This window comes from Rhodanobacter sp. Root179, from assembly GCF_001428465.1.
GTDB lineage: Bacteria > Pseudomonadota > Gammaproteobacteria > Xanthomonadales > Rhodanobacteraceae > Rhodanobacter.
Genome location: NZ_LMHR01000077.1, coordinates 57,672 through 100,104 on the forward strand (window position 1 = coordinate 57,672; position 42,433 = coordinate 100,104).

The 42,433-nt window shown below is 68.0% G+C and carries 37 protein-coding genes and 1 pseudogene (1 of these 38 running past the window's edge); 13 read left to right on the top strand and 25 right to left on the bottom strand.

Annotated elements, in window-relative coordinates:
* Together ASD82_RS09845 and ASD82_RS17945 are read left to right on the top strand one after the other, a co-directional pair.
* A protein-coding gene (locus ASD82_RS09845) for a DEAD/DEAH box helicase (protein WP_056717652.1) crosses the window boundary here: on the top strand, positions 1-4,013 show its 3' portion. It extends 478 nt beyond the left edge of the window; only the last 4,013 of its 4,491 coding nucleotides appear in the window; the start codon falls outside the window, past its left edge; the stop codon is at positions 4,011-4,013.
* A gap of 4 nt (positions 4,014-4,017) precedes the next feature.
* A complete protein-coding gene (locus ASD82_RS17945; RefSeq protein WP_200950279.1) occupies positions 4,018-4,176 on the top strand; it encodes a hypothetical protein in 159 nt (52 codons plus the stop codon).
* On the opposite strand, the gene ASD82_RS09850 is transcribed toward ASD82_RS17945, so the two are convergent.
* From ASD82_RS09850 to ASD82_RS09865, 4 genes are all read right to left on the bottom strand, one after another.
* Positions 4,173-5,231 carry a heparan-alpha-glucosaminide N-acetyltransferase domain-containing protein gene (locus ASD82_RS09850; protein ID WP_056717653.1) on the bottom strand — a complete coding sequence of 353 codons (1,059 nt, stop codon included), beginning with the start codon at positions 5,229-5,231 and terminating at the stop codon, positions 4,173-4,175. The two genes, ASD82_RS17945 and ASD82_RS09850, sit on opposite strands and share 4 nt — an antisense overlap.
* A gap of 166 nt (positions 5,232-5,397) precedes the next feature.
* Positions 5,398-7,671 (bottom strand): family 20 glycosylhydrolase, encoded by a 2,274-nt coding sequence (locus ASD82_RS09855; RefSeq protein WP_056717689.1) that lies wholly within the window; start codon positions 7,669-7,671, stop codon positions 5,398-5,400.
* A 217-nt stretch (positions 7,672-7,888) separates the two neighbouring features.
* Positions 7,889-10,642 (bottom strand): TonB-dependent receptor, encoded by a 2,754-nt coding sequence (locus ASD82_RS09860; RefSeq protein WP_056717654.1) that lies wholly within the window; start codon positions 10,640-10,642, stop codon positions 7,889-7,891.
* Positions 10,643-10,753: 111 nt separating this feature from the next.
* Positions 10,754-11,851 (bottom strand): glucokinase, encoded by a 1,098-nt coding sequence (locus ASD82_RS09865; protein WP_056717655.1) that lies wholly within the window; start codon positions 11,849-11,851, stop codon positions 10,754-10,756.
* Between the two features lie 420 nt (positions 11,852-12,271).
* Between ASD82_RS09865 and ASD82_RS09870 the strand changes: the two genes are divergently transcribed.
* Entirely contained in the window at positions 12,272-13,576 is a 1,305-nt protein-coding gene (locus ASD82_RS09870; RefSeq protein WP_056717656.1) for a sugar MFS transporter, read from the top strand.
* A 92-nt stretch (positions 13,577-13,668) separates the two neighbouring features.
* A complete protein-coding gene (locus ASD82_RS09875; protein WP_056717657.1) occupies positions 13,669-14,748 on the top strand; it encodes a LacI family DNA-binding transcriptional regulator in 1,080 nt (359 codons plus the stop codon).
* Between the two features lie 78 nt (positions 14,749-14,826).
* On the opposite strand, the gene ASD82_RS09880 is transcribed toward ASD82_RS09875, so the two are convergent.
* Complete coding sequence (locus ASD82_RS09880; protein WP_056717658.1) at positions 14,827-15,702, bottom strand: NmrA/HSCARG family protein; 876 nt, start codon at positions 15,700-15,702, stop codon at positions 14,827-14,829.
* Positions 15,703-15,802: 100 nt separating this feature from the next.
* Between ASD82_RS09880 and ASD82_RS09885 the strand changes: the two genes are divergently transcribed.
* The gene (locus ASD82_RS09885) at positions 15,803-16,705 is read left to right on the top strand and encodes a LysR family transcriptional regulator (protein ID WP_056717659.1); all 903 of its coding nucleotides are present in this window, start codon (positions 15,803-15,805) and stop codon (positions 16,703-16,705) included.
* A gap of 18 nt (positions 16,706-16,723) precedes the next feature.
* Here ASD82_RS09885 and ASD82_RS09890 read toward each other — a convergent pair whose 3' ends face one another.
* The 8 genes from ASD82_RS09890 to ASD82_RS09925 form a co-directional block, all read right to left on the bottom strand.
* Entirely contained in the window at positions 16,724-17,581 is an 858-nt protein-coding gene (locus ASD82_RS09890; protein WP_056717690.1) for a DMT family transporter, read from the bottom strand.
* A 70-nt stretch (positions 17,582-17,651) separates the two neighbouring features.
* Positions 17,652-18,416 (bottom strand): sulfite exporter TauE/SafE family protein, encoded by a 765-nt coding sequence (locus ASD82_RS09895; protein ID WP_056717691.1) that lies wholly within the window; start codon positions 18,414-18,416, stop codon positions 17,652-17,654.
* Between the two features lie 36 nt (positions 18,417-18,452).
* On the bottom strand, positions 18,453-18,803 hold the full coding sequence (locus ASD82_RS09900) for a metalloregulator ArsR/SmtB family transcription factor (RefSeq protein WP_082585297.1): 351 nt from the start codon (positions 18,801-18,803) through the stop codon (positions 18,453-18,455).
* Positions 18,803-19,219 (bottom strand): TIGR01244 family sulfur transferase, encoded by a 417-nt coding sequence (locus ASD82_RS09905; protein ID WP_056717660.1) that lies wholly within the window; start codon positions 19,217-19,219, stop codon positions 18,803-18,805. The genes ASD82_RS09900 and ASD82_RS09905 overlap by 1 nt, the downstream gene beginning before the upstream one ends.
* Before the next feature lie 33 nt (positions 19,220-19,252).
* Positions 19,253-20,119, bottom strand: coding sequence for an MBL fold metallo-hydrolase (locus ASD82_RS09910; RefSeq protein ID WP_056717661.1), 867 nt, complete (start codon positions 20,117-20,119; stop codon positions 19,253-19,255).
* Between the two features lie 11 nt (positions 20,120-20,130).
* On the bottom strand, positions 20,131-20,547 hold the full coding sequence (locus tag ASD82_RS09915) for a DUF6691 family protein (RefSeq protein ID WP_056717662.1): 417 nt from the start codon (positions 20,545-20,547) through the stop codon (positions 20,131-20,133).
* 1 nt (position 20,548) lies between these two features.
* The gene (locus ASD82_RS09920) at positions 20,549-20,971 is read right to left on the bottom strand and encodes a hypothetical protein (protein WP_056717663.1); all 423 of its coding nucleotides are present in this window, start codon (positions 20,969-20,971) and stop codon (positions 20,549-20,551) included.
* A 127-nt stretch (positions 20,972-21,098) separates the two neighbouring features.
* Positions 21,099-22,991, bottom strand: coding sequence for a winged helix-turn-helix domain-containing protein (locus tag ASD82_RS09925; RefSeq protein ID WP_056717664.1), 1,893 nt, complete (start codon positions 22,989-22,991; stop codon positions 21,099-21,101).
* A 222-nt stretch (positions 22,992-23,213) separates the two neighbouring features.
* Between ASD82_RS09925 and ASD82_RS09930 the strand changes: the two genes are divergently transcribed.
* On the top strand, positions 23,214-23,744 hold the full coding sequence (locus ASD82_RS09930; RefSeq protein ID WP_056717665.1) for a hypothetical protein: 531 nt from the start codon (positions 23,214-23,216) through the stop codon (positions 23,742-23,744).
* Positions 23,745-23,941: 197 nt separating this feature from the next.
* On the opposite strand, the gene ASD82_RS09935 is transcribed toward ASD82_RS09930, so the two are convergent.
* From ASD82_RS09935 to ASD82_RS09965, 7 genes are all read right to left on the bottom strand, one after another.
* Complete coding sequence (locus ASD82_RS09935) at positions 23,942-24,730, bottom strand: hypothetical protein (protein WP_056717666.1); 789 nt, start codon at positions 24,728-24,730, stop codon at positions 23,942-23,944.
* Between the two features lie 128 nt (positions 24,731-24,858).
* Positions 24,859-26,868 carry a M3 family metallopeptidase gene (locus tag ASD82_RS09940; RefSeq protein ID WP_056717693.1) on the bottom strand — a complete coding sequence of 670 codons (2,010 nt, stop codon included), beginning with the start codon at positions 26,866-26,868 and terminating at the stop codon, positions 24,859-24,861.
* A gap of 118 nt (positions 26,869-26,986) precedes the next feature.
* Positions 26,987-27,913 (bottom strand): c-type cytochrome, encoded by a 927-nt coding sequence (locus tag ASD82_RS09945; RefSeq protein ID WP_056717667.1) that lies wholly within the window; start codon positions 27,911-27,913, stop codon positions 26,987-26,989.
* Positions 27,910-28,572: a c-type cytochrome gene (locus ASD82_RS09950; RefSeq protein WP_235580679.1), complete on the bottom strand. Its 663-nt coding sequence runs from the start codon at positions 28,570-28,572 to the stop codon at positions 27,910-27,912. The genes ASD82_RS09945 and ASD82_RS09950 overlap by 4 nt, the downstream gene beginning before the upstream one ends.
* 10 nt (positions 28,573-28,582) lie before the next feature.
* Positions 28,583-29,518 (bottom strand): substrate-binding domain-containing protein, encoded by a 936-nt coding sequence (locus tag ASD82_RS09955; protein WP_056717668.1) that lies wholly within the window; start codon positions 29,516-29,518, stop codon positions 28,583-28,585.
* Positions 29,519-29,542: 24 nt separating this feature from the next.
* The gene (locus tag ASD82_RS09960) at positions 29,543-30,088 is read right to left on the bottom strand and encodes a DsrE family protein (RefSeq protein ID WP_056717669.1); all 546 of its coding nucleotides are present in this window, start codon (positions 30,086-30,088) and stop codon (positions 29,543-29,545) included.
* Positions 30,089-30,230: 142 nt separating this feature from the next.
* Positions 30,231-31,061 (bottom strand): helix-turn-helix transcriptional regulator, encoded by an 831-nt coding sequence (locus ASD82_RS09965; protein ID WP_235580680.1) that lies wholly within the window; start codon positions 31,059-31,061, stop codon positions 30,231-30,233.
* Between the two features lie 118 nt (positions 31,062-31,179).
* Between ASD82_RS09965 and ASD82_RS09970 the strand changes: the two genes are divergently transcribed.
* From ASD82_RS09970 to ASD82_RS09990, 5 genes are all read left to right on the top strand, one after another.
* Positions 31,180-31,449: a hypothetical protein gene (locus tag ASD82_RS09970; RefSeq protein ID WP_007808516.1), complete on the top strand. Its 270-nt coding sequence runs from the start codon at positions 31,180-31,182 to the stop codon at positions 31,447-31,449.
* 71 nt (positions 31,450-31,520) lie between these two features.
* On the top strand, positions 31,521-32,000 hold the full coding sequence (locus ASD82_RS09975) for a MarR family transcriptional regulator (RefSeq protein WP_056717695.1): 480 nt from the start codon (positions 31,521-31,523) through the stop codon (positions 31,998-32,000).
* Between the two features lie 40 nt (positions 32,001-32,040).
* A complete protein-coding gene (locus tag ASD82_RS09980) occupies positions 32,041-33,507 on the top strand; it encodes an efflux transporter outer membrane subunit (RefSeq protein WP_056717671.1) in 1,467 nt (488 codons plus the stop codon).
* Positions 33,508-33,516: 9 nt separating this feature from the next.
* Positions 33,517-34,716 (top strand): HlyD family efflux transporter periplasmic adaptor subunit, encoded by a 1,200-nt coding sequence (locus ASD82_RS09985; protein WP_082585298.1) that lies wholly within the window; start codon positions 33,517-33,519, stop codon positions 34,714-34,716.
* Positions 34,717-34,856: 140 nt separating this feature from the next.
* Positions 34,857-36,383, top strand: coding sequence for a DHA2 family efflux MFS transporter permease subunit (locus tag ASD82_RS09990; protein ID WP_056717672.1), 1,527 nt, complete (start codon positions 34,857-34,859; stop codon positions 36,381-36,383).
* Between the two features lie 66 nt (positions 36,384-36,449).
* Here the strand turns inward: ASD82_RS09990 and ASD82_RS09995 are convergent, their stop codons facing one another.
* The 3 genes from ASD82_RS09995 to ASD82_RS10005 all read right to left on the bottom strand — a co-directional run bounded on the left by ASD82_RS09995 (position 36,450) and on the right by ASD82_RS10005 (position 40,013).
* Positions 36,450-36,977, bottom strand: a complete 528-nt coding sequence (locus ASD82_RS09995) for an acyloxyacyl hydrolase (protein ID WP_056717673.1) — start codon at positions 36,975-36,977, stop codon at positions 36,450-36,452.
* A gap of 179 nt (positions 36,978-37,156) precedes the next feature.
* Positions 37,157-38,620 (bottom strand): pitrilysin family protein, encoded by a 1,464-nt coding sequence (locus tag ASD82_RS10000; RefSeq protein ID WP_235580681.1) that lies wholly within the window; start codon positions 38,618-38,620, stop codon positions 37,157-37,159.
* A gap of 13 nt (positions 38,621-38,633) precedes the next feature.
* Positions 38,634-40,013: a pitrilysin family protein gene (locus ASD82_RS10005; RefSeq protein ID WP_200950281.1), complete on the bottom strand. Its 1,380-nt coding sequence runs from the start codon at positions 40,011-40,013 to the stop codon at positions 38,634-38,636.
* A gap of 149 nt (positions 40,014-40,162) precedes the next feature.
* On the opposite strand from ASD82_RS10005, the gene ASD82_RS10010 reads away from it, so the two are divergent.
* Together ASD82_RS10010 and ASD82_RS10015 are read left to right on the top strand one after the other, a co-directional pair.
* The gene (locus ASD82_RS10010; RefSeq protein WP_056717676.1) at positions 40,163-40,750 is read left to right on the top strand and encodes a DUF2239 family protein; all 588 of its coding nucleotides are present in this window, start codon (positions 40,163-40,165) and stop codon (positions 40,748-40,750) included.
* A gap of 60 nt (positions 40,751-40,810) precedes the next feature.
* Positions 40,811-42,103 carry an MFS transporter gene (locus tag ASD82_RS10015; protein ID WP_056717677.1) on the top strand — a complete coding sequence of 431 codons (1,293 nt, stop codon included), beginning with the start codon at positions 40,811-40,813 and terminating at the stop codon, positions 42,101-42,103.
* Positions 42,104-42,123: 20 nt separating this feature from the next.
* On the opposite strand, the gene ASD82_RS10020 is transcribed toward ASD82_RS10015, so the two are convergent.
* Together ASD82_RS10020 and ASD82_RS10025 are read right to left on the bottom strand one after the other, a co-directional pair.
* Complete coding sequence (locus tag ASD82_RS10020) at positions 42,124-42,339, bottom strand: hypothetical protein (RefSeq protein WP_056717678.1); 216 nt, start codon at positions 42,337-42,339, stop codon at positions 42,124-42,126.
* Positions 42,336-42,433 (bottom strand): annotated as a pseudogene (locus ASD82_RS10025) (VOC family protein); the annotation flags it as partial. The gene ASD82_RS10020 and the pseudogene ASD82_RS10025, both read right to left, overlap by 4 nt.

A 42,433-nucleotide genomic window follows, 5' to 3' on the forward strand; every position in this document is an offset into this window, starting at 1 on the left:
CGGGGCGCGCCATGCTGGCCGGCGTGCGCTCGGTGATCGTCGACGAGATCCACGCCATCGCCGGCAGCAAGCGCGGCTCGCACCTGGCATTGTCGCTGGAGCGGCTGGAATCGCTGTGCCAGCGGCGCCTGCTGCGGATCGGGTTGTCGGCGACGCAGAAGCCCATAGAAAAGATCGCCGACTTTCTGGTCGGGGCGCCCTCTCCCTTGGCCAAGGAGAAAATCAAGGTCAACAACCATGTTGATTTCGTCGATGATGGCTGCGCCATCATCGACGTGGGCCACACCCGCCCCCGCGACCTCGCCATCGAAGTGCCCCCGGTCCCGCTCGAAGCGGTGATGTCCAACGACAGCTGGGAGCTGGTCTACAACCGCCTCGCCCAACTGGTGGAGGCGCATCGCACCACCCTGGTCTTCGTCAACACGCGGCGCATGGCCGAGCGCGCCGCACGTCATCTGTCCGAGCGGCTGGGCAAGGAACACGTGGCCGCGCATCACGGCAGCCTGGCCAAGGAGCTGCGGCTGGACGCCGAGCAGCGGCTGAAGCGCGGCGAATTGAAGGTGCTGGTGGCGACCGCCTCGCTGGAGCTGGGCATCGACATCGGCGAGGTGGACCTGGTCTGCCAGCTCGGCTCGCCGCGTTCGATCGCCGCCTTCCTGCAGCGCGCCGGGCGTTCCGGCCACAGCATCGACGGCACGCCGAAGGCGCGGCTGTTCCCGGCCACCCGCGACGACCTGATCGAATGCACCGCCCTGCTCGATTGCGTGCGTCGCGGCGAGCTGGACGCGCTGATCCTGCCACCGCAGCCGCTGGATGTGCTGGCCCAGCAGATCGTGGCCGAAGTCGCCTGCGCCGAGTGGGACGAGGACGCGCTGTACGAACTGGTGCGCCGCGCGTATCCGTATCGCGATCTTTCGCGCGCGGATTTCGACGCCGTGGTGCGCATGCTGGCCGAAGGCTTCACCACTCGGCAGGGCCCCCGCGCGGCGTACATCCATCGCGACGCGGTGAACCGGCAACTGCGCCCGCGGCGCAGTGCGCGGCTCACCGCGTTGACCTCCGGTGGCACCATTCCCGAGACCGCCGACTACAAGGTGGTGCTGGAACCGCAGGCGATCATCGTGGGCACGGTGAACGAGGATTTCGCGGTCGAGAGCATGGCCGGCGACATCTTCCAGCTGGGCAACGCCAGCTACCGCATCCAGCGCGTCGAGCGCGACCGCTTGCGGGTGGAGGATGCGCACGGCGCACCGCCGAGTATTCCGTTCTGGCTGGGCGAGGCGCCCGGGCGCAGCAACGAGCTGTCGTTCGGCGTGTCGCGATTGCGCGAGGAAATCTCCGTACAGCTCGATGCCGGCGGCGTGCCGACGGCGGTGGCGTGGCTGCGCGAATCATTGGGCCTTGGCGAAGCGGCCGCGCAGCAACTGGCCGACTACCTCGCCCGGGCCAAAGCAGCGCTCGGCGTCCTTCCCAGCCAGCACACCCTGGTGCTGGAGCGCTTCTTCGACGAATCCGGCGGCACCCAGCTGGTGATCCACACACCGTGGGGCAGCCGCATCAACCGTGCGTGGGGACTGGCGTTGCGCAAGCGCTTCTGCCGCCAGTTCAACTTCGAGCTGCAGGCCGCGGCGACCGAGGATGCGATCGTGCTGTCGCTGTCCACCAGCCACAGTTTTCCGCTGGAGGAAGTGGCGCATTACCTGCACTCGAACACCGCCGAGCACGTGCTGGTGCAGGCCCTGCTCGACGCCCCGCTGTTCCCCGCGCGCTGGCGCTGGAATGCGGTGACCGCGCTGGCGCTGCCGCGCTTCACCGGTGGCAAGAAGACCCCGCCGCCGCTGCAGCGGATGAAGAGCGAGGACCTGCTCGCCGCGGTGTTCCCCGACCAGGTCGCCTGCCTGGAAAACATCGTGGGCGAGCGCGAGGTGCCCGACCACCCGCTGGTCAACCAGACCATGCACGACTGCCTGCGCGAGGCGATGGACGTCGATGGGCTGCTGGCGATCCTGCGCCAGCTCGAAGCCGGCGAGATCGCCATCGTGGCGCGCGACCTGACCGCACCCAGCCCGCTCGCCGCCGAAGTGTTGAACGCGGCACCGTATGCCTTCCTCGACGATGCGCCGCTGGAAGAGCGCCGCACCCAGGCCGTGCAGAACCGTCGCTGGAACGCCGACAGCGCCGACGACCTGGGCCGGCTCGATCCCGACGCGATCGCCGCGGTGCGCGAGGAGGCGTGGCCGCAGGTGCGCGATGCCGACGAGATGCACGAGGCGCTGACCTTGCTGGGTTTCGTCACCGCCGCGGAGGTTGACGCCAACACGGGCTGGGCCGAACGACTGCAGGCACTCGCCAGGGCCATGCGCGCGACACGCCTCACCGGCGTGTGGACCACCGCGGAACAGTTGCCGCTGTGGCTGGCGCTGCATCCGGCAGCCAGCATGGAACCGCCGATCACGGCGCCCGCCGAATACGCCGCGCAGGCGTGGACGCGCGAGGACGCACTGCTGGAACTGGTGCGCCACCGTCTCGGCGGGCTCGGCCCGGTCACCGTGCGCGAGCTGGCGCAATCGATGAACGTCGACGCGGGCGAGATCGAGCAGGCGCTGTTGCGGCTGCAGTCCGAAGGCTACGTGATGCAGGGCCGCTTCACCGCCGATGCGGCCGACACCGAATGGTGCGAGCGGCATCTGCTGGCGCGCATCCACCGCTACACCATCGGCCGGCTGCGCCGCGAGATCGAGCCGGTCAGCCGGCGCGCGCTGATGCGCTTCCTGTTCGACTGGCAGCACGTGTCGGCGGCCACCCGCTTGAACGGCCCCGATGCGCTGGTTGCCACGCTGGCACAGCTGGAAGGTTACGAGGCTGCGGCCGGCGCGTGGGAAGCGGAGATCCTGCCAGCGCGCGTGGGCGATTACTCGATCAGCTGGCTGGACGAGCTGTGCCGTTCCGGCCGCATCGCCTGGAGCCGGCTGCGCACCGGCAGCGGCGGCGGCGGGCCGGTGCGCAGCACGCCGATCGTGCTGCTGCCCCGCCGGGAGATGGCCGTCTGGACGGCCGTCGCCGCGGGCGAGCCGCAGGACATCCTGCTGTCCTCGCGCGCCCAGGCCGTGGCCGACGCGCTGCGCGAACATGGCGCGCTGTTCTTCGACGAACTGCTGGCCGACACCCGCCTGCTGCGGACGGAGCTGGAAGACGCACTGGGTGAACTGGTCGCCGCCGGCCGGATCAGCGCCGACAGCTTCGCCGGCCTGCGCGCCCTGCTGCTGCCGGCGGCGAAGCGCGACGGCGCACGGCAGCGGCGCATGCGCCGGCATGCGTTCGGCGGAATCGAGGATGCAGGACGCTGGGCATTGGCGCGGGGCTCCTCCCTTCTCCCCACCGGGGAGAAGGTGGCCCCGAAGGGGTCGGATGAGGGGCGGGTGCTCGCGGAGAGGTCAGAAGGTTCGCGAGGAGAGCAGCCCCTCACCTCAATCCTCTCCCCGGAGGGGAGAGGAAGCGAACGTGGCGCTTCGCGCCGGCTTGATTCGGATGAAGCAGAGCACGTTGCACGTGCTCTGCTTCGTCGCTACGGCGTGGTGTTCTGGAAGCTGCTGGAACGCGAGGCGCCGTGGCTGCCGTCGTGGCGCGAACTGCTGCGCGTCTATCACCGGCTGGAGGCGCGCGGCGAAATCCGCGGCGGGCGTTTCGTCGAAGGCTTGGTCGGCGAGCAGTTCGCCCTGCCCGAGGCGATCGCGCCGCTGCGGGCGATTCGCCAGCGCGCGGACGACGGCGAGCTGGTCTGCGTCAGCGGCAGCGATCCGCTGAACCTGGTCGGCACCGTACTGGTCGGCGACAAGGTACCGGCGCTGGCCGGCTCGCGCGTGCTGTATCGCGACGGCATGCCGATCGCCGCGCTGGTCGGCGGCAAGGTCGTGCCATTGATCGAGTTGCCGGCAGCCGATGCCCGGCTGGCGAAGCAGGTGTTGCTGCGCCAGCCGCCCTCGCAGCCGGAAGCCGTGGCCGCGGCGCGCTGACGCGATGGGCTGCCTGCCGGTGCTGCTGCTGTTCCCGCTGGGTTTCGGGCTTGGCTATCTGGTGGGCGGCGACGTCGGCGGCATCTGGGGCGGCGGCATCGGCCTGACGCTTGGCCTGGCGTTGATGGTCCTGCTGGTCCGGGCGATGCGGCGGCGGCGCTAGAGCTTGAGATGGATGTGCCGGCGATCCATCGCCCGAACGATCAGCCACCACACCGTCACGAACACCACGGCGAACGCCAGCGATGGCACGTACGGACCGAAGCGCGGCGTCATCCAGTCGGCGAACAACGTGCGGTACCACGACGCCTGGCCCAGCGTGGGCAGCACGATCTGCATCAGCTCCGAACCGGCATAGGCGGCAATCGCGTTGACGCCGAAGCTGCGACCCAGGGCGGGCCAGCCGCGACGGTCGATCAGCCAGTGGAACGCCAGCAGCGCCAGCGTGGCCCAGCCTGCCGTCCACAGCACGAACGACGGCGTCCACAGGTTCTTGTTCAGCGGCAACCACAGCGACCACAGCGCGCCAAGCAGAAGGCAGGCGACACCGGCCAGCAACAGCGTCCGGATTTTCCCGCGGCGCAGCCAGCAGCCCGCGCGCAAACCCAGCAAGGTGCTGGCCAGGGACGGCAAGCTGCCGAGCAGACCTTCCGGGTCGTGGCCGCGGCCGGTGGCCGGGTCGATCAGGTAGACGAAGCGGCCGAACACCGCGCTGTCGAAACGGCTGACGATGTTCGTCCACGGCTCCAGCGAACCGCCGAGCACCAGCAGCCCCCAATAGCCCAGCAGCAGGCCGGCGATGGCGGTCCACTGCGTGCGCGGTCGCGTGTACACCGCGAACAGCGCCACCCCCGCGAAGCACAGCCCGATGCGTTGCAGCACGCCGGGAAAACGCAGGTGGGCCTGCGGCATGACCAGCGCCGCCAGCACATTGATCGCCACGCCCAGCAGCAGGATGCGCAGCGCACGCCACATCGCGCCGCGGATCAGCGCCTCGGGCGTCGCGCCCTGCTCCAGTCGCGGCAGGATCGAGAACGCCACCGACACGCCGACCACGAACAGGAAGAACGGAAACACCAGGTCGGTCGGCGTGCAGCCGTTCCACGCCGAGTGTTCCAGTGGCCAGTAGACATGCCCCCAGTCACCGGGATCGTTGACCAGCAGCATCGCGGCCACGGTGCAGCCGCGCAGCGCGTCGAGGGAGGCGAGGCGTTTCATGCAAGGCAAAAGCGAAAGCGCAAAAGCATCGGAATACCTCCCCCTTCCAGGGTGAGGAAGGGAGGGGGTAGCTCAGGGTCGCCGGGAAAATCAAAGGCGAACCCCACCCCAACCCTCCCCTGCTGCGCAGGGGAGGGAGCCGTACGGCGCACGGACAGGCGCACTCTCACTTGCTCAGCGCCACGCGACCCAGCGCGTACAGCGGCCCGTCGATCGGCGCGGTGTAGATCAGGCACAACGCGCGTTCGCCCTGCTGCGCGGGCAGCGCCGCGTCCAGGGTGAAGTTGCGGGCGCTGTGCGCGGGATCGGGCAAGGCCATGCTGGCCAGCACCGGGCCGGCGCAAGTGTCCCGGTGCACCACCAGTTCGCCGAACGGCGTCCTGTTCGGGTGCGACATCACCAGCTTCTGTTCGTGCGCCAGCGCGAAGTTGCGTTCGAGCCGCACCGCCTCGACATGGATGCGGCGCAGTCCATCCAGCGGCGTGGCGGGATACAGCTGGCAGCTGTTGAACACGTTGATGCTGTAGACCGGCGACGCCGAGGCGGCATCGGGCAGCGGTTGCACGCGCAGGCGGAAATCGCTGCCGGGGCAGTTCGGCAAGTCGTTGCCGTCGAGGCCGAGCAGACTGGCGCGATCCAGCACACGCTGACGCGAGGTGGCCAGCACGCTGCCATCGGCGGCGAAGCTTGCCGCGCGCACGGTGGTCGGCAGGGTCACGTTGAACGGTGCGTCGTAGCGCGGCGAAGCCTGCGTGGGCGCGTTGCCGTCCAGCGTGTAGCGGATGGTGCCGAAATCCGTCTGGTTCGACAGCGTGACGGTGGCCTTGCCGGTGGCCAGGGCAAGCGTGCGATCGATGGCGATGTCCACCGCGAACGCGCTGTCGGCATAGCCGACATGCTGCGCCCGGTAACGCGCGAGCTGCGCCGGCAGCCGGGCGAGGAAGCCCGGCCAGTCGCTGGTGGCCGGCGACCACGCCACTTCACTGAGCGCATCCAGCCGCGGGAACACGGCGTGTTCCACATGCGCGAAGGTGGGAATGTGCTCGGCCCACACGTTGGCCTGCACGCCGAGCACATGCGCGGCTTGCTTCGGGCCCAGCACGGCAGGCACCACCTGGAATGCGTAGACGCTGCGCAGCGATTCCACGCCCATGCGCCCGGCGTATTCGTCGGCGAGGTCGCCCTGCACGTGATCGAAGTACAGCGCAGGCGCGGGCGACATCACCACGTCGTGGCCCATCATCGTCGCCTTGATCGCGCCGTCGGTGCCGCGCCAGGACATCACCGTGGCGTCGGCCGGCAGGTGCTCGCCTTCGAGGATCTCGTCCCAGCCGATCAGCTTGCGGCCATGCCGGTCGAGGTACTGGCCGATGCGGTCGATGAACCAGCCCTGCAGCGCGTCTTCGCTGGTGATGCCCAGCGCGCGCATCTTCGCCTGCACGGCGGGCGAGGCCTGCCACTGGTCCTTGATCGCCTCGTCGCCGCCGACGTGGATGTATCTGGAGGGGAACAGCGCCAGCACTTCGTCGAGCACGTTGTCGATGAAGTCGAAGGTGGCATCGTCCACGTTGTACAGATACGGATTGACGCCCCAGTCGACCGACACTTCCGGCCGCTTTCCGGTGACGCCGAGCTGCGGGTACGCGGCCACCGCGGCCTGTGCATGACCGGGCATGTCCAGCTCCGGCACGATGGTGATGTGGCGCGCGGTGGCATAGGCGACCACCTCGCGGATCTGCGCCTGCGTGTAGAAGCCGCCGTAGCGTTTCGGCTCGCCATCCTTGCCGGCGTCCGGCGGCGAGCGCCACGCACCGATGCGGGTGAGCTCGGGATAGCGTCTGATCTGGATCCGCCAGCCCTGGTCGTCGGTGAGATGCCAATGGAACACGTTGAGCTTGTGCTGGGCCATCTGGTCGAGCAGGCGTTTCACCTCGTCCACGCTCTGGAAGTGGCGCACCGAATCCAGCATCAGGCCGCGCCAGGCGAAGCGGGGCTGGTCGGCGATGTGCAAGGCCGGCACCTGCACCGCGCCGTATTTCGCATCGGGCGTGAGCAGTTGCCACAGCGTGGTCGCGCCACGGAACAGTCCGGCGTCGGTGCGCGCTGCGAGCCTGATGCCTTGCGGCGTCACGTCGAGCACATAGGCTTCGTCATTCGCCGGCGCGAGCCCGGGGTCGAGCTGCAGCACGATCTCGCCGGTGGCGGCGGCGCGCTGGTGCACGGCGAGTTTCAGGCCACGCGTGCGCCCGGTGAGGTCGGCCAGCCATTGCGCGGTGCGCAGGCTTGCCGCGCTTTTGTCGGCAACCACGATCGGCGTGGCCGGGCCTACGGTGAAATGTCCCTCTGCCGGGTCGACTTGGACCGGCTGGGGAATCAGGGAGTTGACGGGTGGCCGGGCCAGCAGCGGATTGGCCAGCAGCCAGGTCGCGGCGAACAGCATGCAGCGCAACAGGACGGTCGGGCGGCGCGTAGTCGACAAGGTCATCGGCGGTCTCCGCAGGATGGTCCACGCAGGATGCCATGGACGTGGACGCAAGGCCTGCTCAAAAAAACGGGCCCGGAAAGACTTGCCCGGGCCCGTTCGGGGAGGATGCTGCGCCATCCATGGCTCGCGTTTTCTGCATGCAAATCAGAGCACGCAGATCAGAAAACGCGGATCAGAGCTTGAAGCGGAGGTTCAGGTAGTACTGGCGACCGTTCACATAGAACGCATACGGCTGTTTTCCGTAGGCGTCGTTCTTGGTGTAGTACTTCAGCTTCGGGTTATTGAGGTTCATCGCGTCCAGCGACAGCGACATCCAGTCGGTGAAGTTCACGCCCAGCGAAGCGGACAGGCTGCCGATGCCTTGCTGGAAGTAGGTGTCGGTGCGGCTGACACCGGCGTAGAACTCCGAACGATAGGTGTAGCTGACGCGGGCGTTCAGCAGCTTGTTCTCGAAGTAACCAGACACGTTGTAGGTGTTCTTCGAGGTGCCCTGCAACGGCTCGTCACCCGTGGCATGGCCATCGGCATAGGTGTAGTTGCCCTGCACGCCGAAGTGCTCGCCGACCGGCTGGATGTAGTTCAGCTCCACGCCACGCACCTGGCCGTTGACGTTGCGCGGCACGCTGATCAGGTAGTCGTTGAACACGTCGTGGCCAGCCGCCTGTGAGGCCTGCATGTCCTTGAACGTGCGTGTCTCGTTGCCGAAGTTGATGTAGTCCTTCAGGTTCATCGCGTACACGCCGGCGGACAGCAGGCCGCGCGGCGCGAAATACCATTCCAACGACGCATCGAAGTTGCTGGAGATCAGCGGATCGAGCTTCGGATTGCCGCCACTGCCAGTGTGGGTGAGATCGTCGGCGGAGACGTAGCCGGCCAGCGCCGAGTAGTCCGGACGGGTCATCGTCTGCGAGGCGGCCACGCGCAGCAGCAGGTCGTCGTTGATGCTGTAACGCAGGTTCGCGCTGGGCAGGAACTTGCTGTGGGTCTTCTTGTAGGTGTTCCAGTAGTAGTCGCCGAAGGCGGAGCCAGTGATCGGACCTTCCACGGTATTGGCGTCGCCATCGGGCGCGGTACTGCTGTAGCCGATGTTTTCCTTGGTCTGCACGTAGCGCACGCCGAAGTTGCCGGCGACCGCGCCGGTTTCGAAGTTCATCTGCAGATAGGCGGCGGTGTCCTTCTCCTTCACCCGGTAGATGTCGTTGAAGTAGAACCGCCCGACCGGATCACGATTGGCGAACTGCGAGTCGATCTGCGCCAGCTGGCCCGGCGTGTAGTACCAGATATTGCTGGGGAAGCTGCCGCCCACCGAGTTGCCGAAATCGCCGGGATAGTTCTGGTGCGAGGTCGGGTACAGCGCCGGATTGGTCCAGTCGGTGGCCCAGTTCGGCCCCTGCGCCACTTCGAACGGGTTTTCGCGGGTGTGATCGGCGTAGCGCACGCCAAACTCAAGCGAGGAGAACGCGCCATCGTCGAACGCGAGCTCGCCGTCGAGCTGGCCCCACTTCTCCTTGTCGGTGACCTTGATGCCCTGGCCGCCGAAGATCCAGCCGGAACCGGGCAGGATGCCGGACGGCGAGGCGTTGTCGCCGCCCAGCGTCCAGTTGATCGGCTTGCCGGTGCCGCGCATGTCCCAGCTGGCGCCCGCGCCGCCCGCGGTACCCAGTTCGATCACGTCCTGGGTCGGGCTGCTGCCGGTGCCGCGGGTGCTGCCCACCTGGCCCTTCAGGGTCAGGTGATCGGAGACCCGCCAGTTGGCGTCGAGGGTGAGGAACTTCGATTCGGAGGCGGCACCCGGACGGGAGATCTGGTCATAGACGCCATAGGCGTTGGTGCCACCGGCGATCGTGCCGTTGGTGACCACGTTGTTGTTGACCGTGCCCGGAGTCAGCACGCCGCCGCCCGCACCGCCCAGCGCGCTGCTGGCCCACATCATGTAGTTGCGGTTGTAGTTGTCGGCCTTGAGCTTGGAATAGAAGCCGTTCAGGTCGAGCGTGAGGTTGTCGGTGGGCTTGAACTGCAGGTCGACCACGCCGCCCTTGCGCTCGCGCGTCTGGGTGAACAGCACTGCGCCGATCTCGTTCGGGTAGTACATGCCGGCCAGTTCGGGATGCGCCGCGACGGTGTTCGGTGCCGAGGCCGCGGTAATCTGCTGGTAGCCGCCAACCACTTCCTGGCCATTGCGCTGCAGGCTGCGCTTCTCGTAGAAGCCCTGCACCAGCAGGCCGACGGTGTTGCTGTCGTTCTTCCAGTTGAACATCCCGCTGAACTGCGGCTTGGTGTTGCTGGGCAGGTCGGAGTAGACGCCGCCGATCGACGCTTCGGCGGTGATGTTCTTGGCGAACTCGAGCGGCTTGCGCGAGATGATGTCGACCGAGCCGGCCGCGCCACCCTCGACGATCTTCGCCTCGGAGGTCTTGTGCACCACGACCTGGCTGACGATTTCCGACGGCAGCAGGCTGTAGCTGACGCTGCGGCCCACGGTCTGCACCTGGCTCAGCACGAACCAGTCACCGGTGCCCACCGTGTGGCCGTTGACCAGGGTCTGGGTCAGGCTGGGGTTGGTGCCGCGCAGGCTGACGCGATCGTTCTCGTCGAAGCCGCCTTCGGCAGCGCTGGACGAGCTGATGTTGACGCCGGGCAGGCGCTGCAGCGTATCGGCCACGTTCTTGGCCGGCAGCTTGCCGATGTCTTCGGCGGTGACGATTTCCACGTGCGACGCCGCGGCCTTCTTGAGGTTCAGCGACTCCGCCTCGCTGTCGCGGATACCCACCACGGTGACGGTGCCAAGCTGGGTGGCGTCCTTGTCCTTCTGCCGGGTCGTGCTGGTCGTGTTGCCGGTCGATTGTGCGTCCTGCGCAAACGCCACGCCGGATACGCACAGACTGGTGATGATGCTCGCTGCTAGCAATGTCTTGCGGTAATTCATGATCTCCTCCCCTCAGAGGCTGGCTTGAATCAGGACCGGCTGATGACGGTCGCGGACGTTGGTTGTGACTTGCTTGGCGCCGTGTCGCCGGATGGCGGACGGAATCTCATCTCAATCTCCCTTGTGCTCATCCAGAAACCAGCCGGCGGCGCCAATGACACCAAGCTGGCCGTGCTCGATCAGTCGAACCGGAACCTGTTGCAGCCAGGCGCGCATCACGCCCTTGTTGAAATAGCGTTCGGCAAACGTGCTGGCCAGCAGGAACGGCTGGATCTGCGGCAGGATGCCGCCGGCCAGGTACACCGCGCGGGCGCCGTACAGCAGCACCAGGTCGCCCACGAAACTGCCCAGCAATCCGCAGAAGACCTGCAGCGCCTCGACCGCGGCGGCGTCGTTGCCGGCCAGTGCGGCAGCGGTGATCTCGGCCGGGGTCAGCTGGCGCTCGATGCAGCCGCGCAACTCGCACAGCGCGCCGTAAAGCTTGAGCAGGCCAGGGCCGGACAGCGCGTCCTCGAACGACACGTGCGAACGTTCGCGGCGGAACAGGCGCAAGATCTCGATCTCGCGCTCGGTGCCCGGCGCCAGCGAAATCTGGCCCGCCTCGGTGGCCAGCACCTGGGCGCGCGGCTGGCCCGGCAGCAGCACCGCCGAACCCAGGCCGGTGCCCGGGCCCATCACCAGCACCGGTCCGCGGGTGGCGGGCCGGCTGCTCTCGATGATGGACATCGCGTCGTCGGCGCCGATGAACTGGGTGGCGTACGCCACCGCCTCGAAGTCGTTGATCACGGCCAGCTGGCGGATGCCGAGCGCGGCGCGGATCTCGCCGATCGACACCGGCCACGGCAGGTTCTCGTTGACGATGGCGTCGTCCAGCACGTAGCCGGCGCAGGCCACCGCGCAATCGCTGAGCTGGCTGCGCAGGGCCGCGTGCGGTGATGCCTCGAGCTGCGCCACGAAGTCGCCGAGCATCGCGGGCAGGCCGGACCAGTCCGCGCAGCTGTAGCGGTGGTAATGCAGCACCTTGACCGACTGGCCGCCCGGCGCCGCGACCACCAGGCCGATGCGCGCGTGCGTGCCGCCCACATCGGCGGCCAGGAACGGCTGCGCCGCAACGGGGCCGGCACGACCGACGCCTTTCGACGACAGGCCGTCGCCCAGCGACGTGCCGGTTACCGCGGATGCATGGCGCTGGTTGGCGCGTTCCCCCACTGCCCTCTCCCGTGTCTGGCCCGCTGGCGTCGACGATGCGATGGACGCATCCGGCCGGGGCTGATGAGGGCCGAGTCTGCTGTCAAAATGACAACGTTGTCAACAGGGTTCGATGCGATTTTTCCAAAGCCCTCTGCGGCGCCGCAACATAGCTGTCATGACACTCCTGCGTCGGCGTCCAACTTTGCACCATGCAGCATTGTTGCACAGAGAAAGCACCCGATCAGACCCTCCGGCCAGGCGCTGACGCAGCGCCACACAAACACCGGTTTCGGACGTCTGGACGGCTGCGCCGAAAGCGGGATCCGGCCGCTCGCGTCCAGCCATAATTGACAACGTTGCACTTTTCAGCGAATAAAGAGACATTCCAGCCAGCCCGGTCATCCGATCGGCGCACGCGGCGACTCGGGGAAAACATCCATGGCAACGACGCTGACGGCGGCACCGTCCCAACGCGGCTATTTCGGTCCGATGCTGATCATCGGCGTGCTGTTCTTCATCTTCGGCTTCGTCACCTGGCTGAACGGCCCGCTGACGATCTTCGTGAAGCTCGCCTTCAACCTCGACGACGTCAGCGCCTTCCTGATCCCGGTGGCGTTCTACCTGTCGTACTTCTGCCTGGCCCTGCCCTCGTCGGTGGTGCTGCGACGCACCGGCATGAAGAAGGGCATGGCGCTGGGCCTGTTCGTGATGGCGATCGGCGCGGTGCTGTTCGGCGAGTTCATCAACATCCGCATCTACCACGGCGCCCTGGTCGGGCTGTTCGTGATCGGCGCCGGACTGTCGCTGCTGCAGACCGCGTCCAATCCCTACATCAGCATCCTGGGGCCGATCGACAGCGCGGCGCAGCGGATCGCCTTCATGGGCATCTGCAACAAGGTGGCCGGCGCGCTGGCGCCGCTGGTCTTCGGCGCGCTGGTGCTCAGCGGCATCGACACGCTGGACCAGCAGGTGAAGGACGCGCCCACCGAGGCGGCGCGCGAGGCCCTGCTCAACGGGTTCGCGGCGCGCGTGTACTGGCCGTACATGGCGATGGCGGCGCTGCTGGTGTTGCTGGCGATCTGGGTGGTGCGCTCGTCGCTGCCGGAGATCAAGCCCGCCGGCGCGAACGACGAAAGGGCGATCGGCCATGCCGGCCGCAGCATCTACAGCTTTCCGCACATGTGGCTGGGCGTGCTGTGCCTGTTCCTCTACGTCGGCGTGGAGGTGATGGCAGGCGACGCGATCGGCATCTACGGCCAGGGCTTCGGCCTGCCGCTGGACGCCACCAAGCATTTCACCTCGTACACCATGCTCGGCATGCTGGCCGGCTACGTCGTGGGCCTGCTGGTGATCCCCCGCTACATCTCGCAGCAGCGTTACCTGGCCGTGTCGGCGGTGCTGGGCGTGCTGTTCGCGATCGGCGCGTATGTCACCCGGGGCTTCGTGTCGGTGGGCTTCGTCGCCGCGCTGGGCTTCGCCAACGCGATGATGTGGCCGGCGATCTTCCCGCTCGCGATCAAGGGGCTGGGCCGGCACACCGAGGCGGCCTCCGCGCTGCTGATCATGGGCATCGTCGGCGGCGCGCTGATCCCGCAGGTCTTCGTGCACCTGAAGCAGCTGATCGACTTCCAGCTGGCCTTCCTGTGCGTGATGGTGCCGTGCTACCTGTACATCCTCTACTACGGCATGGCCGGGCACCACATCGGCCAGGCCGCCGCCAGCAGCGCGGCACAAGGCACTTGAGCTAGGATGCATGCGCCGCCGCGCAATCCGGCGGCGCCCGCTTCGGTTCGACGGCAGCGGCGTCACCAATCACGATGCATGAGGTTCAACGGGTGCGCAGTGCCACCATCAAGGATGTCGCGGAACGGGCCGGCGTCTCGCTGAAGACCGTTTCGCGAGTGATCAACAACGAACCGTCCGTGCATGCCCGCACCCGCGAGAAGGTGCAGCGCGAGATCGACGCGCTCGGCTACCAGCCCGACCCCTCCGCGCGCAGCCTGCGCAGCACCCGCGCCTACGCGATCGGACTGGTCTACGACAATCCGAACGCGCACTACATCATCAACCTGCAGCGCGGCGTGCTGTCGGTGTGCCGCTCCAGCGGCTTCGGCCTGCAGATCCATCCCTGCGATTCGGCCTCGCCGAAACTGGCCGACGAGCTGCGCACCCTGGTGCAGCGCTCGCGCCTGGCCGGCCTGGTGCTGGCGCCGCCGATGTCCGAACAGCCGGAGCTGATCCGCAGCCTGGTCGAGGCGAAGATCCCGTTCATCCGAATCATCTCCGCGCGCAAGGACCCGCAGGACGGCTTCCCCTGCGTCTACGTCGACGACCGCGACGCCGCCTACGCGATCACCGAGCACCTGATCCAGCTCGGCCACCAGCGCATCGGCTTCCTGTGGGGCGGCCGCGAACACCGTTCCAGCCCCGAGCGCTACCAGGGTTACGAGGACGCGCTGAAGGACTACGGCATCCCGCTCGACCGCAAGCTGATCCTCGCCGGCGACTACACCTTCGACGACGGCTTCCGCGGCGCCCGCAAGCTGCTGGCGCTGAAGGATCGCCCCACCGCGATCTTCGGTTCCAACGACGAAATCGCCGCCGGCGTACTGGCCGCCGCCCACTCCGACGGCATTAACGTGCCCTACGAACTGTCGATCGCCGGCTTCGAGGACAGCCCGTTCTCCAAGCAGTCCTGGCCGGCATTGACCACCGCCCGCCAGGCCACCGAGGAAATCGCGCGGCATGCCGCCCAGCGCCTGATCGGCGACCTGCAGCGCGAAGCCAACGGCGAACCGGCCCAGCATGCAAACGAAGGCTTCAGCCCGGAGCTGGTGGTGCGGGGGTCGACGGCGCCGCGGCATGTGGCGCAGGCGCCACGAGGTGGTGGTGGGCGGCGTAAGCCAGGGGTTTGAGGGCCGGCCGGAGACCCGGCTGTGCGTCTGGCGAAGTCGAGGACTTGGAGTTAACTACCCCCGTCCAGTCAAGTTCACTCAAGCCGCCTCCCACGCCTTTGCCAGTTCCCCGGCAAGGTCACGATAACGGCGCGGCGGATGGCCAAGCAGGCCGGTGAGCAGCTCCACCGCATTCGATTTTCCGAGCATGCCGTCGACGTGGAAGCGCGCCAGCATCAGGCGCAAATCGTAAGCCGACCACGACGGCATGAAGCCGGCCATGACGGCCTCCCAGGCATCGAGGTCGTTGCCCACGGGCGTCACCGGCTTGCCCAGCACGCCGGACCAGATCGTCGCCAGCGCATCACCGGCCAGTACGTCCGGGCCGGTGATCTCGATCACCTCGCGCGGCAACGGCGTCGCGGCCCGCGCGCGGCGCAGCAGCGCAGTTACCGCGATCTCGGCGATGTCGCGCACGTCGACCATCGCCACGCCGACGTTGCCGATGGGCATGCCGTAATGCCCCTGCAGCAGGCCGTCCTTGAGCGCCGCATCGTTCTGCATGAAGTAGGACGGGCGCAACACGGTCACCGGCAGGTCGAACTGCTCGATCATCCGTTCCACCGTGTACTTGCCGGTGAAATGCGGCACGTCGGTGTAGGCATCGCTGTTGAGTACCGACAGATACACGATGCGCTGGATGCCCGCCTCGCGCGCCAGGCTCAGCGTGCCGATCGCCTGGGTCAATTCATCGGCGACCACGGCATTCAGAAGGAACAGCGTGTCGACCTCCTTCAGCGCCGCACGCATCGAGGGGATGTCGGTCATGTCGCCCTTGACCGCGATGACGCCCTCGGGAAACGACGCCTTGGCCGGGTCGCGCGTCAACGCGTGGACGCTGGCGCCCTGCGCGGCCAGCCCGCGAACGACGAGGCTGCCGATGGTGCCGGTGCTGCCAGTGACGAGAATGTTCATGGGGATCTCCTTCAGGTGGTGGACAACGCCATCCTGCTGTTTCAAGAAGCGTCCTGATAGCCGCATAATCTGGACATCCCGTCTCATTTATGGAACAGCCGTGGATCTGCTCGCCCTGGCCGATTTCAACGACGTGGCGCGACATGGCGGCTTCGGCCGCGCCGCCCGAGCCACCGGTCGACCCAAGGCCACACTGTCGCGGCGGGTACGCCAGCTGGAGGACGCGCTGGGCGTGCGCCTGTTCGAGCGCGGCGGCCATACGCTCCGGCTGACGCCGGAGGGACGCGAGCTGCAGGAACGGACGCAGTCGCTGCTGGAACACATCGACGAAGTGGGCGAGGTGTTGCGTGGGGGCATCGGCACGCCACGCGGCAGGCTGCGCATCAGCGCGCCGGTGCTGTTCGGCCAGCGCGGCCTGGGCCGCATCGCCGCGGACTACGCGCTCGCCTATCCCCAGGTGCAGCTGGAAGTGGTCACCGAGGATCGCTTCGTCGATCCGGTGGATGACGATTTCGACCTGATCATCCGCGCCAACCCCGATCCCTCGACCGACCTGGCCGGCCGTTGCTTCCTGCGCGAGGTGATGGTGGTCGTGGCCGCACCGTCGCTGCCGCGGCCAGCGGGAAGAAGTACCGTCGCCGTGCCCGCCATCACCCTGTCGCGCACGCCCGCCGATGCCACCTGGCAACTCACCCGCGCGCGCAGCGTGCGCCACATCGCGACGCACACCGTGCTGCGCCTGTCGTCGATGGCGATGATCCACGATGCGGTGATCGCCGGGGTGGGCGCCGCTGCCATGCCGCGCTCGCTGGTCCAGGCCGACATCGACGCCGGCCGGCTGCTCGACTGGGGCATGCTCGCCGACCACCCGGTCGAAGTATGGGCACTGTATCCCTCACATCGACATGTAAGCGCCCGAGTGGCCGCCTTCGTGAAGCTGCTGCTGGACCGTTTTGAAAATGCCTCACCACGCGCATTCGCTCGACTCGCGAGCGGGAGGTGAAGCGGCGCCGGCGATGCGTCAGCCGCGTGCAAGCACGCCAATGGCGATCACCGCCAGCGCCACGCCAGCCAGGTTGAGCCGACTCAGGCGCTCCCGAAACAACAGCAAGCCAACCACCGCACCCAGCGCCACCACGCCGATATTCATGCTGGCGAAGACCAGGGCCGGGTGCTGCGGCAGGGCGCGGTGGCCGCGCAGGTAGAACAGGATGTTGCCGAAGTTGGCCAGGCCCAGCAGCAGTCCGGCGACGGCGCTGCGAGCGGTGAAGCGGGTGCTGCCGTGGACGCGGCGCCACAGCTGCATCGCGAACGCGACCAGCAGCGCCAGCGCGAACATCGCCTGCAGCGAGGTGCCCAGCGACACGCCGGCCTGGGCCACCCGCTTGAACAGGATGTCGATCACGCCGAAGCCGGCGAACACCAGCAGCGGATACAGCCAGCCGGCGGCGCCCTCGTTCGTCGGTGCGTGGCCGCTGCGCCAGACCATGCACGAGAGCGCCAGCAGGCCCAGCGCGATGCCGCCCAGCTTGAACGCGGAGAGCTGCTCGCCGAACAGCACGAACGCGGCCAGCAGCGACAGCAGCAGGGACAGCCGCTGCGCCGCATCGCTGCGCACGATGCCGGCGTGGCGCACCGCGGCGGCCAGGGCGAGGAAGATGGTCGGCAGCAGGATGCCCAGCGCGACCAGCGCCAGCCACGGCACACCCGGTGCGCGCAGGCTGGCCGGCGCGGGTTGCAGCAGCAGCGCGGTGAGCGCGCTGGCCACCAGGTAGTTCCAGGCGATCGCCTGGCCCACGTCGAGCCGGAATCGGCGCGCCAGTTTCAGCAACACCGACACCAGCACGCTGCACAGCACGCTCAGCAACACGAAAATCATCGGGGCATTCCAGCGCGACCAGGGCGCATTGTGCCGCAGCACCGGCCAAAGTCGTCGGCGCGATCGGGCATCAGCCGCGCAGGCTCTTCACCAGCATCAGGATCGCCACCGCGATGATCGCCAGCGCGAAGATGATGTTCAGCGCGCCACGCGTCTTCGCCAGCCGCTTCGCACCCATCGCTCCCAGCCAGCCGCCGACGATGCCGCCGCCGATGAACTCGGCCGCCACCGGCCAGTCGACCAGGCCGGAGATCGCGTAGTTGGTCGCCGCGGTGAGGCCGAACGAGCCGACCGCGAACAGCGAGGTGCCGATCGCGTAGATGATCTCCATGCCGCTGGCAAACATCAGCCCGGGCACGATCAGGAAGCCGCCGCCGATGCCGAAGAAGCCGGCCAGGCTGCCGGTGCCCAGGCCCACCGCGCCCAGTCGCGGATACATGCCAGGCAGCGGATAGCGATCCACACCGCCGCGCCGTCCGCGCAGCATGAAGCCGGCCACCACCATCATCAGCAGCGCGAACAGCACCAGCAGGTGCTGGCCGTTGATCGCCTTGCCGATGCTGGAGCCGATGAAGGCGCCGAGCACGCCGGTGGCGGCGAAAGTGAAGGCCACCTTCCAGCGCACGTGGCCGGCACGCGCATGGGGGATCAGGTTGGCGAACGCATTGAACGACACCGCCAGCGCACTGGTGCCGATCGCCAGGTGCGGGTCGTGCACGCCGACCACGTACAGCAGCAACGGCACCGCCAGGATCGAGCCGCCACCGCCGATCAGGGCCAGCGAGAAACCTACGGCCGAACCGCAGGCGATCGCCAGCAGGGCCTGCATGGTCAGCAGATGCGTCATCGCGGCTTCCATGCAGGTGGAAGGTCAGTCGTCGACACAGAACTGCCTGAACAAGGTGGTCATCAGCGCCTGCACGCGCGGGTCGCTGATGCGGTAATGGATCGTCTGCGCTTCGCGCCGGCCGCTGACCACGCCGTCGCGACGCAACAGCGACAGGTGCTGGGACACGGTGGCCTGGGCCAGCTCCAGCGCCTGCGCCAGCTCGCCCACCGAGCGTTCGCCCTGCACCAGCTCGCACAGCAGCATCAGCCGGTTGTGGCTGGCCATCGCCTTCAGCACCGCGACCGCCTCGTCGGCGTGGCGATGCAGCTGCGCCGGCAGGGCCGGCGCGGCGACGTGCCGCGCCCGAGGCTTGCGCCGGGTGACGGTGGCCATCAACGGCGGCTCATTTCCAGCCAGCCGCGCAGGATCGACAAGTCGTAACCGGCCGCCTCGGTGGTGGCCAGGATGTTGTCGACGGTGTCGTCGGACGACAGCGCCCACAGCGCGCTGCAGCGCGTGCCGCTGCGGCAGAACGCCAGCACCGGCCCGGGCAGCTGCGCCAGCGCCTCGCTGAAGCTGCGCACCTGGTCATCGTTGACCTTGCCCGACACCACCGGGATATGCCGCCATTCGAGGCCCGCCGCGAGTGCCGCCGCTTCCAGCCCGGCGTTGTCCGGCTGGCCCGGCTCTTCGCCGTCGGGCCGGTTGTTGACGACGCTGCGAAAGCCCTGCGCGACGATCGCCGGCATGTCCGCCGCGGCGATCTGCGGGGCGACGCTGAGCTGCTCGGTGAGTTGACGGGGTTGCATGGGTTTCCCTCCAGGATGAAGCCGCGCCGGCGATCAGATCGCATCCAGCGGAATTTTCAGATAGCGCACGCCATTGTCCTCGGCCGGCGGCAGGTGGCCGGCGCGCATGTTCACCTGTACCGCGGGCAACAGCAACTGCGGCACTTTCAGGGTGGCGTCGCGGGCGCGGCGCATGGCCACGAAGGCCGCCTCATCGATGCCGTCGCGCACGTGGACGTTGCCCGTGCGCTGCGCGGCCACGGTGGTTTCGCAGACGAACCCGTCGCGTCCCGCCACCTGGTAGTCGTGGCACAGGAACAGCCGCGTCGCGTCCGGCAGCGCGAAGATCCTGCGGATCGAGCGGTACAGCGTGGCCGCGTCGCCACCGGGGAAGTCACAGCGGGCGGTGCCGTAGTCGGGCATGAACAAGGTGTCGCCGACGAAGGCGGCGTCGCCGATCACATGCACCATGCACGCCGGCGTGTGGCCGGGCGTGTGCAGCGCCTGCGCCTCGATGCCGCCCAGCAGGTAGCGCTCGCCGTCGGCGAACAGGTGATCGAACTGGCTGCCGTCACGGGCGAAGCCGGCGCCGGCGTTGAACAGCGTGGCGAAGGTCGCCTGCACCTCGCGGATGTGCTCGCCGATGGCAAGTCGGCCACCCAGCCGCTCGCGCACGTAAGGCGCCGCGGACAGGTGATCGGCATGGGCATGCGTCTCGATGAGCCATTCGACGTCGAGCCGCTGCGCCTGCACGAAGGCGATCACCGCGTCGGCCGACGCATGGCCGGTGCGCCCGGACGCCGCGTCGTAGTCGAGCACCACGTCGAACACCGCCGCCTTCATCGTGGCCGGGTCCCACGCCACATGGCTGAAGGTGTTGCTCGGTTCGTGGAAGAACGACTTCACTTCGGGACGTTGCATGACGTGCTCCCTCAACGCCGGGCCGCCGGCAACCGTGATGCCAGCCACCAGCCAACGACCATGCTTGCCACCAGCGCCAGCAGGGACGGATCGGTCGCGCCCAGCGAGGCCAGCGCAGGACCGGGACAGTATCCCGCGATGCCCCAGCCGATGCCGAACAGCGCCGCGCCGCCCACCAACCGCATAGCGAACCGCCGCGAGGTGGGCAGCTGGAAGGCGTCCGCCAGCAGCGGACGCACACGCCGCAGCACCAGCCGGTAGCCGATCGCCGTGGTCAGCACCGCACCGGCCATCACGAACGCCAGGCGTGGGTCCCACTGGCCGAAGATGTCGAGGAAACCCAGCACCACCGCCGGCTGGGTCATGCCGCCGAGGCTCAGGCCCAGTCCGAACAGCAGGCCGGCCAGCAGGCCGAGTAGCAGCTTCATGTCACAGCCCTCCGGGCAGGTGGCGGACCACGTAGACCGTGGCGATGCCGAAGACCATGAAGACCGCGGTGGCCAGCAGGGAACGGGGCGACAGGCGCGCGATGCCGCAGACGCCGTGGCCACTGGTGCAGCCGCTGCCGATGCCCGTGCCGAAGCCCACCAGCAGGCCGGCCAGCAGCATCCACGGCAAACCCGTTTGCGGCGCGCCGATGCCGCTGTCGCCGCGAATCAGCCAGAGCAGCCACGGCGCGATGACCAGCCCGGCCACGAAGGCGATGCGCCAGCCGCGATCGCCGACGCCGCGACGGATCAGGCTGCCGGCAATCCCGCTGATGCCGGCGACCCGGCCCAGCGCCGCCATCAGCAGCACGGCCGCCACGCCGATCAGGACGCCGCCCAGGACGGAAAGCAGGTAGGGATGCATAATGGTTGTTTCGTATATTCTAATTAATGAATCTATATATCATGCCATCGCCGGCTACCGCAATGGCAGACCGCATCGTCCCGTTCGTCCGAATGACGGCCTGCCTGAAGCTTCACGCGATGGCAAGTTACCCGTGGCCTTCCCGGGCCAGGTGCATCTTTCGCAGCAGCGCGACGAAGCGCGGGTCGGCGCGCAACGCATCCCAGCGGCGATCCACCCGGAGGAAGGTCATCCGCACGTCGTGCGCGGCATAGCCGCGTTCGAGCCAGTCGAGCGCGTGCGCGTTGTCGCCCAGGCCGCAATAGATCGTGGCGATGCTGGTGGGCGGCAGGTACGCCTGCTGCGCGCGCTGCAGCAGGTCATCGAGCACGGCCTGCGCCTGCGCTGTGCGGCCAGCGCGGGCCAGCGCGAAGCCGAGCATCGAGACCGCCTGCTGGCTGCCGCCGGACAGTTTGCTGGCCGCGGCGAAGTCGTCGACCGCCGCGGCGTAGCGCCCTGCGTTGCTGTCGAGCCAGCCGAGCACGAGATGGGCGATCCAGAAGTCCGGGTGCGCACGGCGCACCCCTTCGGCCTGCATGCGCGCCTCGTCCGGGCGGCCGGCATAGGCCACGAAACTGGCCTCCAGTGCGACGTAGAGCGGCGAGGTCGGATCCAGTTCGCGCGCGCGCTGGCTCTCGTGCAATGCCTCGTCGTTGCGACCGAGGTTGGACAGCAACGCCGCGTAGCCGAAATGCAGGTCGGCGAAGTTCGGCTGCAGTGCGATCCCGCGCCGGAAAGCGGCTTCCGCCGCAGCCCAGTCCCAGTCGTACCAGAAGTGGACGAAACCGAGCGGCACATACGCTTCGGCCAACGTGTCATCGATTTTCAGCGCGTGCAGCGCGGCGGCCCTGGCCAGCGGCAGCACGATCTGCGGGTCGGCGTCGCTGATGATCGCCTGGCGCCGATAGCCTTCGGCCAACCCCACGTAGGCCAGCGCGTAGTTGGGGTCGATCTTCAACGCGTGCTGGAAGGCCTCGATGCTGCGGACCAGTTCCGGCGGCGTGGCGTTCTGCAGGTGCAGGCGCCCTTCGAGATACAGCTGATAGGCGGCGACGTTGCTGGTGTAGTTCTGCTGCATGCGCAGGCGTTCGTCGCGATCAAGCTTGAGCGACAGCGCCGTGGCCACTTTCTGCGTGATCGCGTCCTGCATCGCGAAGACGTCGTCGAAATTTTCGTCGAAGCTGCCCGTCCACAACGCCGCGCCACCGGGAATCGCCAGCAGCCGCGCATTCACCCGCACCCGATCGCCGCGCCGCTGCACATAACCTTCCAGCACCGAATTGACGCCCAGCGCCTGCCCGGCGGCGATCGCATCGTGGCCTGCGCCGGCATACCGACGCACCGCGTCCAGCGAGCGCACCACCACGTGCGGATTGGTGCTCAGCTTGGTGATCAGGGTGTCGGCCATGCCCAGTTCCAGCACCGCATCGTGGGCATCTGCCGGCAGCGGTTTGAATGGCAGCACCGCGAGGCTGGGAACCGGCACCGGCGCGGCGGTGCGCGCGTGCCAGAACCAGCCTGCCGCGATGACGATCGCCAGCAGGGCCAGCACGGCGACGATGCCGATGCGGCGTGACGAACGTCCGGGGGCTGGCGGCACGGGCAACACGTCTTCCTGCGCGGGCACTTCTTGCGCCGGCTCCGGGTCGGCGACCCGCCGCACCGGCTCGACGAAACGATAGCCCTGCCCCGGCTCGGTGAGGATGAAGCGATGGTCGCCCGCGCTCGCTCCCAGCACGCGGCGCAGCGCGGAGATGTTCTGCGTGAGGTTGTTCTCCTCGACGATCCGGTTCGGCCAGATCGCCGTCATCAGCGCCTCCTTGCCGAGCACCTTGCCGCCGTTCTCCACCAGCAGCAGCAAGGTATCGAACACCTTGGGCGTCAGCGGGACCGGCGTGCCGTCGTCGCGGCACAACTGCCGCGCGGCGACGTCGATGCGGAAATCGCCGAAGGCGTAATCAGGCTGTCGAGGCTCGCTCACGTCACCTTCCGACCGGGGATCGCGTACCTGGCACCGGCTGTCGAACGAACCACCCGGCCGTCAGGCCGCCTGGCGAGCGGGCTTCAGAAGAATTCAGCAATCTTCAGCCGGTTTGCCAACGACTTTCAGCGGGACACGGGGCGAGTGTACGCGTCGCCCGGCGACCTGCGCGACAGCGTCGCTGCGAGGGCATCCAGACCCGATGATTCCGAGGTGACCGAGATGAAACACGTGATGATGAAATCCGCACTGATGCTTGCCTTCGCGGCCTCGCCGCTGCTGGCGCCGGCCCAGTCGAGGCCGCTGGACAAGGCGGTCGGATCGATGGATATCGCGGCGGCTGCCCTGCTCCCCTCGCAGCGGATCGAGGGCTTGTGGGACGAGCAGGTGGAGCAGGTCGACTGCCATAGCGGCGCACCGCTGCATCCGATCGGGCGCGGCACCAACCTGTTCCTGCATGGTGGCGCCCTCGTCGCCACCAACAATGCGCCGCCCACCGTGATGGGCATGACGCTCGGCCAGTGGCGCCATGCCGGCGGCAACCGGTTCCGCGCGCGGATGCGCCTGAACCTGTTCCAGCCGCCGCTGGAAACCTTCACTGGCTTTCGCGTGATGACCCGGGACATCACCTTGTCGAATCATGGCAACAGCCTCACCGGCACGGTCTCGGTGCAGGACTATTTCCCGGAGGGTGCGCCGCAGGGCGCGCCGTTCTGCGCCCGCGAAAGCGGCACGCGGATCGCGTCGCCGTAAGTGCAGCAAGCAGGCGTGGCGCGGGGATTCGTTCCGGCGCCGCGCATGCACCGGGCAAGGACCGGCCGGGATTCGGGATGACCGATGCCCTGCGCCGGTGTTCCGGTTTCGTACCACGATCAAACGAAAAGGCCTGGCTAACCAGGCCTTTCCCTCGTTTCAACGGCGCGACTCCGGCCGCCCGGCGAGCAACCGGTTTACTCCTTTGTGGAGTTCCAGGTTTGGGTGCTTCCGGAATCCATCGAGTGATTGGCGGTCTTCATGCTCTTGCCGTCCGCCGAGATGGTCATGGTGCTGGTGAGCCGCGGCTTGCCATCCATGAAATAGGTTTCGCGCAAGGCGTTCTTGCCGATGCGCTTCACGGACACCGTGCCACTCTGCTTGCCATTCTGCATGAACGGCACCGCCTTGCCGCCGATCACGCCGGCGTACGAGCCGCCGTTGCCGCTGTTGTAATCGACCTTGTTGCCATCGACCTTGTAGGTGTCGGTCCTGGCAGGCCCGCTTACGTCGGCCAGGTGGTCGAACCGCCACGAACCGGCCACGGCATTCGATCCGGCGGGCGCCTTGCCCACCCGATGGAACATCGCTTTCGAGGTGGATTCGGATCCATCGCGGTTCGAGGTGGACATGGCCGTGGCGGTCGTGCCGTCCGCCGCTACCGTGAAGGTCGAGGTGGCCAGCGTCTTGCCATCCATCCTGGTCGTGCGCTGGACCGTGTGGTCGTCGATCACCTTGACCGCGATGCTGTCGAAATTGGGATGACCGCTGACCGTGTGGTCCTCGCCATCGGCCTTGATGCTGATGGGTGGCGTGGTGTTGTCGGTGAACATGCCGTCCTTGAGCGTCATGATCACCGGCTTGCCGCCGGTCTCGTGCATCGAGCTGGCATCCGTTTTCCACGTGCCATTGAATGCGTCTTGCGCAAACACGCACGCAGGGACCAGCAGCGCGAGCGCGAAGCTCGCGATGATCAGCTTTTTCATTGATTCCTCCAGAAGGGGCCCGAATCCCGGCACAGGCACTGTGGCCCTGCGGTGCCTCGTTGCAGGCTGCGCGCGATGACGTAAATCTCGGGTTAAGCGAATACGCCGTCGTCCGCCGCGTCCCGCGCCTACTTCTGCAACATCTGCCGGAACGCCGCCGTGCTCATCGGTCGTCCCAGGAAGTGCTCGATCAGATCTTCGGCGCTTTCCGAGCCACCGGGGTCGAGCACGGCCTTGCGGTAGGCCATCGCCACCTGCGGGTTGCGCATGCCTGCGGCCTTGAAGCGGGTGAACAGGTCCAGCGCGATCGCCTTGGACCAGACGTAGGTGTAGTAGAACGCGCCGTAGTCTTCCAGGGCGCCAAACGCCGCGTAGACGTGCGCGCCATCGGGCGTGGGCACCGGCCCGTACGGGTCGTAGAGCTTGAGCCACATCGGCTCCAGATCGAAGCCGGCGGGCTGCTCGTGGAAGCCCAGCGACACGTTGGCCAAGCCGAGCTGGCGGCGCCAGTAGCTCGCTTCGCCGAAGTGACGGGCGGCATTCATCTTGGCCACCAGCGCCGCTGGAATCGGTTCGCCCTTGGCGTTGGTCGCAAATCGCCGCAAGGTGTCGGCGTTCCAGATCCACTCCTCCAGCAACTGCGAAGGCGCCTCGATGAAGTCCCATTGCAGGGTCATCATGCTTTGCGAGACGTACTGCTGGTGGCCCGAATACAGCACGTGCAGCAGGTGGCCGAACTCGTGCAGGAAGGTCTTGACGCCGGCATGGTCCATCGGCCCGGTGGCCGGCAGATTGCAGACCAGACCCGCCAGCGGGATCTGCCCGTTGGCCAGGCCCATCCGCACCGCGGCGGTTTTCGCATGCTGGAATTTCCCCGCACGCGGATGCATGTCGAGGAAGAACCGGCCGACCAGCTTGCCGTGGTCATACAGCTCATAGCCCTCGACATCGCTCGACCAGAAGTGCGCACCTTTCCATGGCCGGATGTCGGCACCGAACAGGTCATGCATCAGCGCGAACACGCCGTCGCGGGTCTTCGCATAGGTGAAGTACTGCCGCACCTGCGCCTCGTCGAATCCATAGTCACGCTTCTTCACGATGTTGGTGAGGTAGCTGACGTTCCATGCCTGCAGGGTGGATTCGCCGGGGATCAGCCGCTGCTGCTCGGCCAGCAGGGTCGCGTTGTCGCGTTTTGAACCGTCGATCGCGGCGGCCGCGATGCTGTCGAGGAAGGCCTTCACGTGCTGCGGCGTGCCGACCATCTTGTCGGCCGTGTCCAGCGCGGCGAAGCTGGGGTAGCCCAGCAGGTGGGCCAGCTCGGCGCGCCTGGCCAGCAAGGTTTTCAGCGTGGCCTCGTTGGCGGGCCAGGCGCGGTTGGCGAAGCGCAGGTACATCTGCTTGCGCACCGACTCCTTGTCGGCGAATTCGATCAGCGGATTGGCGTCCAGCGCCACCGTGCGGATATGGATCAGGCCATCGGCGGCCGGTTTGTGCGCGTCGATGTAGTCGTGCGGCATGCCGGCCAGGTCGTCCACCGACGCCAGCGTGACCTCGCTCTTGTCCTCGGCAAGGTTGCGCTGGAACGCCAGGCCGGAGTCGGTGATCTGCTGTTTCAGCGCCGCGACCTTGGCGCGGGTCGCCGCATCCTTGTCCACGCCGGCCAGGCGGTAATTGCGCAGGATCTTTTCCAGCGCGTAAGCCACCGATGGCTCCAGCCCCGTTGAAGGAATCGCCGCCAGCCGGTCGTAGATCGGTCGGGACAGCGACACGCCGGCCACCTTCTCGGCCAGCTTGCTGGCGCAGGCCCGGGCGGCGTCGCGGATTGCCTGGTCCGGATTTGTGGAATCGACCAGGTCCAGTTCCAGGCCGCCCATCATCAGCACGTTGCTCAGCTCGTCGTAGGCCTGGAAGTCCTGCGCCATGCTGGCCGGGCCGGTGCGTGCTTCCAGTGCCGCGCGCAGCGAATCATCGAGCTGCAACGAAGTGGCGCAACGTTGATGGACGGCAGCGACCGAAGCGGGGGCCAGCAAGGGACTCTGCAGGAACGACGCGACCTGCTGCGGCGTGGTGGCCGCCTGTGCCGCAACGGCGCAGCCAAACAGGCCCGCGGCGAAAATCACCGAAACCATCAACCGCATCTGCATGTCCCCGCTGGATGGTGACCCGCGCCCTTGCGGCGAGTGTCCACGGCAGCCTCACCGTTGGCGAACTCTACTCTTGGCGCACGCCCGCTGGATACCGCGGGCTCGCGGGAACTCAGTGCCTGCCCGTCGGCGCCCCAAGCAGATGTCCCTGCACCTCGGTGCCGTACAGCGACATCGGCGTGTCGTGGTACTTCTTGCGCGTCTCGCCGACGCTGCCGTCGAAGCGCGGGTCCTGCGGACGCTCGTGGGCGTCCATGTACATCGCGACGTCCCACGCATCCTGGTCGCTCAGCGTGTTGCCGCGACTGAACGGCATGTTCGCCTTGATGAAGGCGGCGGCGTTGTCCAGCTGGTGCATGCCGGCGCCCCAGTTGAACGACTGCGGCCCCCACAGCGGCGGAAACACGTTGCGCCCGGCAACCTGCTGGCCCTGGCCGTCGTCGCCGTGGCAGAGCGCGCAGTTGTTCTTGAACACGGTTTCGCCACGCGCGTAGTCCGGTGGTTGCGGCGGCTTGAAGCCAGCCTTCGGATAGCCCGCGCCAGGCAACTTCTTCCCCACCGGTGCGCCGGTGGCCATCCACCAGGCGTAGGTTTCCAGCGCCACCATCTCGGCACTGTCCAGCGGCGGCGCCTTGCCATTCATGCTGAAGCGGAAACAGCCCTGCAGGCGTTCGCCGAAGGTATTCACCTTGCCGTTCTTCTTGCGGTACTGCGGGTACACGCCATAGGCGCCCCACAGCGGCGCCGAGTTCGCCTGGCGACCGGCATCGAGATGGCAGTTGCTGCAGCTCAGCCCGTTGCCGACATACGCCTTCGCGTGCGTGGGCGTGTCGGTGAAGATGTCGCGCCCCTGGCGAATCACGTCGCCCAGCGGCCCGGCGGGAATCGCCGACTCGGCCGGCGGCGAGAACGTCGTCGACGCGGGCGCGGCGGTCACCGCTTTCGGCACCGAGGCGGCGGTCGCCGGTGCAGGCGCGGGCTTCTGAGTGCAAGCGGTCAGGACACAGACGAACGCGAAACCTGCAAGCACGAACTTCATGGCACAGCCTCCGCAGCCGGAACGGGTTGGGCCGCGAACCATGCCGCCACCGTCTCGATGTCCTGCGCGCTGAGGGCCGCGGACAGATGCTGCATCAGTTGCAGCGGATCGTTGTGTCGCGTGCCTTGCTGCCAGGCTTTCAACTGGGCCTCGATGTAGCTGGCGGGCTGGCCGGCCAGGGGCGGAAAGTTCGCACCCACGCCGCTGCCGCCCGGGCCGTGGCATTGCACACAGCCGGGCACGCCGCGGCTCCAGTCGCCCCGCGTGGCGAGCAGCGCACCGGCGCTGTCGGGCGCGGGCAGCGCCGTCGCCGGTTTCGCCGCCAGCGGCAGCTGGCTGTAGTACGTCGCCATCGCGTGGCGTTCGTCTTCGCTCAGCGCGGCCGCCGTCGGTTGCATCACCGGGTTGCTGCGCGCGCCGCTGACGAAGTCGTCCAGCTGCTTCTGCAGGTACGCGGCATCCAGACCCGCCAGTCGCGGATTGCCCGCGGCCGCGTGGCCGGCGCCGTCCGCGCCGTGGCAGGCCATGCACGGCGCGGCGCCCCGCCCGTTGCCCGCATTGGCGATGGCGGCGGCATCGATGGCCAGCGCAGCAGGCGGCATGCCGATGCCGGCCAGCGCGGCGATCCCGAACAAACGACGTATGGCCGGCCGGAACATGGCGTGCACCTCAATGGGCGGGAAGGAAGCCGTACTTGCGATACACCGCGGCCGCGGCGGGGCTCTGCATGAAGGCCATGAAGTCCTTCGCCGCCTGCTCGTGCGGCGCGTTCTTCATGCGCGCCGCGGTATACGTGGCGACCGCGTTCTGCGCCTTGGGAATGGCCACGGTTTCCACCGGGTGATGCAGGATCTGCTGCTGGAAATACGCCTCGGTCGACCACACCGGCGCCGCGTCCGATGCGCCCTGCAGCACGCGCAGCGGCGACTGGCGATGATGGATGCGGGTGAGGAAGGTGGTGCCGTCGGCCACCTTGGCCTGCATGATGGTGTGGTCGAGCGCCTCGCCACCGGCCTTGCGGTAGCTCGCCTCGATCTGCTTCGCGATGCCTTCCCAGGCCGGGTTCGGCATGCTGACCCGCACGTCGCCGCGACCCAGGTCGGCCAGCCCCGTGATGTGCTTCGGGTTGCCCCTGGCGACCAGGATCGCCAGCGGATTGCGCGCGTAGTCATGCGTCTCGGCGAACCAGCCGTGCTCCTTCTGGCGGTCGGCGATGGCGCCCTTGCCGGCCGTATAGACGTCCGGACGATGGGTGATGCGCAGGTTGCCCATGACCAGCGAGCCGCTCTCGATCTGCTTGGCCAGGATGCCCGGCGGCAGGGTTTCCACGAAGATCCGCTGGTAGGCGGGATGCGCCTGCCGGAATGCATCCATCAGGTCGTGCACCACCATGAACTGGTTGCCGGCGAAGAACACCACCAGCTGCGGATCGACGATGTCGCCGTGCAGGTCGGCGATCGCGTCGAACGGCGGCACGCTGAACTGCAGGCCGGCCGGCGGCGGATTCCACGGCGGCAGGTAGTCGGGTTGGTCGGCGGCGCTGGCGGCAACGCTCAGCACGCATGCGGCGGCGGCCAGCAACAGCCGGGGAATCGGATGGCGCATGACGATCTGCTCCTGCGGATGGATTTACTGCGGGCTCAACGCATAACCCTGCTGCTGCAGGTCGATCACCGTAGTCAGCCCTGACAGCGCCACGGTGACTTGCGGATCGACCCAGTCGTACTGGAAGTCGTGTTCGGCCACGGCCTGGGCGCACACGGCGACATCCACCCCGGCCTTGCGCAGCTGGGCGATCAGCGGCAGGTTGGGATTGGCCACGCCGTACTTCTTGCGGTATTGCGCGTCGTTCAACACGATCGGCGTGGCCGGCCCGGCCGCGATCGCCACGAATTTCAGATGCGACAGCGGCACGCCGGCGTTGACGTAGAGGTTCACTGCCCGCGCCACGTGATCCAGCGACGGACTCACCGTGGTCGGCTTGTCGCCGGCCTTGCTAAGGCTGAACACGACCTTGTAGGTGGCTTGGCGATCGGGCTGGTAGGCCGCCTGCGGCATCGGATGAATCCGGCCGGCGCCGTGGATGGTCGGGGTCTGCCAGAAGTCGTTGCCGGCGACGGCGCCGGTGGAAAACAGGGCCAGCGCAAGCAACGCGGGCGCGAACGAACGGATCATGATGACCTCGCTGACTTTCCGGCAGCGCGAAATGGCGCCGGGTCATGCTATGCCCGCACCGCTTCGTCGACCAAGGACGGATTTGTGATCAGGCCGATAAGCCTGGCTTATCGATGCCCGCCAGGCGCATCACACCGGCCCATCACACCGGAGCGGAGCGCTGGGCGAAGTAGCGCGCCGGCGGCCGCCCGAACTGGCGCCGGAACATGGCCACGAAGGCGCTGACGCTGACGTAGCCCAGCGCATCGGCGACCTCGCCCACCTGCTCGCCGGCGGCCAGGCGTTCCAGCGCCCGGCTGAGCCGTGCCTGCTGTCGCCACTGGGCGAAGCTGCAGCCGGTTTCGCTGCGAAAGAGCCGGCTCAGGCTGCGGGCCGAAAGCCCGGCCCAGTCGGCCCATGCCTCCAGGCTGCGGTTGTCGTGCGGCTCGGCCAGCAGCTTGCGCGAGATGCGCAGCAGGCGCCGGTCATCCGGCATCGGCAGGTGCAGCGGATGGTCGGCGATTCGCGCGCGGCGCATCTCGTCCATCAGCACGTCCATGATGCGTTGCTGCCCGTCGTCCAGCCGATCGCTGTCGGCCCAGGCGGAAGCGCGATGCACCAGCGCCCGCATCAGTTCGTTGGCGCCCAGCACGCTGGGCTCGTCCGGCATGCCGACGGCGGCCTGTGGCGCCACGAACACGCCCCAGCCGTGGGTGCTCTGGATCACGCTGACGGTGTGTTCCTCGCCCGGCGGCATCCAGCCCACCCGATGCGGCGTCAGCGTCCACAGGCCGAGCCGGGTGCGGACGCACACCAGGCCGCTTTCCACGTACATGAACTGGCCGCGCAGGTGGCTGTGCCACACGCTCTCCCGTTCCGGCGCCAGGTCGTTCACGACGAAGGCAATCAGGCCCGGGCCGTCCGCCCGCTCGATGCGCAGAAATTGTTCCTGGTGTCCCATTGGCGGGTTCTCGACACTTTTTGACTTATTCACGTTATCAGGCCAGGCAGGCGGAAAACTACACTGGGTCGACCCATCCAGCACGTCCCTCTGGCGCTCTGTCCATTCCCTGCCGGCAGAAACGTCTTCCATCTGATCCCGGAGGAAACCGATGCCCGTGAATACCCCCACCTTGCTGCGAACCCGGCCCACGCTCGACGCCAACGAGGCCTGCGTCACCTTCGTCGCCGCGGCGCAGTTGATGCTCGATCCCGCCACCCCCGAAACCCTGCGCCGCGAAGTCGAACCGCGGCTGTTGGCCCAGTTGCCAACCTTGCGGGCGCTGGGCGTGTTCGACCTGTTCGAATTGCGCGACCCCGCCTTGCGCGCCTGGCTGGCCGACGAGCTGGCGGAACTGGGCGGGGGCGGCGTTCGAGCGTAATTTGCCTGCGCAAGCATCAACACAGACATATTTGCCTTGACAACTATAGTTTTGGCAATAGAATGCGCGGCATGAAGACCGAAGCTCCGCTTTTGCACTCGACCCCCGGCGACCCGGCACACCCGCCGAGCCTGGGCATGTTGCTGAACATGGTGCGCTCCGAAATCGTGCGTGCGGTCGAGGCGGAACTGGCCAAGCAGGATCTGGACCTGAGCTTCACCCAGTTCCTGATTCTGAAAAAGGCACATCAACTGGGCGCGGTGTCGGCCACCGAGCTGGCCCGCGCGGTGGAGCTCGACGGTGGCGCCATGACGCGCCAGCTCGACCAGCTCGAACGCAAGGGCCTGCTGCGCCGCACGCCGCACGCACAGGATCGCCGCGCCCTGCGCATCGAGCTGACCAGCGCCGGCAACGCGGTCTGGCAGAACTCCGCCTCGCTGTGCAGCGAGCGGGTGATGACGGCGGCGCAGCGCTCGATGACGTCGACCGAACAGGCCCGGTTGCATGACTACCTGGGGCGCGTGCTGAGCGCGCTTCGCGACAAGAACTGATCCCTCCCCCAATCTCCCTCTCTTCCCCGGACTTCCACCCATGCGTCTGCACTTACTGGCGGCTGCGACCGCCCTGACCCTGGCATTGGCCGGCTGCGCCAGCAGCGGTGGCCTGCAGCCGGATGGCACGCCGATCGATGCCGCCTCGCTGAAAGCCGAGCGCAGCCTCGCGCGGCTGGACCTGACGCCGGCCGCGTGGCCCGCGCAGGACTGGTGGCACGCGCTGGGCGACAGCCAGCTGGACGCGCTGATCGATGAGGCGCTGCACGACAATCCCGGCCTTGGCGTAGCCGACGCGCGCGCCCGCGCAGCCCAGGCCGAGGCCGGTCGTGCCGACGCGGCGCGCAAGCCCAGCATCAACGCCGGCGCCAGCGTGTCCGGCGCACGCATCCCCACCACGGTGATGCCGGCGGATTCCGGCGGCGGCCATTTCGCGCTGGCCAAGTACGCCGACGTGAGCTTCAAGTGGGGCATCGACCTGTGGGGTGGCAAGCGTGCCGCGTGGGAAGCCGCGCTGGGTTCCGCCCGCGCCGCCGAGATCGACGCCCGCGCCGCGCGCATCGAGCTGTCCGGCAACGTGGCGCGCGCGTATGCGCAGCTCGGTTATGCATTCACCCAGCAGGACCTGGCCCGGGGCGAGCTGGAACGCGCCAGCCAGGCCCGCACGCTGACCAGCCAGCGGGTCGCCGCCGGCATCGACAACCAGATCGCGCTGAAGCAGTCCGATGGCGAAGTGGCCGTGGCGCAGCAGGACGCCGCGCTGGCCGATCGCGCGGTGGACGCCGCCCGTTCGTCGCTGTCGGTGCTGCTGGGCAAGGGTCCGGATCGCGGCCTGCAGATCGGTCGCCCGCACCTGCTCACCCCGGCCCAGCTCGCGGTGCCCGACAACCTGCCGCTGGACCTGCTCGGCCACCGTGCCGACCTGGTCGCCGCGCGCTGGCGGGTCGAGGCGGCCGGCAAGGACATCAAGGCCGCGAAGACCGAATTCCTGCCCAACATCAGCCTGGGCGCGATGGCCGGCGTGATCACGCTGGGTGGCGGCAATCCGTTCACCCTGCCCGCGCGCTTCTACCAGTTCGGCCCGACGCTGAGCCTGCCGATCTTCGACGGCGGCCGCCTGCGCGCCAACCTTTCCGGCAAGGATGCGCAGTACGACCTGGCCGTGGCGCAGTACAACCAGACCCTGGTCGGCGCACTGAACGAAGTGGCCGACGAGCTTTCCGCCGCGCATGCCGTGCAACTGCAGCTGGAGGCGCTGCGGCGGGCGCAGACCGCGGCGCGGCAGGCCTGGCAGCTGGCCGAGCAGCGTTACAAGGCCGGCATCGGCAGCTATCTCGAAGCGCTCGTGGTGCGCCAGCAATTGCTGACGGCCAACCGCGGCGTGGCCGCGCTGGAAGCGCAGCAGGTCGACCTTTCCGTACAGCTGATCGAGGCGCTCGGCGGTGGCTTCCAGCCGCAGGCCGACGCGCCCGCTCCCTCCTCTTCTTCCCCCATCCCACGTTCCTGAGGCAGCCCCATGTCCAGCCCGACTTCCACTCCGGCCGATAGCACGGCCGCCACGACTCCCACCGCCCCGAAGAAGAATCCGCGCGGCTTCATGCTGCGCCTGCTCGGCCTGGTGGTGCTGCTCGGCATCATCGCCTGGGCGCTGTGGTACTTCCTCGACGGCCGCTGGTACGAAGGCACCGACGATGCCTACGTCAACGGCAACGTGGTGCAGATCACCCCGCAGGTGCCCGGCACCGTGGTCAGCATCGGCGCCGACGACGGCGACCTGGTGCACGCCGGCGACGTGCTGGTGCAGCTCGATCCCAGCGACGCCGACGTGGCGCTGGCCGAGGCCAAGGCCAACCTGGCCAACACCGTGCGCAAGGTGCGCGGCCTGTATTCCAGCGTGAACGGCGCCCAGGCCGACGTGGCCGCGCGCAAGACCGCAGTCGACAAGGCCCGCGCCGACTACAAGCGCCGCGTGGCGCTGGCCAAGTCCGGGGCGATCTCGGCCGAGGAACTGGCACACGCCAGCGACGCGCTGACCACCGCGGAGAGCGCGTTGATCACTTCGCAGCAGCAGTACCAGACCAGCAAGGTGCTGGTCGACGACACCGTGGTCGCCTCGCACCCGGACGTGCAGGTTGCCGCAGCCAGGTTGCGGGCGGCCTATCTGGACGACGCCCGCGCCAGCCTGGTGGCGCCGGTGGACGGCTATGTGGCCAAACGCTCGGTGCAGGTTGGCCAGCGCGTGCTGCCTGGCGCCGCGCTGATGGCCGTGGTGCCGCTGCACGGCGTGTGGGTGGATGCGAACTTCAAGGAAACCCAGCTCACGAAAATGCGCATCGGCCAGCCGGTGGAGATCGAGTCGGACGTCTACGGCGGCTCGGTGAAGTACAAGGGCAAGGTGCAGAGCCTGGGTGTCGGCACCGGCAGCGCGTTCTCGCTGCTGCCCGCGCAGAACGCCACCGGCAACTGGATCAAGATCGTGCAGCGCATTCCCGTGCGCGTGGTGTTCGACGATCCGGCGATGCTGGAAAAGCACCCGCTGCGGCTGGGCATGTCGGTGACGGTGGACGTGAGCCTGCACGACCAGAACGGCCCGACCCTGGCCCAGAAGTCGCCCACCCAGCCGGCCTTCAGCACCGACGTCTACAAGCAGCAGTTGGTCACCGCGGACGCGACGATCAACCAGATCATCCACGCCAACATGGCTCGCGGGAAATAACCCGATCGACTCCCTCCCCTGCACCGCAGGGGAGGGTTGGGGTGGGGTGCCCTTGATCTGCGCGACCCTGCGCGCCCCCTCCCAACCTCCCCCTGCTCGCAGAGGGAGGAGCAATTCAGCCCCATCACTGACCGACGCCGATGACCACCCAATTCCGTCCACCCAATCTGGCACTGAGCACGATCGGTCTGTCGCTGGCGACCTTCATGCAGGTGCTGGACACCACGATCGCCAACGTGTCGTTGCCGACGATCGCCGGCAACCTCGGCGTCAGCAACAACCAGAGCACCTGGGTGATCACCTCGTTCGCGGTGAGCATGGCGATCTCGCTGCCGCTGACCGGCTTCCTCACCCGCCGCTTCGGCGAGGTGCGGCTGTTCACCGCCTGCACGCTGCTGTTCGCGCTGACCTCGTTCCTGTGCGGGGTCTCGCAGAGCATGGGCATGCTGATCCTGTTCCGCGCGCTGCAGGGCGCGGTGGCCGGGCCGATGTACCCGATCACGCAGAGCCTGCTGATCGGCATCTACCCGCCGGCCAAGCGCGGCATGGCGCTGGCGCTGCTGGCGATGGTCACGGTGGTGGCGCCGATCGCCGGCCCGATCCTGGGCGGCCTGATCACCGACAACTATTCGTGGCCGTGGATCTTCTTCATCAACGTGCCGATCGGCATCTTCGCCAGCATGGTGGTGGCCAGCCAGCTGCGCGGCAAGGTCGAGAAGACCGAGCGCCCGAAGATCGACTACGTCGGCCTGATCACCCTGATCATCGGCGTGGGCGCGTTGCAGATCGTGCTGGACAAGGGCAACGACGAGGACTGGTTCAACTCCACCTTCATCATCGTCACCAGCATCGTCTCGGCGATCAGCATCGCGATCTTCCTGATCTGGGAACTGACCGACAAGGACCCGATCGTCGACCTGAAGCTGTTCCGGCACCGCAACTTTACCGCGGGCACCATCGCGCTGATCCTGGCCTACGCCGCGTTCTTCTCGATCGGCCTGCTGGTGCCGCTGTGGCTGCAGCGCAACCTGGGCTACACCTCGACCTGGGCCGGCTACGCCACCGCGCCGCTGGGCGTCATCCCGGTGCTGCTGACCTTCTTCGTGGGCAAGTACGCCACCAAGGTCGACCTGCGGCTGCTGGCCTCGGTGGCGTTCGTGGTGATGGGCATGACCTGCTTCATGCGCTCGGACTTCTTCATCGGCATCGACTTCTACCACGTGGCGATGGTGCAGCTGTGGCAGGGCCTCGGCGTGGCGCTGTTCTTCATGCCGATCCTGACCATCCTGCTGTCGGACCTGCAGCAGAACGAGATCGCCTCGGGATCGGGGCTGGCCACCTTCCTGCGCACGCTGGGCGGCAGCTTCTCGGCCTCGATCACCACCTTGCTGTGGGAGCGCCGCGCGGTCAGCCACCACGAGCAGCTGGCCGAACACATCACCGCCTACGACCCCACCTCACAGGCAGCCATCAGCCAGCTCGGCCACGGCGACGCGCAAGGCGCCAGCAGCCTGATCAACAACATGATCACCCAGCAGGGCTACCAGATCTCGTTCAACGAGGTGTTCCATGCGCTGGGCTGGATCTTCCTGGGACTGGTGCTGGTGATCTGGCTGGCCAAGCCGCCGTTCGGCGCCAAGGCAGGCCCGGCCGCCGGCGGCCACTGAGCGGGTCGCCCGCGCAACCGGCAACAGCACGACGGCCCCGAACGGGGCCGTCGTGTTTCAGCTGATTCAGATATCGAAGGCCACGCCGACCACGGCCATCGTTTCGCCGCGGTTCGGGCCGCTCAGGCTGCCGTTGGAGACATGGCGGATCGCCAGGGTGAAGTGTTTCGCCTGCCAACCCAGCGTGCTGACGAACTGGTAGTGGCTGGACAGCGCCTGGGTGGTGTGATTGGTGGCGGCCACCTGAAAGCTGGCGAACAGGGGCTGGTACCAGTCGCCGGCGTCACCGCGGTGGACGCGCACGCCGCCGGCCAGCAGCGCCACCGACGGGCGCGTGGTGTAGGGGCTGTAGTCGTAGCGGTGCACGTCGCGGCCGCCGATCCAGCCCAGCGACACGTCGGGCGACCAGCTGTAGCGGGTGCCGCCGAGCGGATGCGCCGGGAACACCGCCTCGACGAAGGCGGCATTGCTGCCGTAGCTGTCCATGTAGCTGCGCCCGCCCTGGATCTCGATGCGGGTGGCGGCCGTGGCGGGTATGGCGGCGGCGATCAGGCCGAGGGCGATGGCGTGTCGAGCAAGGTTGCGCAGGGACATGGGGGATTCCGGGGAGTGGAAGTGAATTAATGTACCTCGCAGTTTACCAAACTGTCGCAGACTTCCGACTCGTCCTTTTGGGTGATTTCGGCAACACGGTGTTTCGCCAGACATGAAAAACCCCGGCACGATGGCCGGGGTCGGGTGAACGCCGGGTTGAGATGGTTCTGTCGAGACGGCTATTTCGCGGCGGAGCCGGCTTGCAGGGTCGGGCTGTCCAGATCCAGCGCGGTCGACTCCAGCAGCACCGCCTGCGGATGCGTCTTGCGGATGTCCGCGGCGAATTTCGAGGCGTCGCCCACCACCACCACGCTGCCGGCGTCGGCGGTGAGGTACTTGTCGGCGTACTTCTCGATCTGCTTCGGGGTCACCGCCTGCACCTGGGCGATGTACTTGCCGATCTCGTCCAGCGGCACGCCGTAGACGGCCAGGTCACCGACTTCGCTGGCCAGCCCGGCGGTGGTTTCCAGGCTGCGGCCGTAGCTGCCGATCAGGGTGGCCTTGCGCGCGGCCAGTTCGTCGGCGGAAACCCGCGTGCCGCCGAGCCGCTTGAACTCGCCCAGCATCAGCTCGACCACCTGGGGCGCGGACGGGTTCTTGGTCTGCGCCGAGGCCAGCCACATGCCGGCGTCGTGCAGCGGCATCAGGCGGCTGTTGGCGCCGTAGGACAGGCCGCGCTTGATGCGGATCTCCTCGTTGAGCCGTGCCGAGTACGAACCGCCAAGCACCGCATTGGCCACCGTGCCCACGTAATAGCCTTGATCGGCCCGCGACGGCGCCGGATGCGCGGCGACCACGCCGGCCTGGCCGGCGCCGTGCTGGTCGATCAGCAGCACCGCGGGAAGCCGGCCGGCGTGGCGGCCGGTCGGTCGCGCCGGCAGCGGCGTGGCCGGCCTGGCCCAGTCGCCGAAGCTGGCCTGCGCCAGTTGCTGAGCCTGCGCCGGCGTGATGTCACCGGTGAGGATCAGCATCGCGTTGTCCGGGCGATAAAGCGCCGCGTGCAACTGCTGCACGCTGGTCCGCGTGATGCGCGGGATCGAGCTGGGCGTGCCGCTGCGCGAATGCCCGTAGGCGCCATCGCCGAACACGCCGCGGCTGGCCGCGAACGAGGCCAGCGTGGTGGGCTGGCTCAGCATCAGGTGCAGGTCATCCAGCGCCTGTGTCTTAGAGCGCTTCAGCTCGGCCTCGCTGAAGTCTGGCTGGCGCACCACCTCGGAAAGCAGCTGCAGCGCCTGCGGCACTTTCGGCGTGGTCACGGTGATGCCCACCGCGCTTTCGTCCCAGCCGGCGCTGGCGCCGAGCGAGCCGCCCAGCGCCTCCGCCGCCGCGGCAATCTGCGGTGCGGTCTTGCCCGCGGCGCCCTTGGTCAGCAGGTTGGCGGTGAGGTCGGCCAGCCCGGCCAGGGTCGGCGGGTCCATCTCGCCGCCGTTGCGCACCACCAGTTGCGCGGTGACCAGCGGCAGGCCGGCGCGGCGCACGCTGATCACCTGCAGGCCGTTGGCCAGCGTCTGCGACGACGGCGTGGGCACGCTCAGCGTGGGTGCCGGACCCGGTGCCGGCGGCGTGGCCGGGAAGTCGGCAGCGAGCAGGTTGCCGCTGGCAATCAGCGCAGCGGCCAGCACGGTCAGGCGGAGAGGCTTCATCGGACGGCTCATTTCACTGCTCCCTGTGCGGCGGCCGGCTTGGCTGCGGCAGGTAGTCGATGGTGACGCTGTGCGCGCCGGTGACGTATTTCTGCAGCACCCGGTGCACGTCTTTCTCGCTGACCTTCTGCAAGGCATCCAGGTCGGTGTTGACGCGCTCCACGTTGCCGTCGATCAGGCTGGCCTGGCCCAGGGCGAAGGCCAGGCCCTGGGCGGTCTGGCGCTGTTTCAGCGCGGACGTGAGCAACTGGGTCTTCACCTTGTCCAGCTCGGCGCCGGGAATCGGCTGGGTCGCCAGCCAGATGATCTCTTCATGCAGCAGCTTGGCCGCCTCAGCCGGCTGATGGCCGCTGGCGAGGATCGCGTAGGCGGTGAACAGGCCCGGGCCGACACGGCTGTCGGCATCGGCGCCCGCTTCCTGGGCAACCTGGTGGCGATACACCAGCGACTGGTACAGGCGCGAGGATTCGCCCTGCGACAGCAGCGCCGCGGCCACCTTCAGGGCGATGCTGTCGGCGCTGTCGGACGCCGGCGGAATCAGCCAGGTGATCGCCACGCCGGGCAGCGGCGCGGTCTCGCTGGTGATGGTGTAGTGCTGGTCCTTGCTGCGCGCGGGTTCCTTCGCGGTGACCTGCGGAATCGGCGTGGCCGGTTTCGCGATCCCGTCGAAATACTGGTCGATCCAGCCATCGAGCTGCTTCGGGTCGAAGTCGCCGGCGACGATCAGGGTGGCGTTGTCGGGGCGGTAGAAGGTGCCGTGGAAGTCGATCACGTTCTGCAGCGACGCCGCTTCCAGGTCCTCGATGCTGCCGATGGTCGGGCGCTGGTACGGGTGCACCGTGTACGACTTCGGATCGATCGCGTTGAACAGCTTGCCGTAGGGATTGGCCAGCACGCTCTGGCGGTATTCCTCTTCCACCACGGCACGCTCGGACTTGAAGTTCTTCTCGTCCACGTTGAGGTTGGACAGCCGTTCCGCCTCGGCCCACAGCAGGGTCTGCAGGTGGTTGCTGGGCACGATCTCGAAATAGTTGGTGACGTCGTCACCGGTGGAGGCGTTGTTGGCGCCGCCCACGTCCTCGGTCAGCCGGTCGAACTGCTCGGCGTGCATGTGCTTCGTGCTCTTGAACATCAGGTGCTCGAACAGGTGCGCGAAACCGGAGCGCCCCTGCGGGTCGTCCTTCGAGCCGACGTGGTACCACATCTGCACCGCCACGTTGGGGCTGGCGTGATCCTCCACGCTGAGCACCTGCAAGCCGTTCGGCAAGGTGCGCTGGTGGTAGGCGATCGGCGGCACGGCGAGTTCCGCGGCCGCTGCCGGCAGGGGAATCGCGGTGGCGGCAAGTACACCGAGTGAAACCAGCAAGCTGGCCCTGCGCAGACGCTTGGTCATCCGTAGTCCTTTCGGGTGGAAAGCCCCAACCATACAAGGCGCACGCGGGGGCGGGAATGCCTGGCCACACCCCACATTTTTACCCGGGCAGTATTGACAATGGATTTGACCCGTATAGAATCCGCCGGACGAATTTACCCGGACAAAACATGTCGCCGACCACCTCATGCATCGCCTTCGACGGCCCGCAACGGATCGCCCAGGGCGCGCTGGCCGATGTCGCCCGCGCCGCGAAACAGCGCCTGGACGCGGGTGCCACCGGGCCGCTGCTGGTGTTCGACGAGCGCGACAGCCGGCCGATCGAGATCGACTTGCGCGGCAGCGTCGACGACGTGCTGGCCCGCCTGCCGTCCGCCACGCCCGCCGAACCGGCCAGCCGCGGCCCGGGTCGCCCGAAGCTGGGCGTGGTGCCGCGCGAAGTCACCCTGCTGCCGCGGCACTGGGACTGGCTGGGCCAGCAACCCGGCGGCGCCTCGGCGGTGCTGCGGCGACTGGTCGAGCATTCCATCCGCCAGGGTGGCGCGAAGGAACGCGCACGCCAGGCGATCGAATCGGTCGACCGCTTCATGCGCGTGATGGCCGGCGACGAACCGGGTTACGAGGAAGCCTCGCGCGCCTTCTACCGCGGCGACCGCGAGCGCTTCGGCGCGCTGATCGCCGCGTGGCCGGCGGACGTGAGCGCACACCTGCGACAGCTGGCTGCGATCGCCTGGGACGAGCGCGAAGACGCCGGCTGAGCCGGGCGGCAGCCCATGGCATTTTCATCCCGCTCAGCCACCCGATCTGCGAACCCGCTGATGGCCACCGCCCACCGCGACTCCGTTTTCGCCAACCACAACTTCCGCCTGCTGTTCGGCGGCAGCACGATCTCGATGCTGGGCGACCAGTTCACCCTCGTGGCGTTGCCATGGCTGGTGCTGAAACTCACCGGCAACCCCGCCGCGCTGGGCCTGGTACTGGCGGCGATGGCGCTGCCGCGCGCGCTGTTCATGCTGATCGGCGGCGCGGTGGTGGACCGGCTGTCGCCGCGCCGCGTGCTGCTGGCCGCGCGCGGGGTGAATGCGCTGCTGGTGGCGCTGCTCGCCACGCTGGTGCTGCTGGGCGACATCCGCATGTGGCTGGTGTACCTGATCGCGCTGGGCATCGGCCTGTCCACCGCGTTCGCCTACCCGGCCGGCTCGGCAATCCTGCCGCAACTGGTGCGCAAGGATCAGCTGCAACCGGCCAACGCGCTGGTGATGGGCATGCGCCAGCTCAGCATGTTCGTCGGCCCGGCGCTGGCCGGCGTGGTGATCAGCGTAGGCACGCACGGCGCACAGCCGCAGGCAATGCAGGATGCCGAAGGGCTGGGCCTGGCGTTCGCCGTCGACGCGGTCAGCTTCGCCTTTTCGCTGGCATCGCTGCTGCTGATCCGCGTGCACAGCGACTTCGATCCGAAACCCGCCGCGGGCGGCGTGCTGGCCAACGTGGCCAGCGGCGTGCGGATGATCTGGGCCGACCTGCCGCTGCGCGCGTTCATGCTCTACGCGGCGGTGGTCTCGGTGTTCGTCGGCGGCCCGCTGCAGGTGGGCTTGCCGGTGCTGGCCGATACGCGGATGGATCTGGGCGCCGCCTCGCTGGGCATCCTGATGACCGCCAACGGCGGCGGCATGCTGCTAGGCAGTTTCCTGTCCGGCCCGGCCAGCCGCATCGTGCGCGGCCGCCTCGGCCTGATGGTGCTGACCATCGACAGCCTCGCCGGCCTGGCCCTGGCCACGTTGGCGCTGGTGCATGCGACGGTCACCGGCGCGGTGCTGCTGGCCGCCACCGGCGTGCTCGCCGGCATCGCGCAGATTGCCATCGTCAGCTGGATCCAGCGCCGGGTGGCGCCGGAAATGATGGGCCGCGCCATGAGCGTGCTGATGTTCACCTTCCTCGGCCTGGGCCCGATCTCGGCCGCGATCGCCGGCAGCCTGCTCCAGCTGATCTCGCTCACCGACCTGTTCGCCGGCGCCGGCCTGCTGCTCACCGCGATCGCCCTGACCTGCATGCGCAGCCCGGCGCTGCGCAGCATCGGGACGGAGCGGCCCGCGCCGGTGACGGCGGGCTGAAGCGGCGGCGTGCTACGGCCTCACGCCTTGATCCGCCGCCTCGCGGCATACGGCAGCGCGAACAGGTACAGGCCGCTGAACAACTGCGCGAACAGCGGCGGCAGCGGCGAGTAGGTCAGCCACGCCGGTGGTTCGTGCGGGCTCATGCCGCGCCAGGCGAAGTTCGCGATCACGGTCAGCGTGAACACGATCGACAGCCAGCGGTGGCTCTGGCGGATCCACTGGCTCGCGCTCATGCCGCCCCCTGCGCCGACGCCTTCGCCTCGATCATCTTCCAGCCATTGCCCGAGGGATCGCGGAAGCCCGCGTCGACGGTGCCGTAGCGGCTGG

What these genes read in the sequence shown, in the direction of transcription:
- ASD82_RS09985 (WP_082585298.1), top strand. Translation starts at nt 33,517, where the DNA reads ATGTCCAGCCCGACTTCCACTCCGGCCGATAGCACGGCCGCCACGACT.
- ASD82_RS09930 (WP_056717665.1), top strand. Translation starts at nt 23,214, where the DNA reads ATGAAACACGTGATGATGAAATCCGCACTGATGCTTGCCTTCGCGGCC.
- ASD82_RS10000 (WP_235580681.1), bottom strand. Translation starts at nt 38,620, where the DNA reads ATGAAGCCTCTCCGCCTGACCGTGCTGGCCGCTGCGCTGATTGCCAGC.
- ASD82_RS10005 (WP_200950281.1), bottom strand. Translation starts at nt 40,013, where the DNA reads ATGACCAAGCGTCTGCGCAGGGCCAGCTTGCTGGTTTCACTCGGTGTA.
- ASD82_RS09940 (WP_056717693.1), bottom strand. Translation starts at nt 26,868, where the DNA reads ATGCGGTTGATGGTTTCGGTGATTTTCGCCGCGGGCCTGTTTGGCTGC.
- ASD82_RS09880 (WP_056717658.1), bottom strand. Translation starts at nt 15,702, where the DNA reads ATGAACATTCTCGTCACTGGCAGCACCGGCACCATCGGCAGCCTCGTC.
- ASD82_RS09935 (WP_056717666.1), bottom strand. Translation starts at nt 24,730, where the DNA reads ATGAAAAAGCTGATCATCGCGAGCTTCGCGCTCGCGCTGCTGGTCCCT.
- ASD82_RS09970 (WP_007808516.1), top strand. Translation starts at nt 31,180, where the DNA reads ATGCCCGTGAATACCCCCACCTTGCTGCGAACCCGGCCCACGCTCGAC.
- ASD82_RS17945 (WP_200950279.1), top strand. Translation starts at nt 4,018, where the DNA reads ATGGGCTGCCTGCCGGTGCTGCTGCTGTTCCCGCTGGGTTTCGGGCTT.
- ASD82_RS09860 (WP_056717654.1), bottom strand. Translation starts at nt 10,642, where the DNA reads ATGAATTACCGCAAGACATTGCTAGCAGCGAGCATCATCACCAGTCTG.
- ASD82_RS09980 (WP_056717671.1), top strand. Translation starts at nt 32,041, where the DNA reads ATGCGTCTGCACTTACTGGCGGCTGCGACCGCCCTGACCCTGGCATTG.
- ASD82_RS10020 (WP_056717678.1), bottom strand. Translation starts at nt 42,339, where the DNA reads ATGAGCGCGAGCCAGTGGATCCGCCAGAGCCACCGCTGGCTGTCGATC.
- ASD82_RS09890 (WP_056717690.1), bottom strand. Translation starts at nt 17,581, where the DNA reads ATGATTTTCGTGTTGCTGAGCGTGCTGTGCAGCGTGCTGGTGTCGGTG.
- ASD82_RS09905 (WP_056717660.1), bottom strand. Translation starts at nt 19,219, where the DNA reads ATGCAACCCCGTCAACTCACCGAGCAGCTCAGCGTCGCCCCGCAGATC.
- ASD82_RS09950 (WP_235580679.1), bottom strand. Translation starts at nt 28,572, where the DNA reads ATGTTCCGGCCGGCCATACGTCGTTTGTTCGGGATCGCCGCGCTGGCC.
- ASD82_RS09975 (WP_056717695.1), top strand. Translation starts at nt 31,521, where the DNA reads ATGAAGACCGAAGCTCCGCTTTTGCACTCGACCCCCGGCGACCCGGCA.
- ASD82_RS09920 (WP_056717663.1), bottom strand. Translation starts at nt 20,971, where the DNA reads ATGCATCCCTACCTGCTTTCCGTCCTGGGCGGCGTCCTGATCGGCGTG.
- ASD82_RS09995 (WP_056717673.1), bottom strand. Translation starts at nt 36,977, where the DNA reads ATGTCCCTGCGCAACCTTGCTCGACACGCCATCGCCCTCGGCCTGATC.
- ASD82_RS09945 (WP_056717667.1), bottom strand. Translation starts at nt 27,913, where the DNA reads ATGAAGTTCGTGCTTGCAGGTTTCGCGTTCGTCTGTGTCCTGACCGCT.
- ASD82_RS09855 (WP_056717689.1), bottom strand. Translation starts at nt 7,671, where the DNA reads ATGCTGTTCGCCGCGACCTGGCTGCTGGCCAATCCGCTGCTGGCCCGG.
- ASD82_RS09910 (WP_056717661.1), bottom strand. Translation starts at nt 20,119, where the DNA reads ATGCAACGTCCCGAAGTGAAGTCGTTCTTCCACGAACCGAGCAACACC.
- ASD82_RS09955 (WP_056717668.1), bottom strand. Translation starts at nt 29,518, where the DNA reads ATGCGCCATCCGATTCCCCGGCTGTTGCTGGCCGCCGCCGCATGCGTG.
- ASD82_RS09850 (WP_056717653.1), bottom strand. Translation starts at nt 5,231, where the DNA reads ATGAAACGCCTCGCCTCCCTCGACGCGCTGCGCGGCTGCACCGTGGCC.
- ASD82_RS10015 (WP_056717677.1), top strand. Translation starts at nt 40,811, where the DNA reads ATGGCCACCGCCCACCGCGACTCCGTTTTCGCCAACCACAACTTCCGC.
- ASD82_RS09990 (WP_056717672.1), top strand. Translation starts at nt 34,857, where the DNA reads ATGACCACCCAATTCCGTCCACCCAATCTGGCACTGAGCACGATCGGT.
- ASD82_RS10010 (WP_056717676.1), top strand. Translation starts at nt 40,163, where the DNA reads ATGTCGCCGACCACCTCATGCATCGCCTTCGACGGCCCGCAACGGATC.
- ASD82_RS09870 (WP_056717656.1), top strand. Translation starts at nt 12,272, where the DNA reads ATGGCAACGACGCTGACGGCGGCACCGTCCCAACGCGGCTATTTCGGT.
- ASD82_RS09960 (WP_056717669.1), bottom strand. Translation starts at nt 30,088, where the DNA reads ATGATCCGTTCGTTCGCGCCCGCGTTGCTTGCGCTGGCCCTGTTTTCC.
- ASD82_RS09915 (WP_056717662.1), bottom strand. Translation starts at nt 20,547, where the DNA reads ATGAAGCTGCTACTCGGCCTGCTGGCCGGCCTGCTGTTCGGACTGGGC.
- ASD82_RS09900 (WP_082585297.1), bottom strand. Translation starts at nt 18,803, where the DNA reads ATGGCCACCGTCACCCGGCGCAAGCCTCGGGCGCGGCACGTCGCCGCG.